General features: G+C 61.1%; 44 protein-coding genes (1 of these 44 only partly in view). 34 read left to right on the forward strand and 10 right to left on the reverse strand.

What is annotated here, in order from left to right:
• Positions 1–302 precede the first annotated feature (302 nt).
• A complete protein-coding gene (locus AC1RAC_RS08430) occupies positions 303–899 on the forward strand; it encodes a MarC family protein (protein WP_003171467.1) in 597 nt (198 codons plus the stop codon).
• On the opposite strand, the gene AC1RAC_RS08435 is transcribed toward AC1RAC_RS08430, so the two are convergent.
• The 5 genes from AC1RAC_RS08435 to cobG form a co-directional block, all read right to left on the reverse strand.
• Positions 896–1,675 (reverse strand): hypothetical protein, encoded by a 780-nt coding sequence (locus AC1RAC_RS08435; protein ID WP_054918794.1) that lies wholly within the window; start codon positions 1,673–1,675, stop codon positions 896–898. The genes AC1RAC_RS08430 and AC1RAC_RS08435 overlap by 4 nt on opposite strands.
• A 237-nt stretch (positions 1,676–1,912) precedes the next feature.
• Positions 1,913–3,550 carry a precorrin-3B C(17)-methyltransferase gene (cobJ, locus tag AC1RAC_RS08440; protein WP_198862449.1) on the reverse strand — a complete coding sequence of 546 codons (1,638 nt, stop codon included), beginning with the start codon at positions 3,548–3,550 and terminating at the stop codon, positions 1,913–1,915.
• On the reverse strand, positions 3,550–4,281 hold the full coding sequence (locus AC1RAC_RS08445) for a precorrin-2 C(20)-methyltransferase (protein WP_003188163.1): 732 nt from the start codon (positions 4,279–4,281) through the stop codon (positions 3,550–3,552). Before AC1RAC_RS08445 ends, cobJ begins: the two co-directional genes overlap by 1 nt.
• On the reverse strand, positions 4,281–4,907 hold the full coding sequence (locus AC1RAC_RS08450; RefSeq protein ID WP_034126410.1) for a precorrin-8X methylmutase: 627 nt from the start codon (positions 4,905–4,907) through the stop codon (positions 4,281–4,283). The genes AC1RAC_RS08445 and AC1RAC_RS08450 overlap by 1 nt, the downstream gene beginning before the upstream one ends.
• Positions 4,900–6,246, reverse strand: a complete 1,347-nt coding sequence (cobG, locus tag AC1RAC_RS08455; RefSeq protein ID WP_054918801.1) for a precorrin-3B synthase — start codon at positions 6,244–6,246, stop codon at positions 4,900–4,902. Before cobG ends, AC1RAC_RS08450 begins: the two co-directional genes overlap by 8 nt.
• A 38-nt stretch (positions 6,247–6,284) precedes the next feature.
• On the opposite strand from cobG, the gene cbiE reads away from it, so the two are divergent.
• The 18 genes from cbiE (at position 6,285) to ureC (ending at position 24,032) form a co-directional block, all read left to right on the forward strand.
• Positions 6,285–7,490 carry a precorrin-6y C5,15-methyltransferase (decarboxylating) subunit CbiE gene (gene cbiE / locus AC1RAC_RS08460; protein ID WP_492616496.1) on the forward strand — a complete coding sequence of 402 codons (1,206 nt, stop codon included), beginning with the start codon at positions 6,285–6,287 and terminating at the stop codon, positions 7,488–7,490.
• Positions 7,487–8,206 carry a cobalt-precorrin-6A reductase gene (locus AC1RAC_RS08465; protein ID WP_205548044.1) on the forward strand — a complete coding sequence of 240 codons (720 nt, stop codon included), beginning with the start codon at positions 7,487–7,489 and terminating at the stop codon, positions 8,204–8,206. The genes cbiE and AC1RAC_RS08465 overlap by 4 nt, the downstream gene beginning before the upstream one ends.
• Positions 8,207–8,630: 424 nt before the next feature.
• Positions 8,631–9,023, forward strand: coding sequence for a DUF2946 domain-containing protein (locus AC1RAC_RS08470; protein ID WP_034126406.1), 393 nt, complete (start codon positions 8,631–8,633; stop codon positions 9,021–9,023).
• Positions 9,024–9,070: 47 nt separating this feature from the next.
• Positions 9,071–9,553 carry a copper chaperone PCu(A)C gene (locus tag AC1RAC_RS08475; protein WP_127880436.1) on the forward strand — a complete coding sequence of 161 codons (483 nt, stop codon included), beginning with the start codon at positions 9,071–9,073 and terminating at the stop codon, positions 9,551–9,553.
• A 10-nt stretch (positions 9,554–9,563) separates the two neighbouring features.
• Positions 9,564–9,962, forward strand: a complete 399-nt coding sequence (locus AC1RAC_RS08480) for a DUF2946 domain-containing protein (protein WP_127880437.1) — start codon at positions 9,564–9,566, stop codon at positions 9,960–9,962.
• A 93-nt stretch (positions 9,963–10,055) separates the two neighbouring features.
• Positions 10,056–12,116: a TonB-dependent copper receptor gene (locus AC1RAC_RS08485; RefSeq protein WP_492616497.1), complete on the forward strand. Its 2,061-nt coding sequence runs from the start codon at positions 10,056–10,058 to the stop codon at positions 12,114–12,116.
• Between the two features lie 118 nt (positions 12,117–12,234).
• A complete protein-coding gene (locus AC1RAC_RS08490; RefSeq protein ID WP_089042137.1) occupies positions 12,235–13,596 on the forward strand; it encodes a PepSY-associated TM helix domain-containing protein in 1,362 nt (453 codons plus the stop codon).
• Between the two features lie 193 nt (positions 13,597–13,789).
• Positions 13,790–15,055: an urea ABC transporter substrate-binding protein gene (gene urtA / locus AC1RAC_RS08495; protein WP_003188149.1), complete on the forward strand. Its 1,266-nt coding sequence runs from the start codon at positions 13,790–13,792 to the stop codon at positions 15,053–15,055.
• 166 nt (positions 15,056–15,221) lie between these two features.
• On the forward strand, positions 15,222–16,724 hold the full coding sequence (gene urtB, locus AC1RAC_RS08500; RefSeq protein ID WP_089042136.1) for an urea ABC transporter permease subunit UrtB: 1,503 nt from the start codon (positions 15,222–15,224) through the stop codon (positions 16,722–16,724).
• Positions 16,724–17,791: an urea ABC transporter permease subunit UrtC gene (urtC, locus tag AC1RAC_RS08505; protein ID WP_034126400.1), complete on the forward strand. Its 1,068-nt coding sequence runs from the start codon at positions 16,724–16,726 to the stop codon at positions 17,789–17,791. The genes urtB and urtC overlap by 1 nt, the downstream gene beginning before the upstream one ends.
• Complete coding sequence (gene urtD, locus AC1RAC_RS08510; protein ID WP_014716710.1) at positions 17,788–18,621, forward strand: urea ABC transporter ATP-binding protein UrtD; 834 nt, start codon at positions 17,788–17,790, stop codon at positions 18,619–18,621. Before urtC ends, urtD begins: the two co-directional genes overlap by 4 nt.
• A gap of 147 nt (positions 18,622–18,768) precedes the next feature.
• The gene (gene urtE, locus AC1RAC_RS08515; RefSeq protein WP_492616498.1) at positions 18,769–19,467 is read left to right on the forward strand and encodes an urea ABC transporter ATP-binding subunit UrtE; all 699 of its coding nucleotides are present in this window, start codon (positions 18,769–18,771) and stop codon (positions 19,465–19,467) included.
• Between the two features lie 30 nt (positions 19,468–19,497).
• Positions 19,498–20,337 carry an urease accessory protein UreD gene (locus AC1RAC_RS08520; protein ID WP_259038875.1) on the forward strand — a complete coding sequence of 280 codons (840 nt, stop codon included), beginning with the start codon at positions 19,498–19,500 and terminating at the stop codon, positions 20,335–20,337.
• 158 nt (positions 20,338–20,495) lie between these two features.
• Entirely contained in the window at positions 20,496–20,798 is a 303-nt protein-coding gene (ureA, locus tag AC1RAC_RS08525) for an urease subunit gamma (RefSeq protein ID WP_003171437.1), read from the forward strand.
• Between the two features lie 9 nt (positions 20,799–20,807).
• Entirely contained in the window at positions 20,808–21,320 is a 513-nt protein-coding gene (locus AC1RAC_RS08530; RefSeq protein ID WP_492616499.1) for a GNAT family N-acetyltransferase, read from the forward strand.
• A gap of 5 nt (positions 21,321–21,325) precedes the next feature.
• Positions 21,326–21,859, forward strand: coding sequence for a GNAT family N-acetyltransferase (locus AC1RAC_RS08535; RefSeq protein WP_054896380.1), 534 nt, complete (start codon positions 21,326–21,328; stop codon positions 21,857–21,859).
• The gene (locus AC1RAC_RS08540) at positions 21,856–22,161 is read left to right on the forward strand and encodes an urease subunit beta (protein WP_054896379.1); all 306 of its coding nucleotides are present in this window, start codon (positions 21,856–21,858) and stop codon (positions 22,159–22,161) included. The genes AC1RAC_RS08535 and AC1RAC_RS08540 overlap by 4 nt, the downstream gene beginning before the upstream one ends.
• Positions 22,162–22,331: 170 nt before the next feature.
• Positions 22,332–24,032 (forward strand): urease subunit alpha, encoded by a 1,701-nt coding sequence (ureC, locus tag AC1RAC_RS08545; RefSeq protein WP_054896378.1) that lies wholly within the window; start codon positions 22,332–22,334, stop codon positions 24,030–24,032.
• On the opposite strand, the gene AC1RAC_RS08550 is transcribed toward ureC, so the two are convergent.
• The 3 genes from AC1RAC_RS08550 to AC1RAC_RS08560 all read right to left on the reverse strand — a co-directional run bounded on the left by AC1RAC_RS08550 (position 24,029) and on the right by AC1RAC_RS08560 (position 37,394).
• Positions 24,029–29,200 carry a dermonecrotic toxin domain-containing protein gene (locus tag AC1RAC_RS08550; protein ID WP_492616500.1) on the reverse strand — a complete coding sequence of 1,724 codons (5,172 nt, stop codon included), beginning with the start codon at positions 29,198–29,200 and terminating at the stop codon, positions 24,029–24,031. The genes ureC and AC1RAC_RS08550 overlap by 4 nt on opposite strands.
• Before the next feature lie 83 nt (positions 29,201–29,283).
• Positions 29,284–30,222 (reverse strand): DnaJ C-terminal domain-containing protein, encoded by a 939-nt coding sequence (locus tag AC1RAC_RS08555; RefSeq protein WP_034126393.1) that lies wholly within the window; start codon positions 30,220–30,222, stop codon positions 29,284–29,286.
• Between the two features lie 230 nt (positions 30,223–30,452).
• Positions 30,453–37,394 carry a dermonecrotic toxin domain-containing protein gene (locus AC1RAC_RS08560; RefSeq protein WP_492616501.1) on the reverse strand — a complete coding sequence of 2,314 codons (6,942 nt, stop codon included), beginning with the start codon at positions 37,392–37,394 and terminating at the stop codon, positions 30,453–30,455.
• A 158-nt stretch (positions 37,395–37,552) separates the two neighbouring features.
• On the opposite strand from AC1RAC_RS08560, the gene AC1RAC_RS08565 reads away from it, so the two are divergent.
• The 8 genes from AC1RAC_RS08565 (at position 37,553) to AC1RAC_RS08600 (ending at position 47,876) form a co-directional block, all read left to right on the forward strand.
• On the forward strand, positions 37,553–38,821 hold the full coding sequence (locus AC1RAC_RS08565) for an Hsp70 family protein (RefSeq protein ID WP_054896375.1): 1,269 nt from the start codon (positions 37,553–37,555) through the stop codon (positions 38,819–38,821).
• A gap of 626 nt (positions 38,822–39,447) precedes the next feature.
• Complete coding sequence (locus AC1RAC_RS08570; RefSeq protein ID WP_014717193.1) at positions 39,448–41,070, forward strand: methyl-accepting chemotaxis protein; 1,623 nt, start codon at positions 39,448–39,450, stop codon at positions 41,068–41,070.
• The gene (locus AC1RAC_RS08575) at positions 41,070–41,582 is read left to right on the forward strand and encodes a chemotaxis protein CheW (protein WP_034126504.1); all 513 of its coding nucleotides are present in this window, start codon (positions 41,070–41,072) and stop codon (positions 41,580–41,582) included. The genes AC1RAC_RS08570 and AC1RAC_RS08575 overlap by 1 nt, the downstream gene beginning before the upstream one ends.
• Positions 41,579–42,841 carry a CheR family methyltransferase gene (locus tag AC1RAC_RS08580; protein WP_127882179.1) on the forward strand — a complete coding sequence of 421 codons (1,263 nt, stop codon included), beginning with the start codon at positions 41,579–41,581 and terminating at the stop codon, positions 42,839–42,841. Before AC1RAC_RS08575 ends, AC1RAC_RS08580 begins: the two co-directional genes overlap by 4 nt.
• Positions 42,838–43,539 carry a chemotaxis protein CheW gene (locus AC1RAC_RS08585; protein ID WP_034126506.1) on the forward strand — a complete coding sequence of 234 codons (702 nt, stop codon included), beginning with the start codon at positions 42,838–42,840 and terminating at the stop codon, positions 43,537–43,539. The genes AC1RAC_RS08580 and AC1RAC_RS08585 overlap by 4 nt, the downstream gene beginning before the upstream one ends.
• Positions 43,536–45,815 carry a hybrid sensor histidine kinase/response regulator gene (locus tag AC1RAC_RS08590; protein ID WP_492616502.1) on the forward strand — a complete coding sequence of 760 codons (2,280 nt, stop codon included), beginning with the start codon at positions 43,536–43,538 and terminating at the stop codon, positions 45,813–45,815. Before AC1RAC_RS08585 ends, AC1RAC_RS08590 begins: the two co-directional genes overlap by 4 nt.
• Positions 45,812–46,822 carry a chemotaxis response regulator protein-glutamate methylesterase gene (locus AC1RAC_RS08595; protein ID WP_034126508.1) on the forward strand — a complete coding sequence of 337 codons (1,011 nt, stop codon included), beginning with the start codon at positions 45,812–45,814 and terminating at the stop codon, positions 46,820–46,822. Before AC1RAC_RS08590 ends, AC1RAC_RS08595 begins: the two co-directional genes overlap by 4 nt.
• A 52-nt stretch (positions 46,823–46,874) precedes the next feature.
• Positions 46,875–47,876: a response regulator gene (locus AC1RAC_RS08600; protein ID WP_054897111.1), complete on the forward strand. Its 1,002-nt coding sequence runs from the start codon at positions 46,875–46,877 to the stop codon at positions 47,874–47,876.
• Positions 47,877–48,019: 143 nt separating this feature from the next.
• Here the strand turns inward: AC1RAC_RS08600 and AC1RAC_RS08605 are convergent, their stop codons facing one another.
• Positions 48,020–48,274: a bacteriocin immunity protein gene (locus AC1RAC_RS08605; RefSeq protein ID WP_054897112.1), complete on the reverse strand. Its 255-nt coding sequence runs from the start codon at positions 48,272–48,274 to the stop codon at positions 48,020–48,022.
• A 1-nt stretch (position 48,275) separates the two neighbouring features.
• Positions 48,276–50,543: a pyocin-S2/colicin E7-DNase domain-containing protein gene (locus AC1RAC_RS08610; protein ID WP_072447661.1), complete on the reverse strand. Its 2,268-nt coding sequence runs from the start codon at positions 50,541–50,543 to the stop codon at positions 48,276–48,278.
• Positions 50,544–51,074: 531 nt separating this feature from the next.
• On the opposite strand from AC1RAC_RS08610, the gene prfB reads away from it, so the two are divergent.
• The 7 genes from prfB to AC1RAC_RS08645 all read left to right on the forward strand — a co-directional run.
• A protein-coding gene (gene prfB, locus AC1RAC_RS08615) for a peptide chain release factor 2 (RefSeq protein ID WP_096001736.1) occupies positions 51,075–52,170 on the forward strand; the annotation gives its coding sequence in 2 pieces (ribosomal slippage) (positions 51,075–51,146 and positions 51,148–52,170; 1,095 coding nt in all).
• A 79-nt stretch (positions 52,171–52,249) separates the two neighbouring features.
• Positions 52,250–53,752, forward strand: a complete 1,503-nt coding sequence (gene lysS / locus AC1RAC_RS08620) for a lysine--tRNA ligase (protein WP_054917821.1) — start codon at positions 52,250–52,252, stop codon at positions 53,750–53,752.
• A gap of 143 nt (positions 53,753–53,895) precedes the next feature.
• Positions 53,896–54,612, forward strand: a complete 717-nt coding sequence (locus AC1RAC_RS08625; RefSeq protein WP_106117928.1) for a TetR/AcrR family transcriptional regulator — start codon at positions 53,896–53,898, stop codon at positions 54,610–54,612.
• 128 nt (positions 54,613–54,740) lie between these two features.
• Positions 54,741–56,018 carry a flavohemoglobin expression-modulating QEGLA motif protein gene (locus tag AC1RAC_RS08630; RefSeq protein WP_014717201.1) on the forward strand — a complete coding sequence of 426 codons (1,278 nt, stop codon included), beginning with the start codon at positions 54,741–54,743 and terminating at the stop codon, positions 56,016–56,018.
• A gap of 154 nt (positions 56,019–56,172) precedes the next feature.
• The gene (locus tag AC1RAC_RS08635) at positions 56,173–57,078 is read left to right on the forward strand and encodes an alpha/beta hydrolase (RefSeq protein WP_200582768.1); all 906 of its coding nucleotides are present in this window, start codon (positions 56,173–56,175) and stop codon (positions 57,076–57,078) included.
• Positions 57,075–57,401, forward strand: a complete 327-nt coding sequence (locus AC1RAC_RS08640; protein WP_054917825.1) for a PA3694 family proteiin — start codon at positions 57,075–57,077, stop codon at positions 57,399–57,401. The genes AC1RAC_RS08635 and AC1RAC_RS08640 overlap by 4 nt, the downstream gene beginning before the upstream one ends.
• Positions 57,402–57,510: 109 nt before the next feature.
• On the forward strand, positions 57,511–57,671 hold the 5' portion of the coding sequence (locus AC1RAC_RS08645) for a hypothetical protein (RefSeq protein ID WP_072447665.1). 160 nt of this gene lie beyond the right edge of the window; 161 of the gene's 321 nt are visible here — the first part of the coding sequence; it begins with the start codon at positions 57,511–57,513; its stop codon lies off the right edge, out of view.

Genomic DNA, 57,671 nt, shown 5'->3' on the forward strand with positions numbered 1-57,671 from the left:
CGGATAGACTCCTCCACACTTTCCCCGCCCGCGAGCCGCCCCCATGCTCCATGTGTTATTCAGCGTTTACCTGAAGATACTGGTGCTCTACAGCCCGTGATGATCGTTCCCACGCTCCGCGTGGGAATGCCGCCCGGGACGCTCCGCGTCCTGCTTGAACGCGACGCAGGGCGTCACTGGATGTATTCCCACGCAGAGCGTGGGAACGATCACACCCACCGCTATCGCAGGCAAGCCAGCTCCCACATTTGATCTGTGTCGGATAGACTCCTCCACACTTTCCCCGCCCGCGAGCCGCCCCCATGCTCCATGTGTTATTCAGCGTTTACCTGAAGATGCTGGTGCTCTACAGCCCGTTCTTTGTGCTGTCCTGCTTTATCAGCCTGACCCGTGGCTACTCCAGCAAGGAGCGTCGGCGCCTGGCGTGGAAAGTTGCACTGGCCACCCTGGTATCGAGCGTGCTGCTCTACCTGTTTGGCCGGGTGATTTTCAGTGTGTTCGGCATTACCGTCGACGCGTTCCGTATCGGCGCCGGCAGCGTGTTGTTTATCTCCGCCCTGGGCATGGCCCAGGGCAAGTCGGCGGTGCAGACCGACAACGTGCAGCAGGACGTGACCATCGTGCCGCTGACCATCCCCCTCACCGTCGGCCCCGGCACCATCGGCGCCTTGCTGGTGATGGGCGTCAGCCAACCACACTGGGACGACAAGCTTACCGCCATCCTGAGTATTGCCCTGGCCAGCCTGACGGTGGGCGTGGTGCTGTACCTGTCCAACCGTATCGAACGCATTCTCGGCGACCAGGGCTTGCAGATTGTCAGCCGGTTGATGGGCCTGTTCGTCTGCGCCCTGGCCGCGCAAATCATTTTTACCGGGGTACGTGGCTACCTGGTGCCCTAGATCCGGTATTTGGCGATAGCCATTTCCACTTTGTCACCGGCGCTTTCGCGCATCAGTTGGATGGTTTTCTCGTTGACCATAGAGGTATTGAGCACCAGGCAAGTCTGCCCGCTGAAGGCCTCGAACGAGGAGCTATCCCACTCCAGGAAGGGCAGGCCCACCTGTTTATCCACACCATGGGTGCTGTAGGTCACCAGCACCATGATCAACTCGCCGTCTGTTTCAGCGCAGGAGGCCAGGCCGAAATCGCCGCCCTCATGCACCGCGCAATTGCGCTTGAACAGCTCGAAAGACGCTGGCTGACGCTTCAATGCATCCAGCGCATCGGCGGCCAGCTTTGGCAAGGCGCTAAGCAGTGGCCCGAACAGCGCCGTCGACGTCAGCATCGAGGCGATGATATTCAGCGCCGCCAGTTGCACCGTCAGGCCTTTGCCCGCACGCGAGACCCGTTCAAAGCGACTGCGCAGCGGCAGCCACCCCAGGCTGACCATTACCTTGATAAATTCCTCGTACCACGCCTCGCTGCCCCGCTGGACGTTCAGCACATCGCTCACATAACTGCTGGCCAGCAGATAGCTTTTGCGTACGTATTCGCGGTTCAACGCCGACAAGCCTTCGGCAAATGAAATCACCCCGTTGTTGACCACGGCCGCATTGCAATCATCGTCGCTATCCAGCGCGCAAGCGGCCTGCCTGGCAGGTGCGCCCGGCAATTTGTAGGCGGCAATCAACTTGCGCCTTTTTTTACTGTTGATCCTTCTGTGACGTCGCTCCATTTTCTGTTCTCCACAAGCACCCCACATGGGGCTTGCTTCCACCCTAGTCCAGGGAGCAGCGGGGTTTCCATGCGATAAACATCCCTTGGACTGCCCCGCCCAAAACCAGCGTCCAGCAATGACAAGGCGCGGCGGGCAGGCGTGCGGTTTTCATCGCATAAAAAAGAAAAAGCCCCGAACAACGCCAGGGGAATCCCTGGGTTATTCGGAGCTTTCCGGCAGCCAACCGGGCTGTTTTCAGGAGTTGGGTTTGTCGCCATACCAACGTGGTGTGTACACCCACTCGCCGCCACCCGCGCGCGGGAACACACAGGTGGTGGATGAACCGATCAGCACCATGGTGCGCATGTCCACCTGCTCGGGCGTCAGTTGCCCCAAGGTAGTGACGCGCAGCGTCTGGCCTGGACGACCGATGTCACGGCCCAGCACCACCGGCGTCTGCGGCGTGCGATGCAGCGCGACGATCTCCAGGGCGCGCCCCAGTTGCCAAGGCCGCGACCTGGAGATCGGGTTGTAGAACGCCAAGGCCAGGTCGGCCTGGGAAGCCAGGTCCAGGCGTTTTTCGATGATCGCCCAGGGCTTGAGATTATCCGACAGCGACATCACACAGAAGTCATGCCCCAGCGGCGCGCCCGCCTGGGCAGCGGTGGCCAGCGAAGCGGAAACCCCCGGCAGGATTTCCAGGTCGACCTGATGCCAGGCCGGCTCGCTGGACTCGTGCAGCGCCTCGATCACCGCTGCGGCCATGGCGAATACACCCGGGTCACCAGAGGACACCACCACCACCGAGCGGCCTTGCGCGGCTAGCTCGAAGGCGTGGCGGGCGCGCTGCATTTCTTCGCGGTTGTCAGTGCAGTGTTGCACTTGGTCGTCCCGGAACGGCCCGGCCATGCGCACGTAGGTTTCATACCCCAGCACATCGGTGCAACGCGCCAGTTCCGCCTTCACCGCCGGCACCATCAATTCAGCAGCGCCGGGGCCCAGGCCAATCACCGCCAGACGCCCGCGGGGGCGCCCAACCTGTGACAGATCCAAGGGCTGCTCGGCGACGGTGATACTGATGTCCGCAACGGGTTCCAGTACGGCAAAACGCAGCGGTACACCCAAGGCCGACGCGGCTTCATGCAAGGACGCGTCAGCCATCTGCAGGTCGCTGGCCAGCAGGCAGGCCAGGGATTGCACCGCGACCCCCGCCTCATGCAGCGCTTGGCGCACACGCTCGGCCAACTGCGCACCCGGCCGGCAGGTGGCGTAGACATTCTGCGGGTAAATCAGCAACTCGTTGGCTGCCGGTGTGCGCTCGGCACTGCCCACATGAATCGCCAGGCGCGCCTGTTGATCCTGAGGCAGGTTAGCGTCCTCCAGCCATGGCGCCGCGCCTTCAATGCGCACGCTTTCGCCGGCCAGAAGGTCGCAGACAAAGCGTTTGCCCAGCTCGATGTCGGCCAGTTGATAGCCCGCCGGCGGGTTGAGCAGGCAGGTGCCAAAACGCAACTCGCCGCTGGTGGTGATGGCGGCGGACACGCCGAGCGCTGCCGCAATATCGCGCGCCATGAGGTTTACGCCCCCCAGGCCACCGAGCAACGGCACCACAGCGCTGCCGTCTTCAGCCACGGCCAGCACGGCGGGTTCTTCGCCCTTTTCCAGCAGCAACGGTGCCAGGGTGCGAATCACAATGCCCGCGGCGCACAGGGCAATCAGTGGCGTGCCCTGCTGATAGAGCTGACGCAAGGTCGCGCCGAATTCGCTGTAGGTACGGTCTGCCCCCTCAACCCGTGTGGCCAAACCGTGGATCAACGCGCCGGGGTAAACCTGCTGGAGCCTGCGCGCAGTCGCCAGGCTGCCTTGGCCCAGAATCACAATCGCCGGGGTCATCAACCTTGCCACCTTTCACCGGGCACGATGATCAGCGAGAAATACGGCGACGACATCGGCTCCACCTGATCCAGCGGCACGATCTTCTGGTTGGCCATGGTCGCGCGTTCCACGTACAACGCCCGCTCGGCCAGACCCAACTCTTCCAACACCTGGCGCACTTTCGGGAAGTTGCGCCCCAGCTTCATGATCACTGCGGCATCGGCATCCGCCAGGCGGCGCTTGAGGTCCTCATGGGGCAATACGCCCGAGAGCACCGACAAGCTCTGGTTGCGATACACCAACGGCGCGCCGAGTACCGAGGCACCACCGAGCATCGAGCACACACCTGGAATCACCTGGGCCTCGTAGCGCTCGGCCAGGCGGTCATGCAGGTACATGTAGGAGCCGTAGAAAAACGGGTCACCTTCGCAGATCACCGCCACGTCGCGGCCCGCGTCCAGGTGAGCGGCCACGTCGAGGCTGGCATTGTCGTAGAAGTCGCTGATCACCTGCTCGTAGGACAGCGGCGCCGGCAGCACTTCGGTGGTCACCGGGTACACCAGCGGCATCAGGGTCTGTTGCGGCACTAGGTGGTCCTCGATAATGCCGAAGGCGTTGCCCTTCTTGCCTTTGGCCACGAAGTACGCCACCACCGGCGATTCACGCAGCAGGCGCAGGGCTTTGAGGGTAATCAGTTCCGGATCACCGGGGCCGACGCCCAGGCCGATCAAACGTCCGCGCACCTGCATTATTCGACCTCCGTGGCCAGGGCATTGACGGCGGCGGCAGCCATGGCGCTGCCGCCCAGGCGACCTTGCATGATCACGAACGGCACCCCACGACTATCAGCAGCGAGCATGGCCTTGGATTCGGCGGCGCCGACAAAGCCCACCGGAAAACCCAGGATCAACGCCGGCTTCGGCGCACCGGCATCGAGCATTTCCAACAGATAGAACAACGCGGTCGGCGCGTTGCCGATCACCACCACACTGCCTTCCAGATGCGGGCGCCACAGTTCAAGGGCGGCGGCGGAACGGGTATTGCCCAGTTCCCGCGCCAGCTCCGGCACGCTGTCGTCGCGCAGGGTGCAGATCACTGGGTTATTGGCTGGCAGGCGCGCGCGGGTCACGCCTTCGGAGACCATCCGCGCATCGCACAGAATCGGCGCGCCAGCGGCCAGCGCATCGCGCCCGGCCTTGCCCGCACCTTCGGAGAATTGCAGACCGTCGATGGCCTCGACCATGCCGCACGCATGGATCACCCGCACCGCGAGTTTTTCCAAATCGGCCGGGATGCGGTCCAACTTGGCTTCCGCGCGAATAATGGCGAAGGAGTTGCGATAGATCTCCTGACCGTCGCGGATGTAATCAATCATCGGTGTTGCTCCGTGGACGAGCGCGCAACAGGGCGCCCGCCGCTTCAATGGAAAGAGTGCGCGCGTGAAGCCGGCCAAAACCAGGCTGGGTTGCATCGCAAAAATAGAGGTCGTAGTGGCCGGGGCTCACCGCCAGCAAGGTGACTGGCGCGGTGTGCGCGGCAGCGCAGGAGCGCAGGCAGCCGGACAGATGCACCTCAACGCCCGGTTGCAGAGCGGCCAGTTGCACGGCGTCGGCCTTGGTGTCGGCCAAGCCTTTTGCGCAGCCGCTGGAACCGGTGCAGGCAATCATGCGCGCCAGCGGGTGGCCGAGCGAGCAGATAAAGCCCAGTTGCGCCAGGCGCTCGGTCACGGCGTGAGGCTTTTCGACGTTGGGCACCAGCACGCCTTGCCAAGGGGTGAAGCGCAAGGTGCCGTCCCCATAGTCACTGGCCAGTTGTGCGGCGCCCTTGAGCATCGCCGGGTTCAGGCGGCCCAATGGCGCGAGGGCGGCGACGTAGAACTGATTCTTTTGCACTTGTGGATAAGTGCCCACCTGGAGCGACGCGTCGCTGGGCGGGCGTATGAAGCCGTCGGCTGGCAGCAACGGCAAGCGCAAATGGTTCAGCACGTTATCCACAGACAAATGGCGCATGCGCGTTTGTTCTGGGGTGGCGAGGTCCAGAAACGCTTCCAGCACGGCCACGACCAACCCATGCCCCTGGTTCAAAGGCACGGCGGCCAGGGGCGCATCCAGGCCCGGACAGCCGGCCAGGCCGAACGCGAGCAGGGTTTCGCCATGGCGTACGAAGGCCGACAACCACAGGTCGTGGTGATGCTCGAGCATCGCCAGGTCTTCGCCGCCATCGAGTTGCACCGCGAACTTGGCCGACAGTTCATGGAAACGCGGATGGTTCTCCAGGGTGGCGAGGATCTGCGCGGCCAGCGGGCGGGTGTCGAACAGCATCTGCGGGTCAATGCCAGCGCTGGGGCTGAGCATCAGGTTGCGCACGTCGTCACCGCCCGCGTTGCTGGGGCCCAGGCCCGCCGCCAGTAGTCGGGCGATCAACGCCTCCTGCTCGGCGCCGATGCCGCGGATCTGCAGGTTGGCGCGGTTGGTCGCCTCAATCACCCCGCCCGCATACGCCTGGGCCGCGTCCGCCAAGGCGTGGGCCTGGGCGGCAGTGATCGCGCCGCCCGCCAATTTGACTCGGCAAATGCCACCGTCCAACGCCTGGACAATACGCAGCAACCCCGGACAAGCCGAGGGGCGCAAGGTATTCACAGCGGGCGTTGGGTTCACGGGGCTACCGGTTGACGGGTAAAGGCGCGGTATTATGCCTGCTTTGTCCGGCGGCATGAAAAGCCTGCCCGTCGGATGTCGTTCAAGGAATTGATATGTCGCCCTGGCTGACGGTTGTAGGCATCGGTGAAGACGGCTTCAAAGGCCTGGGCAGAAATGCCCGGCATGCCCTGTTGCGCGCCACGCGGATTATAGGCGGCCAACGCCAGTTGGACCTGTTGCCGGTGTGTATTCGTGGCGAACGCCAAGTGTGGCCGAGCCCGTTTTCCCTGGAGCCAGTGTTGTCGCGGCGCGGGGAGCCCGTGTGCGTTCTGGCCAGTGGCGATCCGATGTTCTATGGCGTCGGCGCCAGCCTGGCGCGGCAAGTGCCAACTGAAGAGTTGTTGATTTTGCCCGCGCCATCGTCGGTATCCCTGGCGGCGGCGCGCCTGGGCTGGCCGTTGCAGGAGGTGGTGACGTTATCCGTGGTGGCCCGTCCGGTGGCGGCACTTAATGCGCATCTGGCCAGTGGCGTGCGCTTGTTGGTGTTGAGCAATGACGGCAACAGCCCCGCGTTGATTGCGGCGTTGTTGGCCGAGCGCGGCTTTGGCCCCAGTCGGATAACTGTGTTTGAACACTTGGGCGGCCCGGCTGAGCGGCGTATCGACGGGCATGCGCAAGCGTGGGAGCCCACGGCGGTTGCCGATTTGAACCTGGTCGCCATCGACTGCCTGGCCGATGCCAACGCACCGCGTCTGTCGCGTCTTGCAGGCTTGCCCGACGCGGCTTTCAAGCACGACGGCCAACTGACCAAACGCGATGTGCGCGCCATGACCCTCGCCCGCCTCGCGCCCATGCCGGGCGAACTGTTATGGGACGTAGGCGCGGGCAGTGGCTCCATCGGTATTGAATGGATGCGCACCCATCCCAGCTGTCGCGCCTTCGCGATCGAAGCCGACGCAGGCCGACAAAGCCTGATCGAACACAACCGCGACGCCCTCGGCGTGCCCGGCCTGCAACTGATTCGCGGCAAGGCGCCGGAGGCGTTAAGCGGCCTGGAAACGCCGGACGCCATCTTTATCGGCGGCGGCGTCACCCGCGACGGCGTGCTCGACACCTGCTGGCAACACCTGCGCCCCGGTGGCCGCCTGGTTGCCAATGCCGTGACCCTGCAAAGCGAAATGACCTTGATGAACTGGCGCGCCGAGCATGGCGGTGAACTGACCCGCATCCACGTGGCCCAGGCGCAGCCCCTGGGCGAGTTCGATACCTGGCGCCAGGCGCTGCCGATCACGTTGCTGGAAGTGATCAAGCTGCTATGAAAAGGATTCTATTACTGGGCGGGGTCACGGAAGCGCTGGCCATCGCCCGTACCCTGGGGCCGCAGCATATCTACAGCCTGGCCGGCGTGGGCCGCGTACCAACCGACCTGAACTGCAAGGTTCGTGTCGGGGGTTACGGAGGCGCTGAAGGGTTAGCGCAGTTTATTCGTGACGAACGTATCAGCCTGATCATTGACGCCACCCATCCGTATGCAGCGCAGATCAGCCAAAACGCGGCCCAAGCGGCGCAATTGAGCGATGTGCCTTGCTGGGCATTGCGACGCCCAGCCTGGCAGCCGCAGCCGGGGGATGATTGGCGAGAGGTCGCCGACTGGGCCGAACTGGTCGAAGCGCTCAAACCCTTCAAACGCCCGCTGTTCACCTTGGGTCGCGAACCCTTGCAGCACCTCGACGAAATCCCCGCCGATCAGTTCTGGACCTTGCGCGCGCTGGATGTGTATCCCGGCAACGAGCGCTGTGAGGTGATCGGCGCACGCGGGCCGTTTTTGATCGAGGATGAACGGACGTTATTCGAAGAACGGCGGATTGATGTGCTGATCAGCAAGAACAGCGGCAGCACCGCCACCGAGCCGAAGCTGGAAGTGGCGCGTGAGCGTGGGGTGCCGGTGTTGGTGTTGAAGCGGCCGGTGTTGGCTGCCGTAGATCGAGAGTTCACAGCAGTGCCGGCGTTGCTACAAGCAATCACTCTTTTCTAAACACCACCTATCCAATGTGGGAGCGTGCTTGCTCGCTCCCACACTTTGGAATTGCGTTATCAAATGACGGTAGTAGATCAGCCAGCCAAGGCGCTAGCTCAATCAACTGCGCAACCATTGGCTGGAAAAAGCCCTATACCTGACTTGATCGTTCCCACGCTCCGCGTGGGAATGCATCCTGTGACGCTCCGCGTCACGGCTTTAAAAGCGGACGCAGAGCGTCCAACGCGGCATTCCCACGCAGAGCGTGGGAACGATCAGCCCGCCTGGTGCGCCGCGTCCTTTCTGCAAAATTGGCAAGCGGCCGTTCTCGTCTATCCTCAAACCCAACACTGCGACACCAAACCACACCCGCCCTTTTTACTTATCCCCCCCGATCAGGCTAAATACCCGCCTGATCGTTTAACCCTACGGATTATCCGCCATGGCCCGTCAACGCTTTGCAATTGCCTGGATCGCCTGCCTTGCAGTGCTGTTCAATGCGTTTGCCATGCCGTTGGCCAGTGCAATGCAGCAGACCGATGACCCGGTCAAGCGTCTGATGTGGGGCGGGTTCTGTTCGTCCAATGGCGCGAGCCTCAAGGCGATTGCCCTGGGCAAGCTGGAAATTCCCGCACCGCCGGACGATCACTCTGCCATGCAGCATTGCTGGTGTTGCTCGGGCTCTGCGCCGTTGGTGGCGTTGCCGGGGCATGTGCCGCAGTTGTATGTGACGCGCTTCGAGGCGGTGCAGAACTTGCCGCCGCGCTTATTGCGCAATCCAACCCCGCGCCAGCAATGGCCGAGCCTCAACCCCCGCGCTTCTCCAACGGTCTGATCTTCTTCGCAAGTGAACTGCGTTTAGAACCGTTCTGGAGAACTGCCATGCTTAAATCTTCCCTGCTTCTGGCTGCGTTGCTGCTGCCGGTGTTCAGTGCTGCCAATGCCGAAGACTACAAGGCCGGCGATTTGCTGGTGAGCGACCCCTGGTCTCAGGAGTTGCCACCGAATGCGCCTACCGTCGCCGCCTACTTTGTAATTCATAACACCGGGGCGGCCCCGGATCGCCTGCTCAGCGTTGAAACCAGCGTTGCCGAAAAAGCCGAGCTGCATGAGCACGTGATGCAAGGCGATTTGATGAAGATGCAACAAGTACCCAGCGTTGCCGTACCGGCCAAGGGTGAACTGACCTTCGCGCCGATGGCCTATCACGTCATGCTGCTTGGCCTCAAAGACCGCAGCCTGCTGGCCGACGGCAAGCAATTCCCTCTGACCCTGACCTTCGAAAAAGCCGGCAAGGTCCAGGTGCAAGTGTCGGTGCACAAAGCGCCGCCAATGGCCGGCCACGAGCATATGCACGCCCAGTAAGCCAAACCCGATGGGCGCCCCTCGCGCCAGGTTGTCTCCCCACCGCCGCCTGATGCGCGGCAGTTGGATCAGCCTGTTCGCCATGCTGATGATCTTTATCGGTCCGCTGATTTCCCAAGCGATGCCGATGGATCATCACGCCAGCATGTCCATGACCATGGACATGCCCAACTGCCATGGTGAACCTGCGCAGCACAGCAAAGCCCCCGACGAGCATCATGTTCTCTGGGAAAAATGCGGCTATTGCAGCCTGCTGTTCAGTTGCCCGGCCCTGCCCGGCAGCGTCTCCTACGCAACCCTCGGCACCCCGCCGCCCGCCAACGCCCTCACCCCCGCCACGCGCCTGGGCCATGCCCGGCAGAGCATCTTCCCCGGAGCCCGCAGCCGCGCGCCGCCCATCGTTTCGTAAGCCCTTCACCGCGTTACTTCACCCCGGCCGACTTTAGACAGACAGCCGCAGGCTGCTGGCCGTGTTGTTTACGATTGATTGATGGAATTTGTCATGTCCAGGTTTTCTGCTGACACCCGCTTGGGAAGTACTGCCCTGCTCACCGCCTTATGCGGCGCACTATTGGCTGCCCACGCTCACGCCGACGAGCATGAGCTGAGCCCCACCGTCATCACCGCGATCGCCCCCAGCTCACCGCTGACCGTGGTCACCAACCCCAAAGACCCTCGCCAACCGGTGCCCGCCAGCGATGGCGGCGACTACCTCAAGACCATCCCCGGCTTCGCCCTGGTGCGCAACGGCGGCACCAACGGCGACCCGGTGCTGCGCGGCATGTTCGGCTCGCGTCTGAATATCCTCACCAACGGCGGCATGATGCTCGGCGCCTGCCCGGGCCGCATGGATGCGCCAACTTCGTATATTTCGCCGGAAACCTACGACAAGCTCACCGTGATCAAAGGCCCGCAAACCGTGCTCTGGGGCCCGGGCGCATCAGCGGGCACCATCCTGTTCGACCGTGAACCCGAGCAGTTCGGCGAGCTGGGCACGCGGGTCAACGCCAGCGTATTGGCCGGTTCCAACGGGCGTTTCGACAAGGTCATCGATGCCGCTGCAGGCGGCCCATTGGGCTATGTGCGCGTGATCGGCAACCAGGCCCACGCCGACGATTACAAGGACGGCAACAACGACACCGTCGCCTCGCGTTATGACAAGTGGAACGGTGACGTGGCTGTGGGCTTCACGCCCGACGCCGACACCCTGCTGGAACTCACCGCCGGGCGTGGCGATGGTGAAGCGCGCTACGCCGGCCGCGGCATGGACGGCTCGCAGTTCCTGCGCGAAAGCCTGGGGCTGCGTTTCGAGAAATCCAATATCGGCGAGGTGCTGGATAAGGTCGAGGCCCAGGTCTACTACAACTACGCCGACCATGTGATGGACAACTACAGCCTGCGTGTCCCTTCGGGCACCGGCATGATGGCGGGCCCCATGGCGTCCAACGTCGACCGCCGCACCCTTGGCGCACGCATCAAGGCGACCTGGCGCTGGGCGGATGTGCAATTGATCAGCGGCCTGGATGCGCAGACCAATGAACACCGTGCGCGCAGCAGCATGGGCATCGACACGTATAAGGATTTGCCGCGCAACAAGGACGCCAACTTCCACAACTATGGTGTGTTCGGTGAATTGACCTGGTACGCCGCCGACAACGATCGTCTGATCACCGGCGCACGCCTGGACCGCGCCTCGGCCAAGGACGTCCGTCAACGCACCGGCTCGGGAATGATGTCGCGCCCGAACCCGACCGCCGGCGACACCCGCGCCGATACATTGCCCTCGGGCTTTGTGCGTTATGAGCACGACCTGGCGGACAGCCCCACCACGCTGTATGCCGGCCTGGGCCACGCGGAACGTTTCCCGGATTACTGGGAGCTGTTTTCCCCCAACACCGGCGCGGCCGGTTCGGTGAATGCCTTCGACGGCGTGAAGCCCGAGAAAACCACCCAGCTCGACTTCGGTGCCCAGTACAAGAGCGCCGACCTGGAAGCCTGGGTGTCGGGCTATGTCGGCCAGGTGCGCGACTTCATCCTGTTCGACTACAGGCCCGGCATGATGGGCACCACCTCCCAGGCGCGCAATGTGGACGCACGTATCATGGGCGGCGAAGTGGGCGCAGCGTACAAGCTGAGCCAACACTGGAAAGCCGACGCCAGCCTCGCCTATGCCTGGGGCAAGAACAGCAGCGACGGCAAGGCCCTGCCACAAATGCCACCGCTGGACACGCGCCTGGGCCTGACCTACAGCGAAGACGATTGGAGCGCTGGTGCGTTGTGGAGGGTGGTCGCGGCGCAACACCGTATCGATCCAAACAAAGGCAACGTGGTCGGCAAGGACTACGACAAGAGTGGCGGCTTCGGCGTGTTCTCGCTGAACGCGGCATACCGCGTCAACAAGCACTTCAAGGTCAGCACCGGGGTCGACAACCTGTTCGGCAAGGCTTATGCCGAGCATCTGAATCTGGCCGGTAACGCAGGCTTCGGTTACCCAGCCAACGACCCGCAGGCCATCAAGGAGCCGGGGCGTACGCTCTGGACCAAGGTGGACATGAGCTTCTAAAAGCGTCGCAGGCAAGCCTGCGCCCACAGGTGGATTACAGTCCCCTGTGGGAGCTGGCTTGCCTGCGATGGCGGTGTAACAGACCAAGAAAAATCAAAAGCCTTATGCGGAGCACCCGATGACCACACAAAAAATTTCCTTCTATAACCTGGCCTGGCGCTGGCACTTTTACGCCGGCCTCTTCGTCGCCCCCTTCATGGTGCTGCTGGCCCTCACCGGCATCATCTACCTGTTCAAACCCCAGCTCGACCCGCTGATGTACGGCCACCTGCTCACCGTGCCCGCCGCCGAACACGCGCTGAGCGCCGACGAGCAACTGCAGCGCGCCCAAGCCGCCTACCCCCACGCCGCGATCAGCAAATACCTGCCCCCTGCCGATGCCACTCGCAGCGCGCAGTTCGTGATGCGCAACGACGCCCACGAAGTGACGGTGTTCATCGACCCCTATCGCGGCACCGTCCTCGGTGAGCAGGACGCAAACAACAACCTGCAAGCCATCGTCCGCGCCCTGCACGGCGAACTGATGATCGGCACCGTCGGCGATCGCCTGATCGAACTCGCCGCCGGCTGGGGCGTGATGCTGGTGGTGTCCGGCCTGTACCTGTGGTGGCCGCGGGGCAAGTCATCTGCAGGCATTCTGTGGCCTCGCTTCAATACCCGTGGTCGGGTGTTCTGGCGTGACCTGCACGCAGTCGCCGGGTTCTGGGGCGCAGCGTTCCTGCTGGTGATGCTGCTCAGCGGCATGACCTGGACCGGCTTCTGGGGCAAGCAATACGCCGACTTGTGGAACACCTTCCCAGCCGCGATGTGGAACAGCGTGCCGCAGTCCGACCAGCAGGCCCGTGTGCTCAACACCGCCACCCAGCAGACCGTGCCCTGGGCCCTGGAAAACACGCCGATGCCAATGTCCGGCGACCACGCCGAGCATATGAATCACGGCGCAATGCACGCAGGCCCGGCCGCACCCACGGTGCGTCTTCAACAGGTGGTCGACCTGGCCAACGCACGCAAGGTCGAGCCCGGCTACAGCATTACCTTCCCCACCACCGCCACTGGTGTATTCACCGTCGCGGTGTTCGCCGACGACCCGCGCAACGACGCCACCCTGCACGTGGACCAGTACACCGGCAAGGTCCTGGCCGATGTACGTTGGGATCATTACAACCTGGTCGCACGCGCCACCGAAACCGGCGTGATGCTGCACGAGGGCAAGATGTTCGGCTGGGTCAACCAACTGATCGTGCTGTTGATCTGCCTGATGATTCTGCTCAGCGCGGTCAGCGGCGTGGTGATCTGGTGGAAGCGCCGGCCACAAGGCGGGCTGGGTGTGCCGCCGCTGCGCCATGACCTGCCCAAGTGGAAAACCGCGATGGCGATCATGCTCGGGCTGGCGATCATTTTCCCGTTGGTAGGGGCTTCGTTGGTCCTGGTGTGGGCGCTGGATCGCTTGTTGCTGTCACGCATCAGCGCAACCGCCTGAAGCATTGTCGCGCAACGCCCTCTTTTGAAGCCTGCCGTGCACTCAACGGCCTCCGTGGCGCCAACCTGGTGCGCCACGGAGCGGCTTTACCTCCCGAACCCGCCGGTAAACCGTGTCTGGCGTAGCAGGCACAGCCTTTGCAAAGCCCTGTGTATCTGCCCCACAACAATTATCGGTACACGGAGATCGCACCATGAAGCGTCGCAGCTTGATCAAGGCTTTCACTTTGTCGGCATCTATTGCCGCCATGGGTTTGACCTGGACCGTCCAGGCCGCCGAGACCATCAAGGTCGGCATCCTGCACTCGCTGTCCGGGACCATGGCGATCTCCGAAACCTCGCTCAAAGACATGGCGCTGATGACCATCGACGAGATCAACGCCAAGGGCGGGGTGAACGGCAAGATGCTCGAACCGGTGGTGGTGGACCCGGCGTCCAACTGGCCGCTGTTCGCCGAGAAAGGTCGGCAACTGTTGACCCAGGACAAGGTGGCCGTGGTGTTCGGCTGCTGGACCTCGGTGTCGCGTAAATCCGTACTGCCGGTGTTCGAAGAACTCAACGGCTTGCTGTTCTATCCGGTGCAGTACGAAGGCGAAGAGATGTCGCCCAACGTGTTCTATACCGGTGCGGCCCCGAACCAGCAGGCGATCCCGGCGGTGGAATACCTGATGAGCGAAGAAGGCGGCAGCGCCAAGCGTTTCTTCCTGCTCGGCACCGACTACGTGTACCCGCGCACCACCAACAAGATCCTGCGCTCGTTCCTGCATTCCAAAGGCGTGGCGGATAAAGACATCGAGGAGGTCTACACCCCGTTCGGCCACGCCGATTACCAGACCATCGTCGCCAACATCAAGAAGTTCTCCGCCGGTGGCAAGACCGCGGTGGTCTCCACCGTGAACGGCGACTCCAACGTGCCCTTCTACAAAGAACTGGCCAACCAGGGCTTGAAAGCCACCGAGGTACCGGTGGTGGCGTTCTCGGTGGGTGAAGAAGAACTGCGCGGCATCGACACCAAGCCGCTGGTGGGCAACCTCGCGGCCTGGAACTACTTCCAGTCGGTGGAAAACCCGGTGAACCAGAAGTTCGTGGCCGACTGGAAAGCCTACGCCAAGAAACACAACCTGCCGGGCGCCGACAAAGCCGTGACCAACGACCCGATGGAAGCCACCTATGTGGGCATCCATATGTGGGCGCAGGCGGCGGAAAAAGCCAAGTCCACTGACGTCGACAAAGTGCGTGAAGCCCTGGGCGGCCAGACCTTCGCCGCGCCGTCGGGCTTCACCCTGACCATGGACAAGACCAACCACCACCTGCACAAGCCGGTGATGATCGGTGAGATCCAGGCCGACGGGCAGTTCTCGGTGGTGTGGCAGACCGAAGCGCCGATTCGTGCACAGCCGTGGAGCCCTTACATTCCGGGCAATGACAAAAAACCGGACTATGCCGTGAAGAGCAACTAACGCCCCCACGGCTCGAATGTGGGACATGGTCACTGTGGGAGCTGGCTTGCCTGCGATGCAAACAACTCGGTGTGCCTGACACACCGCAGCGATGCCATCGCAGGCAAGCCAGCTCTTACACACAGCCTGCTCCCACACTGTCCCCGCATGACCAGGACATTTTTATATGCCCACTGCCCTCCACCGCCTCATCCTCGCCCTGCTGTTGTTGCTGCCCTTTGGCGCACACGCCAGCGACGCCGAAGACTTCCTTGCCGCCAACCCGGTGCAGCAAGCCAAACTCCTGCAGGACTGGGCCGCCCACCCCGACCCAACGCGTATCGAGTTGGTGGATGCCCTTGAGCAAGGCCAACTCACGCTCAACGGTGAAACCAAGACCGTGCGCCTGAACAACCGCCTGCGCGGTTTGATCAATAACGTGCAAGCCAGCCAGCAACTGCTCGCCGCCGACCCCAAGGTGCGCCTGGACGCAGCGCGCACCCTGCAAAAAAGCGCGGTGCCTGCACAACTTAAATTCCTCGACCAGCAGGTCGCCGCCGAGACGGATGAGCAGGTGCACAGCGCCCTCAGCCTGGCCCTGGCCAACCTGCAACTGGTCGACCCCGACCCGGTGGTGCGCCTGGCGGCCGTGCGCTTGCTCGGCAGCACCGGCGACCCGCTGGCCCGCACGCGCCTAGAGGCGCTGCTGGCGCCAGGCGTGGAAGCCGACGCCGCCGTACACACCGCCGCTGAGACCAGCCTGGCCCAGGTCAAACGCAAACTGATGATGGGTGAGATCCTCGGCCAGGCGTTCAGCGGCATGTCCCTGGGCTCGATCCTGCTGCTGGCGGCCCTGGGCCTGGCGATCACCTTCGGCCTGCTCGGCGTGATCAACATGGCCCACGGCGAGATGCTGATGCTCGGCGCCTACTCCACCTATGTGGTGCAATTGATGATGCAGCGCTATGTGCCCCAGGCCATCGAGTTCTACCCGTTGATCGCGTTGCCGGTGGCGTTTTTTGTCACTGCGGCCATCGGCATGGCGCTGGAACGTACGGTGATTCGCCACCTGTATGGCCGCCCCCTGGAAACTCTGCTCGCCACCTGGGGCATCAGCCTGATGCTGATCCAGCTGGTGCGTCTGGTATTCGGCGCGCAGAACGTCGAAGTGTCGAACCCGGCCTGGCTGTCTGGCGGCATCCAGGTACTGCCCAACCTGGTGCTGCCGTACAACCGCATCGTGATCATTGCCTTCGCGCTGTTCGTGGTGGTGCTCACCTGGCTGCTGCTGAACAAGACGCGCCTGGGTCTGAACGTGCGCGCCGTCACCCAGAACCGCAACATGGCCGCCTGCTGCGGCGTGCCCACCGGGCGCGTGGACATGCTCGCCTTTGGCCTCGGCTCCGGTATCGCAGGTTTGGGCGGCGTGGCGCTGAGCCAGATCGGCAACGTCGGCCCGGACCTGGGCCAGAGCTACATCATCGACTCGTTCCTGGTGGTGGTGCTCGGCGGCGTCGGCCAGTTGGCCGGCAGTGTCATGGCCGCCTTTGGTTTAGGGATCGCCAACAAAATCCTCGAACCCCAGATCGGCGCCGTGCTCGGCAAGATCCTGATCCTCGCGCTGATCATTCTGTTTATCCAGAAACGCCCGCAAGGACTCTTCGCACTGAAAGGACGGGTGATCGACTGATGAACCAGCCATTAATGCTTACGGCCACGCAAAAAGCCGGCCCCAAAGTCACGATTGCAGTCGGTGCAGTCATCCTGCTCCTGCTGCTGGCGTTGCCCCTGTGTTCGTTATTGTCTGCGGACAACCCGCTGCATGTGTCGGCCTACACCTTGACCCTGGTGGGCAAGATTCTCTGTTACGCCATCGTCGCCCTGGCGCTGGACCTGGTGTGGGGTTACGCGGGGATGTTGTCCCTGGGCCACGGTTTGTTCTTCGCCCTGGGCGGCTACGCCATGGGCATGTACTTGATGCGCCAGGCGGCAGGCAGCGAGTTGCCGGCGTTCATGACCTTTTTGTCCTGGACCGAATTGCCCTGGTACTGGGCCGGCACCGACCACTTCCTGTGGGCGTTGTGCCTGGTGGTACTGGCCCCCGGTGTGCTGGCCTTGGTGTTCGGTTTCTTCGCCTTCCGCTCGCGGATCAAGGGCGTGTATTTCTCGATCATGACCCAGGCCCTGACGTTCGCGGGGATGCTGTTGTTCTTTCGCAACGAGACCGGGTTCGGCGGCAACAACGGCTTTACCAACTTCCGCAGCATCTTAGGTTTTGGCATCACTGAACCTGGCACCCGGGCGGTGTTGTTTTTCGCCACGGTGCTGTTGCTGGTGGCCAGCCTCTACATCGGCTGGCGCCTGGCGAAAAGCAAGTTCGGCCGAGTGCTCACCGCCCTGCGCGATGCCGAGAACCGCCTGATGTTCTGCGGCTACGACCCACGCGGTTTCAAGCTGTTCGTGTGGGTGTTGAGCGCAGTGTTGTGCGGCCTTGCCGGTGCGCTGTATGTGCCGCAGGTGGGCATCATCAACCCCAGCGAAATGTCACCGACCAACTCCATCGAAGCCGCCGTGTGGGTAGCGCTGGGCGGGCGTGGCACGTTGATCGGGCCGTTGCTCGGCGCTGGTGTGGTCAATGGCATGAAGAGCTGGTTTACCGTGGCCTTCCCCGAGTACTGGCTGTTCTTCCTGGGCGCGCTGTTCATCATCGTCACCCTGTACCTGCCCAAGGGCGTTATCGGCCTGCTGAAGAAATGAGGAACGTCATGCTTGAACCTATTTTCGACGCAGGCAGCGGCCGCGATGCGATTGGCATCGGCCAGGTCGCGGGCAAAGGGCTCAACACCCGGCACGGCACCATTCTGACCCTGGAAGATATCAGCGTCAGCTTCGATGGGTTCAAGGCCCTCAACGACCTGAACCTGTACATCGGCGTGGGCGAATTGCGCTGCATCATCGGCCCCAACGGCGCGGGCAAGACCACGCTGATGGACGTGATCACCGGCAAGACCCGGCCCAGCCACGGCAAGGCCTGGTTTGGCGAAACCCTGGACCTGACCCGCATGAGCGAAGTGCAGATCGCCCAGGCCGGCATCGGGCGCAAGTTCCAGAAGCCCACGGTGTTCGAAGCCTTGAGCGTGTTCGAAAACCTCGAGCTGGCGCAGAAGACCGACAAGTCGGTGTGGGCCAGCCTGCGTGCGCGCCTGAACGGGGAACAGAAGGACCGCATCGAGGAAGTGCTCGACACCATCCGTCTAACCGCCTCGGTGCATCGCCCCGCCGGTTTGCTGTCCCACGGCCAGAAGCAGTTTCTGGAAATCGGCATGTTGCTGATGCAAGACCCGCAACTGTTGCTGCTGGATGAACCGGTAGCAGGCATGACCGATGCCGAAACCGAATTCACCGCCGAGCTGTTCAAGCGCCTGGCCGGCAAGCACTCGTTGATGGTGGTGGAACATGACATGGGGTTTGTCGGCTCGATTGCAGACCACGTGACGGTGTTGCACCAGGGCAGCGTGCTGGCCGAAGGGTCGCTGGAACAGGTGCAGGAAAACGAGCGGGTGATCGAGGTTTACCTCGGCCGCTAACGCTGACACGAACGGCTGATCGTTCCCACGCTCCGCGTGGGAATGCCAGGTTGGACGCTCCGCGTCCCGCTGAGCAACGGTGACGCAGAGCGTCACGGGATGCATTCCCACGCAGAGCGTGGGAACGATCATTGAGGAGAATCGAACATGCTGCAAGTCAACAAGCTGCACCAGTACTACGGCGGTAGCCACATCCTGCGTGGGCTGTCTTTTGACGTGAAGATCGGCGAAGTCACCTGCCTGCTCGGGCGTAACGGCGTGGGCAAGACCACCCTGCTCAAGTGCCTGATGGGCCTGCTGCCGGCCAAGGAGGGCGCAGTGAACTGGGAAGGCAAGGCCATCACCGGCTTCAAGCCGCACCAGCGCGTACATGCCGGCATCGCCTACGTGCCCCAGGGCCGGGAGATATTCGGGCGGCTGACCGTAGAAGAAAACCTGCTGATGGGACTGTCGCGTTTCCCCGGTTCCGAAGCCAAAGAGGTGCCGGCCTTCATCTACGAACTGTTCCCGGTGTTGCTGCAAATGAAGCATCGACGCGGCGGCGACTTGTCCGGCGGGCAGCAGCAACAGTTGGCGATTGGCCGTGCCCTGGCGAGCCGCCCGCGCCTGTTGATTCTCGATGAGCCCACCGAAGGCATCCAGCCGTCGGTGATCAAGGAAATCGGCGCGGTGATCAAGAAGCTCGCGGCGCGCGGCGATATGGCGATCCTGTTGGTGGAGCAGTTCTATGACTTTGCCGCTGAACTGGCTGACCAGTACCTGGTGATGTCCCGTGGGGAAATCGTGCAGCAGGGCCGTGGTGAAAATATGGAACGCGAAGGTGTGCGTGGGCTGGTAACCATCTAATCTGTAGCCTCCTAACGATAAGCACACGCCATGAACCTGCCCGTTACCCCTGCCCTGTTCACGCCCAGCTGGCACGCCGAGCTGGAACTCGGCTACGCGCGTGTCAATGACACCACGCGCCCGGTGCTGCGCCGCCACCTTGGCCCGCTGCGGGTGCAAAAACACCTGTACGCCGAAGGCCCCGAGGTATGCCAGCACATCATCGTGCATCCGCCCGGCGGGATTGCCGGTGGCGATCGCCTGGACATCAGCGCCCATGTGGGCACGGGTGCCTGGGCACAACTGACCAGCCCCGGCGCCGCCAAGTGGTACCGCGCCAGCGGCCCGGCGTTTCAACACGTCAAGTTGACCGTCGAGGCCGGCGCGACGCTGGAATGGCTGCCCCAGGAAACCATCGTATTCAGCGCCGCCCAGGCCGAACTGACCACGCGAGTGGAGCTGTCGGGCGATGCGCGGTTGTTCTACTGGGATGTGGTCGCTCTGGGCCGCCCGGCCAGTGGCGAACGGTTCGACCTTGGCCACTTTCAATCGCACCTGGACATTCGCCGCGACGGCCAGTTGCTCTGGCATGAGCGCCAGCGCATTGTGGGCGCCGATGGATTGCTGGATTCGCCAATCGGGCTGGATGGGCAACCGGTGTTTGCCACGTTGCTGGTGACCGGTGAGCTCGACCCTGAACTGCTTGAACAATGCCGCTCACTGCCCCACGCGGTGCGCGGGGATTTGACCCAATTGCCTGGCTTACTGGTGGCGCGTTGTTTGGCCAGTGAAGCGCTGCGGGCGCGGGGGTGGTTGATTGATTTATGGCGGCTTTTACGCCCGGCGCTGTTTGGGCGTGAAGCAGTCGCACCAAGAATCTGGAGCACATGAAGATGCGCCCTTTTGTAGGAGCGAGCTTGCTCGCGAAAATCGTTAACGATAACGCGGGCCTCCTGAATGCACGCGGCGCCCTCGGGTTTTTCGCGAGCAAGCTCGCTTCTACAGGGGTAAGCGCTCGTCTTTTTAACTGCCTTACTACGGACTGAACCATGGACCTGACCCCACGGGAAAAAGACAAACTGCTGATCTTCACCGCAGGCCTGGTCGCCGAACGGCGCCTGGCACGCGGAGTGAAGCTCAACTACCCGGAGACCATCGCCTATATCTCCGCCGCCCTGATGGAGGGCGCCCGCGATGGCCGCACCGTGGCCGACCTGATGCACTACGGCACCACCCTGCTCAGCCGCGAACAGGTTATGGAAGGTATCCCGGAAATGATCCCGGATATCCAGGTGGAAGCCACGTTCCCCGACGGCACCAAGCTGGTCACCGTCCACCAGCCCATTGCCTGAGGCGCAGCCATGATTCGTGATGCAACCGAACACGACCTGCCGGCGATCCGCGCCATCTACAACGACGCGGTGTTGAACACCACGGCGATCTGGAACGAGCAACCGGTGGACCTGGCCAACCGCCAGGCCTGGTTCAGTGCGCGCCAGGCCCAGCAGTACCCGATCCTGGTCACGGTGGACAACGACGAAGTCACCGGCTACGCCTCATTCGGCGACTGGCGCCCCTTCGAAGGCTTCCGCTACAGCGTCGAACACTCGGTATACGTGCGCAATGACCAGCGCGGCAAAGGCCTCGGCCCGCGCCTGATGCAGGCCCTGATCGAGCGCGCCCGCAGCCGCGGCAAGCACGTCATGGTCGCCGCCATCGAAAGCGGCAACCTGGCCTCGATCCGCCTGCATGAGCGCCTGGGTTTCGTGACTACCGGGCAAATGCCGCAAGTGGGCATCAAGTTCGGCCGCTGGCTGGACCTGACCTTTATGCAACTGACGTTGAATCCGGGCGCCGAACCGCCCCAGGAGTGAGATCGATGAGCGCTGCACAACTGCGTCGAGTCAATGCTGAAAGCTTTGCCCATTACCGCCGGGGCTTGATCGAGCTGTTGCTGGACGCGGTGCAGCACGGCGCTTCGGTGGGCTTCATGGCCGACTTCGATGAGGCCCAGGCCCGGGACTACCTGACCGGCGTGCAAGCCGGCGTCGAGGACACCAGCCTGCTGCTGTGGGTAGTGGTGCGCGACGAGCAGGTGATCGCCAGCGTGCAATTGGCGTTGTGCCAGAAAGCCAACGGCCTGAACCGCGCCGAGGTGCAAAAGTTGCTGGTGCACAGCAGCGCCCGTCGCCATGGCCTGGGCCAGCAATTGATGAATACCCTGGAACTCGCCGCGCGCCAGCACAAGCGTGGCCTGCTGTACCTGGACACCGAGGCCGGCTCCGGCGCCGAAGCCTTTTATCAGTCGCTGCGCTACACCAAGCTCGGTGAGCTGCCCGACTACTGCCAAAGCCCGGACGGGCGCTACAGCCCGACCGCCATCTACTACAAGACCCTGGGGCAACCTGCATGATTCCTGGTGAATATCAGATCCAGCCTGGCGAGATCGAACTGAATGTCGGCCGCCGCACCCTCATCCTCGGCGTAGCCAACAGCGGCGACCGGCCGATCCAGGTGGGCTCGCATTACCACTTTTTCGAGACCAATGACGCGCTGGAATTCGACCGCGCGGCCAGCCGTGGCATGCGCCTTAATATTCCGGCGGGCACGGCGGTGCGGTTTGAGCCGGGGCAACGTCGGGAGGTGGAGTTGGTGGAGTTGAGTGGTGCAAGGCGGGTATTTGGGTTTGCAGGGCGAGTCATGGGCGACCTTTAGGGCCTCATCGCAGGCGAGCCAGCTCCCACCGTTGGAATGCAATTAGATCGTTCCCACGCTCCGCGTGGGAACGCCGCCAGGGACGCTCTGCGTCCGCTCTTTACGTCGTGACGCAAAGCGTCACAGGATGCATTCCCACGCAGAACGTGGGAACGATCGAGGACACACCCATGAAGATATCCAGACAAGCCTACGCCGACATGTACGGCCCCACCGTCGGTGACAAGGTGCGCCTGGCCGACACCGAACTGTTCGTCGAAGTCGAGCAGGACTTCACCGTCTACGGCGAAGAGGTCAAATTCGGCGGCGGCAAGGTGATCCGTGACGGCCAGGGCCAGAGCCAATTGCTCGCCCATGAAGTGGTCGACACGCTGATCACCAACGCATTGATCATCGACCACTGGGGCATCGTCAAGGCCGACGTCGGCTTGAAGAATGGCCGCATCCACGCGATTGGCAAGGCCGGCAACCCGGACATCCAGCCCGGCGTGACCATGGCCATCGGCGCGAGCACCGAAGTGATTGCCGGTGAAGGCATGATCCTCACCGCCGGCGGCATCGACTCCCACGTGCATTTCATTTGCCCACAGCAGATCGAAGAGGCCCTGACCAGCGGCGTCACCACCATGATCGGCGGCGGCACGGGGCCGGCTACCGGCACCAACGCCACCACCTGCACCTCCGGCCCGTGGCACCTTGCGCGGATGCTGCAGGCCAGCGATTCGTTCCCGATGAACATTGGCTTTACCGGCAAGGGCAACGCCAGTTTGCCCGAGCCGCTGATCGAGCAGGTCAAGGCCGGTGCTATCGGTTTGAAGCTACATGAAGACTGGGGCACCACGCCCGCCAGCATCGACAACTGCCTGAGCGTCGCCGATGCCTACGACGTGCAGGTGGCGATCCACAGTGACACCCTCAATGAGTCGGGCTTTGTCGAAACCACCCTCGCCGCGCTCAAGGGCCGCACCATCCACACGTACCACACCGAAGGTGCCGGTGGCGGCCATGCACCGGACATCATCAAGGCCTGCGGCTTCCCCAATGTGCTGCCCAGCTCCACCAACCCGACGCGGCCGTTCACGCGTAATACCATCGACGAACACCTGGACATGTTGATGGTGTGTCACCACCTGGACCCAAGCATTGCCGAAGACGTGGCCTTCGCCGAAAGCCGCATCCGCCGCGAAACCATCGCCGCCGAAGACATCCTGCACGACCTCGGCGCGTTCTCGATGATCAGCTCCGACAGCCAGGCCATGGGCCGTGTCGGCGAAGTGATCACGCGCACCTGGCAGACCGCCGACAAGATGAAAAAACAGCGTGGCCCCCTGCCGGGCGACGGCGTGGGCAACGATAACTTCCGCGCCAAACGCTACATCGCCAAGTACACCATCAACCCGGCGATCACCCACGGTATCAGCCATATCGTCGGTTCCATCGAAGTCGGCAAATGGGCCGACCTGGTGCTGTGGCGCCCGGCGTTTTTCGGCATCAAGCCCACGCTGATCCTCAAGGGCGGCGCCATTGCTTCGAGCCTGATGGGCGACGCCAACGCCTCGATCCCGACGCCGCAGCCGGTGCATTACCGCCCCATGTTCGCCAGCTTCGGCAGCTCCCTGCACGCCACCAGCCTGACGTTTATCAGCCAGGCCGCGCAGGCGGCCGGACTGCCCGAGGCCCTGGGCCTGAAGAAGCAGATCGCGGTGGTCAAAGGTTGCCGCGACGTGCAGAAAACCGACCTGATCCACAACGATTACCTGCCGGATATCGAGGTGGACCCACAGACCTATCAGGTCAAGGCTGACGGTCAGTTGCTGTGGTGCGAACCGGCCGAGGTGTTGCCGATGGCCCAGCGGTACTTCCTGTTCTAGAGGATGGCGCGGATCGCTTGATCGGTCAGTGTCTGGTTCAAGGTGATCAGTTCGCCATTGATCCGACCAAAGGTGTCGTCGTAGTCTTGCTGGGACATCAGTTGCCCCGGCTCACTTTCCGAAGCCGGTCGGCCCAGGCGCTGAGCCGACCGGCTGATGGTTTGGCGCAGGGCCTGCCTCGCGCTCTCAGGGAGGTTGGCTGCGGCGGCCCATTGTTCCTGCGCGGCCTGATAGTCAATCAGTGCATCGAATTTTGCGGCAATCGACGCGTAGTCAGCTGGATGAGCCCGCTGCAGAAAGTCGGTCCACATCGGTTGCTCCAGCAGGTTGCCACGCAGCAGCTCGCCTTGGTCCAGTAGCTGTACGCGGTTGAATGCCTCCTCGACCATGGGCGCCGTCACATAATCCTCGCGGAACATCATGCTCCGCGATTGCCAGGGCAGGTCCAGACGGGTTGCCAATGGCGTTGTGTACGCCAGGTAGATCTCGACTTCGTCGATATCAGCGATCAAATTGCCGCGGGCATCGTAATGATCGATGCGTGCGCCTTTGGCGTCGTACTCCGGAAACTTGACGCCGTCATCCTGCAGTTGGGACACGCGCTCATGGGCGATACGGCCCAACTCATCGAGCCGCCACTTGCCCCTGGCCAGGTTGAAGACAGTTTTGCGCACGGAGGCCACGTCCTCGCTGAAGTACGCCGACCAATGCAGCACGGCAACGCCCATCGCATTGAACATCTGGGCTCCGGCGTCCACGCAGGCTGCAGGGTCCCGGGCCATCAGGAACAACTGCTCGCGCAATTCGGCGTCTTCGCCCATCGCCTCGAGTATGCGCCAGACCTTGGCGGTCAGTTCCGACAACCATACGCCGCCCCCGACTGTCGAGTCCCCGGAGTTTCTGACGGCACGAAGAACATTGAAAAAGCCCTCAGAGCCAAACGAACCTTCAAGCATGTCCCATAACACCTGCCTGGAGGGCCATTCCTGCGCCGAATAACCGGTTTTCCACTGCTCGCTGTCGCGCGCGCCCCTTTTCGGCAATTGGCGATCCGGATCCCGGCCGGCAGCCTCGATGTACCGCTTGAATTGAGCAAGCAGTTCAGGCGTCAGCGTTTCACGGGTGAGGAAGGTTTTCGCCACAATCAATGCCTTATCCGAGCCCGGCGCGAACTCGGGAATCCGCGCTATCGGGTTCTGCCGCATATCCAGAATGAAGTCTTCCGGCCTGGGCACACGGAACACACTGCTAGGCCACTCCACCAGGCTTGTTTCATTGAGCAGCAAGGTATGTAAGCGCGGCATGCGCCCGACATCGGGTGGCAAGCCGAGTGGGTTCATTTCCAAAAATAACTCTTTGAGATGCACCCGATCTTTCAAACGCAAGACGTCTTCAGGCGTAAGGACAATACTGTTACCGCCCAAATGCAACCGCTGCAAATGCGGCATCTGTTCGATGGCTGACGGCAGGCGTGTCAGTTGAGCGGCCTCGATCCCTAATCGACGCAGACCGCGAAAGTTGGCGAGCAGTGGCTGCACATCCGCATCCGTCAGCTGCGAGCCTTCGGTTCCCACAATGCCCAAGTAGCTGACATGGTCGAAGTTTGCAGTCAGTGCGGGCAAGGTTCGGAGCTGCTGCGCCAGGTCCTCTTCCAACCATTCGATTTTCTGCCCCAAGAGGCGCCCATTTCGATCGTAGTGCCGTGGGCCAACCTTTCTCCAGGCGTCATCCAGCGCCGTATAAATCTTGCGCCTGGCCCTCAGCACCTGGCGTTGCTGGTCACCGAACGCCTCCATGCCTTGGGGCGGTGTGCTCAACCAGTTGTGCAAGGTGGCCTGCAGGGTCTTGTACTCTTGCTCCAACGCACGCAGCCAGCTCAGATCCAGCGCGCCGCGCTCGTTGATCAGGGCGAGCATTTCGTCCCGGGTGATTTCCGGGTACAGGCTGCGGACCCGCTCGCGTGTGATTTTTTCCCACTCAGTGCCACCGCGCCCGCTCAATGGATAGCCGCGACGCTCGCCCGGCAACACGCTCGGCGGTCGAAAAAACGGCAGCTTTTCCGGCGACATGCCCAAGGCTTTGCGCAACGGTGCTCGGCCTAATGCATGTTGCTGGATCAACCCCTTCAATTGCTCACCCTGGCCGACATGGGGCAGGCCAATCGCGTTGCGATGGGCGTCGGTCAACGCGTGCTGCAAGGCGCCATAGAAACCATTGAGGCCATGCAGATCCTGACCGCGCTCATCAAAGGCTTGATAACGTCCATCCTCCGTACGTGCCAGGACCTTGCGATTGCTCGCCTCCTGAGGGCCAAAACTGGCACGCAATGGGCCTTCAAACCGACCCTCGCGCACTTCCAGGCGCAGATTGTCCGACCAGCCGGGCAGCGCCGGCAGTGTGTGGAGGGCCAGGGTTTCGGTGTCTGGGCCGGCCAACGCATCGAGGTACAAGCCTTCATACGCGAGGGTCAGGCGCATTTGCTGCTGCGCCCGGCGCGCCTTTTCAGCGAGGCGCAGGGGAATGCGCTTGGCGCGGCTCATCGTGTCGCGCTCGGTCGGCGTCGCGTCCGCCAGCACTTCGCGCGCCAAAATCGTCGGCACACCGCTGAAGTCACGCTGGATCAGCATAATCGCGGTGTCGGAGAGTGGCTGCTGCTCGACGTAAATACTCTTCATCAACCGCTCGCGCACCTCGATGGCCCTTTGTTCGAGTTTCAATTGCAGGGCCTCGGTTCTCGCCTCGGGTGTGCGGGCGGTGTAACTGCCCACCAGAGCATCGCGCTGAGGTTCGCTGAACGCTTCGATAATGCGTATGGGCAACTGGCCGCTCATCAATTCGGCGCGGTGGACCTGCACGGTGTCCGCCGCCGCAGCCTGCTGATTACCGTATTTGATCGACGGCCCGCTCAACTCGGTGCCGGAAAATGCCTCGATCGCCTTGCTCGCTGGCCATCCAGGCAACTCCACCGCCAGGGATGCGGCATAGCTGCACAGTGCGCTGCTGAGCGAGCCCTGGCGAATACCCTCGGCGACGCTCACCGCATCGCGATACGCCCTGAACTGGCGCAGGGTGTCGAGCAGGATCGCCGGTACCGGCTCGCCTTCCACATGCACGCGGCGCAGCACGTCCTCACTCACCGCCGCAACGCTGCGCACCTGCTCCAACTCGGCATCACTGAAGCCCTCCGTCACCGGGCCCAATCGCCGCATCAACGTGGCGCCTTCCCAGGTGTGCGGGCGTTCCACTTCATGGTTCCAGAGGCCAGCGCCGTTGCTCTTCAATATCGGTTGATAGGCCTCGGCGCGCGTGGGATGGAGGATGCGGTATTGCTCGGTCAGCGGGTCTTGTTGCACGGCATAGCGTTTACCCTCCAATGGCAGCACGGTCTGGCCGTTGTGCCGGTGCAGGCCTTGCTCATCCGCCGCCACTGAAGGTAGGGACGCGGTGTGCTCATAGGTCGACAAGTCGGGTTTCCACAGCCGAGTCTTGCCACTGGGGAGAGTGACGGCCTTGAGCTGCTCGATAAACGGCGACACGGTGAAGTGCACCACGGCTGCCTGCACCGCCAGCGTCGCCAGGTTTTCCACCACGTCGGTGATGTGCGCCCAGCCCTCTTCGCGATCGCCTTCGCTCAGCTCGATGACACCTTCGATGACTTCGTAGAGCATTTGCCCGGCCATCGCCACGGCCATCAGCACGCCAAGCGGTGGCACCGCCATGGCCACCAGGTTGAGACCGAACAGGCCAATGCTCATGTAATGCGCGGCGCGCAGTGAGCGCGAGGCCTCATCGACATCGGCGGTGCTCACCGCACGATGCCGCGCATTCTCGAACAGGCGGGCACGCAGGCTGCCCAGGCGATAGGTCCACAGGTCCGGAACTTGCCAAAGGTCAACGAGGGTATGAGCGCGAATGTTGAATTCAGGGGCAGTGGCATGCACGCGCACGTAGGGATGTGGTTCGCCCAGTGTCGAAGGCGTGGCAAAGGACGGAGAAGTGAGCAGGCGCCCCCATTCGGATCGCAAGGCCTGTGCGCCAAATGGCTGGGGAGGTGCGTCCAGCACCAGTTCGGTCAGCCGTTTGTAGTAGTAGGCGCGGTCTTTGTCGGCAACGAACCGGGCAAAAAAATGCTGGTTCGGCGTAGCCCTCCAGCCTTGAGAGCGGTCAGCTTCCTGGGTGGTTTTCGCGCTCAGGCGCTCGGTCAATGCAGTGCTGAAGTCATTGAAGGTGTCATAGCGCTTGATGGGATGGTCGGGGTCATCGGGAATATAAACGATGACCCAGCAGGTGTAGCCAGGCTTGGCGCAAGCGTCGATGACCAGGCAATCATGCAGGTGCAGGTTCATCAGGCTCAGGCTGCGATACACGATGGGCTTGCCGTCGCTGAGAATGTGTTTTTCCCCGGCCGCCACACGCATCAGCAAGGCGTGGTCGCTGTCACCAATGTCGCCCTTGAGCAACGCCAGGTACGCTGCCGCCTTGAAGGCGGCTTTCTGGTGCCGGACATAACGCTCGCGCAGTTCGGCCTGGGACTCGGCGTCGTCAGGTTTCAACTGCGCCTTGAGGTGAGCCTGGTACTGCTTGCCCAGGTCCAGTTCTCGGCAAAGCTGGGTGAACGCATGAATCTTCAGGGTCGTGGTGTGGCGCTCGAAATGATCGCGCACGTCCGGTTGGGTGATGAAACCTGAGGCACTGTCGAAATAGCCCTCTCGAGTCTCGCGTTGCTCAAAGTTGCCAAGGGCAGCGTGCAGCAGGGAGAACGTTTTGACCCTGAAGCCACTGGTCTTTACGCCAAAGGCATCTTCGACCGGTACATACAGGCGCAACCAGGTTTGATTGACGTCCAGCTCGTGGCCGATAGCCTTTAGCTTGGCTTCCAACAAGGGTTGGGCAAACGCTTGCTCCGAGCGTATGTGACTGAAGGTTTTCTCCAGTTCGTTGAGCGACTCGCAACGGGCGTCCAGCAACACTTTGAGCTGATCTTTGTGCGCCTGGGAAGCAGCGTCATACCAGCGGGGAATGGCTGGCGGCGTGTCTTTGAGGGCCTTGCGACGGGAGGGCGAACTGTTGACCAGGCAAGTAGGGATCGCCTGTTTGATCAGTTCGTAATGTTGGCCCTGCTCACCAGGAAGCGGGGTGACGGGGTCGGTGACCTGAAAGTCCGGCATGGGATGACAACCTTTTCTTGGAAGAGGTTGTCATCCTAGGCACGCCGTTTTTGCGGCTGGCGCTAACTAAATCAATGACCCGTTCAGAACTGCTCGCGCGGGTTGAACGCAGCCTTTTGCGCCAGGGCCTCCCACAATGCCTTGACCTCATCATCCGCCGCCTTGGGCATGACGGCCTTGAGCTGGATGAACAGGTAGCCACGTTGCCCGGCCTTGTTCAGCAAACCATGGCCCTTGGCACGCATGCGCTGGCCGTTCTGGCTACCGGCAGGCACCTTGAGGTTGATCTTGCCGGTGAGGGTCGGCACGGCCACTTCCGTGCCCAGCGCCAACTCCCAGGGTGCCAGCGGCAGGTTGATGATCAGGTTTTCGCCGTCCACCTCGAACCTGGGGTGGGGCGCAAACTTGATGATCAGGTACAAATCACCATTGGCCCCGCCGCCAATGCCAGGCGCGCCCTGGGCCTTGAGGCGAATGCGCTCGCCATCGGCCACACCGGCCGGGATCTTCACGTTCAGGCTTTTGGTGGTGTTGCTCACATGCCGACCGGAGGCATCGTATTGCGGCACCTGGAAGCTGATCTGCTTGGACTCAGTGGACAGGGTTTCCTCCAGGGAGACCGTGAGCTGCATCTCCACATCCTGGCCCTTGCGCCCGGTAGGACGGCGCTGGCCGCCACCGAAAGCATCACCACGCGAGCCGAAGATCGAACTGAAAAAGTCCGAAAAGTCGCCCGCGTCCTGGCCACCACCAAAGCCGCCACGGCTCTGCCAGCCCGGTGGACCCTGGAACGGCTGGCCATGCTGGCCGTACTTGCGCAGTTCGTCGTATTCGGCGCGCTTGTCGGCGCTTTTAAGCGCTTCATAGGCCTCGGACGCATCCTTGAACTTGGCTTCGGCGTCCTTTTCCTTGCTGACGTCCGGGTGATATTTGCGCGCCAGCTTGCGATAAGCCGACTTGATCTCTTTGTCATCAGCCGTGGGCTCGACACCGAGAATCTTGTAGTAGTCTTTGAAATCCATGGGGGCATCACCATCCGTTATCGATATCGCGCAGCCCGCCACACGGCACGCCATGGCTGGCAGCCTGGGAATTGATGTCAGGGCGCGTCATAAGTTAATCGGCGGCACACAGGGTCAGTGCAATCACTGTGTACCGCCTGGATATGCCCACAAGATTGGGGCAAAACCCGCCCTTTCAAGATGGGATATGGCTATTTACGACGACAGACCCTTTACTTACTCGGGTAGGATCAAGCAAACAGGTTTTTTATTGCCCCCTCAGTGTACTGATAATCCATGCGCAGCTCGGCGCCCGCTGAAATGTCTTCAGTGGCAAATACCGCCGTCAGTATCAAATTCTCGCGTTTGGTTCGCGCACCCTCCCCTACCCCCATCCACCTGTCTGCCTCGACATTGAAGCCCACCGCTTCAACGTTGTAGCCACTGGGGGCCTGGCGCAACGGTTTGCCCTGGGCGTCATACTCGAAGAGGGTATTGATTCTGGAAATAATATTATCCCCCGACAGGTGGATCGGCTCTTCCACCAGGGTATTGCCCCGCGCGACCTCCTTGCTTCCTACCCTCATGGTGTACGTCTGCCCGCTGGGTCCGAAGATCCCCATGGGCAATACCGTTCCGCCGTACACGCCGACGATCTCGCCCTTGGCGATACGCCGGTTGGCAACCACCGTGGCCTGGCCTATCAACGCGCTTTCACCGGGCGCTTTCATGTCCTGGGCCGTAAACGAACGTAGCTGGAGTTTCTCTTCATAGCGTGCGCCCACCTGCTCATAGCCCTGAAATTGAATGTAGGGCTTGATCTGCTCCGAGGTGTAGCGCACACCGGGAGCTATCGTGACCGCTTGCTCCAATTCGCGAATGCGGATCGCCCGGCCTTGATAGTCCCTGAGCGGGTATTTGCCGTTATTGGCACGGTTATAACTGCCGATGCGATTGGGGCTGGCCGTAAAGTGGATATCGCGACGCATATGGCGCAGTTCCTCCGCCGTGTAGGGCGTTACCGGCATGGACTCCGACGCGTCGAAAAACTCATCGTCGGAGCCCTGCGGCTTCATCCCACCCGCCAACCCCCTGCGCTTCCAGACCCCATGGATATCGGGCTTGGCTACCACCCCACTGCTGACCAGCGCCAACGGGTTCTGGGGTGCCTGCACCCGCAAGATGTAATGCTCGCCATCGCCCGCATCCGGCATGCTCGCGACAAAATACTGTTTGCCGTTGAAATCGATGGCTTTAGCCTCAGACAGTTGCAGCTCCTGACCCACAGGCTCCACCAACACTTCAAGGCTCGCAGTGGGCATCAACGCCTGCGCCACTTCATCGCGGGACAGGGTTTGAATCAGCTGTGCTTCTTCGATTGCAAACTGCCCCTGCAGTGCTTCGGCCTCACCGTCGAACACCGCCTTGGAGATTGCACCGGACTCGAAATCGCGCAACAACGCATTCATTTGTTCGTGATGGGGTTGGTTCTGCGCCTCGAACCGCGAGCGGTATTTGTTCGCGATGTAGTCTTGCCAGAATTCCCTGGCGAGCATGGCTTGAAACTCATGCACCGAATTATCCAGGCCGATCACCTTATCGTACGCAGCATCCAGCATCGCCTGGCTGACGTTGCCGAAACGAATGAACCTGGTCTGCTGCGCCTGGCCAGGCAAGTCAAGCCGCTCTTTAAGGCCGTAACGATAGGCCAGCCTGATTTCCACTTCTTCCAGAGCCCTTAGAGCGTCAGCCTTCTGCGTCGCCGTCAGGTCTTCGCGGCTATTGATCGCAGTCCGGCGCTGGTCGATATCCGTAAGGGCGATCTTTTCCACTTCCTCCAGACGGAACAAGCCCCTGGACAGCTTCACCAGCGCGGCGCCCTGAGTCGAATCCAACGCCTGGGCCTTGGCATTGCTGGTCATCAGCAGGATTTCCAGATTACCGAAGGTCAACGCGGCACGGTCGCAACACGTCGCCTGGCCCGCCCATTCGAACATCTCCTTGCGCAGCTGCTCCGACTCGGCGCTGTGGCTGGCAATCGCGTCGATCACCTCCCACACCCGCTGCTGCACATCCTCATATTCAGCGGGCGCCACGTTCAGGTCTCTGAGCATGTCGAAAAAACCGTCCGAGCCTGGCAGTGCACGCAGGGTGGACCATTGGCTTTGGCGCTGGGCAAGCTGCTGCGTTGACAACCCTCTGGCCCAGCGCTGAAACGGCGCTGAGTCGCCAGTAACGGCCTGCGGCACAGTCACCTCCAGAGTGCTGCGCACCAACCTGTTGGCCGCTCGCTCCGGGTCGGTAAGCCGACGGTTGTAATCGGCGATTCGCGCCTGAGTTTCGGCGGACAAGGGGTTCAGGCCCAGGTCAGTGACGCTGGTTACCCGCAGGGATTGCGCCAACGCCTCGTCCGAGGGGGCAATCAGCGCATCGGGCAGCGTTGAAATCCGACTGCCCCTCAGGTACACCGCATCCAGGCTGGGCTGCGCCCCCAGCCCGGTGGGAAAGGTTTCAATATGGGTATTGCCCATCCCCAGCGAACGCAAATCCGTCATCTGGCTGAAATCCGGCGCGATATCAAGGGGGTTTGAATTGAGGATCAAGGCTCTGAGGGTGCTGCGCGACGCCAGCATCGCAGCCGACTCCGGGTTCAGGCGTATCTGGTTATTTTGCAACGACAGCCGGGTCAGGCCATGCATCTGCCCCAGCGCCGGCGGCAACTCGCGCAACTGGTTGCGCGACATGTCCAGCCAGCGTACGCCCTGATGGCGAGCGAGGAACCCCTCAGGCGAAGTACTGAGGTTCATGTTGCTCAGCTTGAGTGAGCCTACGTGGCTGAAGTCCGCATCCAGGTCGGGCAGGCTTGGCAGCGTCAGGCCGCTGAGGTCCAGCTCCAGGCCGAAGGGCTCGCCGTCGTTGGTGAGCTGTTGCGGGGTTTCACGGCGCCAGCAGCGCATGATGCGGTTGTGCGCCAGGTTGCGATCACGCAGTGACGCAGCATCGGTGGCGCGCTCCCCCACGCGCACATAGCGCTGGCGCTCGCCGCCGCCTGAAAATGCCCACGCGTTCAACTGCCTGAGCAGCACAGAAAACTCCTGCCAGCGCCGGTCCAGCTCGGTATCGGCGCCTTCGCCCCAGCTCCAGACAAGCTCCCGGGCCTTTTGCAGGGAATACTCGGGGTACATGTGCTGCACCATTTCCAGGCGTGGATTTCTGCTGTCAAAGGCGCCATCGAGAGCGCCTGACACAAGGTCGGGGCGTGACTGGTTCACGTCCTGCCAATACTTATCGAATGTTTCCCAGTAATCGTGTGGGAAGCGATTGCCATCAAGCAAGGTGACGTTATTGATCCGCACGATCGTTTCCAGTTGATCTGCCGGCGGAACAAGATTGTCCTGCGGTACCTGCAGCAGTCGATTGTGACGTAAGTCGACGCGCTCCAGCCCAGTCTGCGTCCTCAACCCCGAAGGCCAACGCTCGATTCGGGTGAAAGATAGATTCAGCGCTCTTAAATGCGGCATACCGCCGAAATCAGGCAATGTACCCAGCGGATTTTCCGAAAGATCCAGCACTTGCAAGGCATCCAGAGCGCTCAAGCTTGCCGCGCTACGCTCGCTCAGTTTCAGTTCATTGGAGGGCAGTTTCAACGACGTGAGCTGCTTCATATCGCCGATCACCGCCGGCAACTCGACCAACTCGGCGCCAGTCATGCTCAGGCTCTTGATATGCGTGAAATTTTCGAGGAACAACGAGCTGGAGTGCCCCTTCCATGTGAGCCCCGATAACGCCACTTCCTGGACATGACTGAAGTCGGCCTTCAGCGGCGGCAAATCCACCCAACGAATCTCGTCTTTTGAACGACGGATATTCAACTGGCTTCCGGTCTCGCGACGCCAGCAGCGTTTGATTGCATCACTCACACGCCATTCGGCGCTGTAGTACGCCAGGGCATGTGGCCCTCTGGAGCGAGCCCACGCTTTCAAGGATTTTTTCAGGTGGTGGTATTCCAGCTCACGACTGGCCAACCCGCCTGGGACATCTTCGCCCAGCGACTGAATAAACGCTGTGACTTGCTCCTCAGTGAATGATGGATACAACCGGCGTACCCGCTCTGCTGGAGAGCGCAGCACATTAGCCGCCACCCTTGCCATATGCCGAAAGCCCGGAGCGCCGCCCATCAAGCGGACCATCGGATCGTACTCGGGCTTGCGCAGCGGTTGGTCCTCCAGCACCGTGCGCAACGCCTGGCGCGAAAGAGGGCTGCGTTGAATCGCCTGCTTCAATTCGACCGCGCTGCCCAACCCGAGACGCTGACGCTCATCGGGCGCGAGTTGCTCCCAGATGGCGCTGTAGAAATCGCCGGGCATGGTTGCCTGGAACTCACCGCTGTCCAGCAGTATCAGGCTGCGCTTGTGCGGGAAGTCGGGGGAGCCGATGGCATCCATCAGCGTGCCCTCCGCCGAATACTGACGCAACTCCACCCGCGAGCCACGGTGCCAGCCCGGCAGGGTTTCCAGGGTGCGCAAGGCCAGGCGCTGACTGTCGAGGTGGGTCTGAGTGTCCAGGTGCAGCCCTTCGTAGGCGCGCGCCACGCGGGTTTCCTGCGCGCACCATTGAGCCTGCGTGGCCAACCGGTCAGGCAGGCGCCCGCTGCTGCGAAAAGCGGTCAGCTCATCCACAGCAGCGCCTTGCAGCAAGCGTTCGGCGGCCAGCGTCGGCAAGGCCGGGTAGGCATCCAGCACGCGCTGCACATCGGCGTCAGGCGTTGGGTTCAACGCACGGTAACGCTCCTCCAGCAGCGGTCCCTTGAGGCTATCAACGGCATCGCCAAGGTACTGGCGCAGCTTGGCGGCGCGAACGTCCAGCGACTCTTCGGGGCTGCCGGGGAATTCCTTGAGCCGCGGGTCGACGCCTTGCAAGGTGTACAGCAACTCCCTGAGTAAACGGCCCTGGGCCATGGCGGTCTCGGTCAACACCATCACGCGCTTGGGCAACAAGGGCGACGCATCGGCGCTTTCCCACACGACCTCGCCCGTTGGGCCGATGACTTTCAGCGCTACGCCATCAGGCAGCAGGCCGCGGCGTTGAAGCAGGTCAAACTGCAGTGCCGGTTCGGCCTTCTGGTAGACCAGCGGGTCACTGCTTTTGATTTGCTCGACAAAGGTAGTCAGTTGCTGATGCAGCTCGAAGCGCTTGATGGTGTCGTCAAGCAACAGCGGCAAGGGTTCATGATCGACCGCAACCTGGCGCAGAGCGTCAGTTTCGACGCCGCTGATACGCAACGGATCCGCCTGCTCGACCAGCCCGAGGCGCTTGATCAAGGTGGGCTCGTCCCAGGTCAGCGGTTCTTCCAGCTCATGGGTCCACACCCCGTTATGGTTGTGTTCCAATTCCGGCGCGTAGGCGTCGGGGCGAGTCGGGTGCTGAATACGGTACTGGCCGCTCGGGTCTTGCTTGACCTGGTAATGCGTATTCTCGAACGACACCCATTGCTGACCGGCATGATCGTACAGGCCCAACGTATTGGGCTTGACCTCTGGCGCCGGTTTGGTGGTAGAGGCATAGGGCCTGAGGTCGGGGTTCCACAGCACCTGCTTGCCCGTGGGCAGCGTCACCGGTTTGAGGTGATCCACTGCGCTTTGCCATTTGACGGCGGGCAGCACCTTGGACCCGGTGGCAATGAACGCTACGTTCAGGGCTACCGATGCAAAATGCGCCCACATCTGCCGGGGCTCGCCTTGATCGTAGGCCTCGATGCCTTCAAACACTTCGTAGCACATCTGCGATGCGCCCACGGCCAACATGATCGGGCCGAGCCCCGGCACCACGAACGCGGCCAGGTTGAATACGCTGACGGCCGCCTCGAAAAAGCCTTCCAGGCGTTCGAGCCGGGCCTTGCGGTCCTCGTCTTCGGTGGGCACGGCCACTGCGCGTGCATCGCTCAGGATCTTGCTGATATGCGCCTGGCGACTGCGCTGCCAAAGGTCACCGGCAAGGGCGAACTCTTGCATAGGCAAGCGCGCCAACGGCGTGCGCAACGGGTAGTCCGCGCCGCCATTGCCGTTACTGGCAGGCTGGTACAGACGGTTGAACCGGGTGAAGAACCCGCCTTGTTCGCGCACCGGCACAAAGCGGCTGAAGAAGCGCCGGTACGATGCGCTGTGCAGACGGGTACGCAAGTCGGCCATGAATTCGCCACTGGACGCATACTCCTTGAGGGGCTGTTGCGGGTCGCCGGGGATGTACACCACTAGAGGCTCGGGGCGGTTGGTGTTTTGCCGATCAGGGCCGATCAGCAGCGGCCCCACCAATACGCTGTCGAACACGTTGAGCGCGGTGTATGTCACAGGCTTCCCGGCCAGTTTCGGCGTGGCGGAGCCCGTGACCACATTCTGGAGCATCTGGCAGGCGTCGGCACTGAGCGGTCCGGTGCTTTGCAACCGGGCAATATCGATGCACAGTGCCAACTGCTCGCGTTGATGCTCTTCCAACAGCTGTTCAAGCGCCTGGCGTTCATCCGCGTCCTGGGGCTCTACAATGGCCTTGATATGCGCCTGATAAAGCGCGCCAAGGTCCAATGTGCGGCAAAGCCTGGCGAAAGCATGGGGCGTGATCGCCACCGCCTGTGCCTGGACGGCCGCGAAGGTCGCAATGATGTGGGGGTTTTCTAGGTTGAAGGTGGTGATCAGTTGGCAATCGGTGCACGACGACGGCTGCTCTTCATCGGCCTCGAAATTGGCCAGGGCCGCTTCCAACAGGGAAATGCCGCGATACCTGTAGCTCAGTGACGGGTCGTTTTGCTGCTCGAAAACAAAGGCACCGTAAAAGTCATCGCGAGCACCTTTTGAGCCGTATTTGCGCACGAAAAATACATTGCGCACATCCAGTTCCAGGTTGAACTCTTTCTTGATCGCCTCTTTGAGCGGCTGTTCGGCGAAGGCCAGGACGTCTTCAATCTGGCCCAGGTGCTCTTCAATCGCATTGAGCGTTTCGCGAAAGCGCGTGTGCCGGGCAGCCAGAGTGGCTTTGTCTTGGTGAGTGGCGGCCAGGTACCAGGCAGGAATATCCATCTCGTGCGTGCCTAGCTCTTGCTGGCGTTGCGGCGAGCCTTCCATGAACCAGTTCGGCACGCGTTGTTTGAGAAAGTCGTAATGCACGCCGCGCAGGTCGGCGTTGAAGGTTGCATCAGGCATAGCGATTCGTCCGTGAGGGCAGTAAAACCCGAGCCTAACCAAGCCCCTGCCGGTTCAAGACGTAGCTATATAGCGCGAATTTACGGATCGCCGGTCTACGCATCCGCTCGCGAGTGACATACACTGCGCGGCCGTTTTTTGCCCGGAACCTGTAAGACATGAAAAACGAATCTCCAGCCCGTGCCTGCGGCATCGATTTCGGCACGTCCAACTCCACCGTCGGCTGGATCCGCCCCGGCGAGGAGACGCTGATCGCGCTGGAGGACGACAAGATCACCCTGCCGTCAGTGGTGTTCTTCAACTTCGAGGAGCGCCGGCCGGTATATGGTCGCCTGGCGCTGCACGAATACCTGGAGAACTACGAAGGCCGCCTGATGCGCTCGCTCAAGAGCCTGCTGGGTTCCAAGCTGATCAAGCACGACACCAGCGTGCTCGGCACTGCCATGCCCTTCACCGACCTGCTGGCACTGTTTATCGGCCAACTCAAGAGCCGCGCCGAAGCCAACGCCGGTCGTGAATTCGAAGAAGTGGTACTGGGCCGCCCGGTATTCTTCGTCGATGACGACCCGATGGCCGACCAGGAAGCGGAAAACACCCTGGTGGATGTGGCGCGCAAAATCGGCTTCAAGGACATCTCGTTCCAGTACGAACCGATTGCAGCGGCGTTCGACTATGAGTCGACCATCGAGAAAGAAGAGCTGGTGTTGATCGTCGATATCGGCGGTGGTACCTCCGACTTCTCCCTGGTGCGCCTGTCGCCGGATCGTCGTCACAACGACAATCGCCAGAGCGACATCCTCGCCACCGGCGGCGTGCACATCGGCGGTACCGACTTCGACAAACAGCTCAGCCTGCAAGGCATGATGCCGCTGTTCGGCTACGGCAGCCGCATGAAGAGCGGCGCCTACATGCCCACCAGCCACCACATGAACCTGGCCACCTGGCACACCATCAACTCGGTGTACTCGCAAAAATCCCAGCTGGCCCTGGGCAGCATGCGCTACGACATCGAAGACACCGGCGGCATCGACCGCCTGTTCAAACTGATCGAACAGCGCGCCGGGCACTGGCTTGCCATGGAAGTGGAAGAAACCAAGATCCAGCTCACCCATCAAGACAGCCGCCACGTGCCGCTGGACCGCATCGAAGCGGGCCTGAGCGTAGACCTGAGCCGCGCACTGTTCGAGTCGTCCATCGACAGCTTGCTGGAACGTGTACGCGGCAGCGTCACGCAGTTGCTCAACGACGCCTCGGTGAGCGTGGCGCAGGTGGACACGGTGTTCTTTACCGGCGGTTCCAGCGGCATCCCGGCGCTGCGCCACAGCATCTCTGCAATGCTGCCGAATGCGCGGCATGTGGAAGGCAATATCTTCGGCAGTATTGGCAGTGGTTTGGCGATTGAGGCGAGCAAGCGTTACGGTTGCTGAGTTGTAGCTGACACCGTGGCGCGCCCACTTGACGGTAACCACGATGCGAAGCGAGCCGCTTTTGATCTTGATCTGCTTTTGATCTTAGGCGCCCCGTTAAACCACGCTGGCCGGAATTCGACAGGGATTTGGGGGGTAAACCGGCAGGGATGCCGGTTTAGCCGCCCCGCGCCATGGATGGCGCGTGGCGGCGGCCCCCCAAATCACTGGCGGATTACGGGCACACCGAGCCTAGGCGAGGTGCCGAGTGGTGGGGCAAGAGCGTTTTGCTTACTTTTGCGCTTTTCAAAAGTGAGCCGCCGTCAGGGCGGAACCCTAAGCGGCCATTGCCGCAGGAATGGATATGTACACAATCCAGCTGTGTTGACTGTCAGGCCGCCATCGCAGGCAAGCCAGCTCCCACATTCAGATCGTGGGGGGGGCAGGTGGGTAGGCGTCGGCTGTCAGGCCGTCACGGGAGCAAGCTCCCTCGCCACAGGTCCAGCGCCGTACCAAAATTGTGTAGATAACTGTGGCCAACGCGAGCACATCTGCATTCTGTGCACTGCACATCAAAAGCCTTGATAAAAGCGCGCAGCCGCTCAGCTATACTCCCCTCCATTTGAATGGCCCTGCGAGGAATTACTGTGAAGAACTGGACCCTGCGCCAAAGGATTTTGGCGAGCTTTGCGGTAATTATCGCGATCATGCTGCTGATGGTCGTGGTCTCGTATTCGCGCCTGCTGAAAATCGAAATCAGCGAAAACTCAGTGCGGGACGATGCGGTGCCCGGGGTGTTTTTCAGCTCCATGATTCGTAGCGCCTGGGTCGACAGCTACCTGCAGACCCAGGAGTTGGTCGGGATCCACGAGAACCAGGGCATTTCCGAAACCGACAAACAGGACTACAAGTCTTTCGAGGCTCGGCTTGAGCAACATATGGCCAGCTACGCAGGGACGATCAATATCACCCAGGATCGCACCGAATTCGATGCCTTCGAAAAACTGCACCAGAGCTACAACCAGATTCTCGCCCAGGTCTTGGCAGCCCATCAGAGCAATAACGCGGCCGAAGCACTGAGGTTGTTCAACGAGCAACTGACCCCCGCCTGGACCGCAGGCCGCATGAAGCTCAATGACATTATCAACGAAAACAAACAGGTCGCCGACAACGCCACCGCCGCCATCGATGATGCGGTAGCGGCCGCGAAGATCAGCATGGGCGTCTCGCTGTTGCTGGCGATTCTCGCCGCCGCGCTGTGTGGCCTGTTGCTGATGCGCGCGATCATGGCGCCGATGCAGCGCATCGTTCAAATCCTCGAAGTCATGCGCACCGGTGACCTGAGCAAGCGCCTGAATCTGGAGCGCAAGGACGAATTCAACGCGGTTGAAACCGGCTTCAACGACATGATGACCGAGCTGACCGCCCTGGTGTCCCAGGCGCAGCGTTCATCGGTACAGGTCACTACCTCGGTCACCGAAATTGCCGCGACCTCCAAGCAGCAACAGGCGACCGCTACCGAAACAGCGGCCACGACCACAGAAATCGGCGCCACTTCCCGCGAAATTGCCGCCACGTCCAAGGACTTGGTCCGCACCATGACCGAAGTGTCTACCGCCGCCGACCAGGCCTCGGTGGCTGCCGGTTCCGGCCAGCAGGGCCTGGCCCGCATGGAAGAAACCATGCACTCGGTGATGGGCGCTGCCGACCTGGTCAACGCCAAGCTGGCGATCCTCAATGAGAAGGCTGGCAACATCAACCAGGTGGTAGTCACCATCGTCAAGGTGGCTGACCAGACCAACCTGTTGTCCCTCAATGCTGCGATCGAGGCTGAGAAAGCCGGCGAGTACGGCCGCGGCTTTGCCGTGGTTGCCACCGAAGTGCGCCGCCTGGCCGACCAGACCGCTGTGGCGACCTACGACATTGAGCAGATGGTGCGTGAGATCCAGTCGGCGGTGTCGGCAGGGGTGATGGGCATGGACAAATTCTCCGAGGAGGTGCGCCGCGGCATGTCTGAGGTGCAGCAAGTGGGCGAGCAACTGTCGCAGATCATCCATCAGGTACAGGCCCTGGCGCCGCGGGTGTTGATGGTCAACGAAGGCATGCAGGCCCAGGCCACCGGTGCCGAGCAGATCAACCACGCGCTGGTGCAATTGGGCGATGCCAGCAGCCAGACCGTCGAATCCCTGCGCCAGGCCAGCTTTGCCATTGATGAACTGAGCCAGGTTGCGGTCGGTCTGCGCAGCGGCGTCTCGCGTTTCAAAGTCTGATGAGCGAGCTCGCGGCTAAACGCGGTGCCGTCCCGGCAGCGAAAAAGGCGTTGTTTCTGGTGTTTCGCATCGGCAACGAACGCTTTGCCCTCAAGGCTACGGAAGTGGCCGAGGTGCTGCCGCGCCTGGCGCTCAAACCTATCGCCCAAGCGCCCTTGTGGGTGGCGGGTATCTTCGCCCATCGTGGGGTGCTGGTGCCGGTCATCGACTTGAGCGCCCTGACGTTCGGCACTTCGGCCCAGGCGCGTACCAGCACGCGCCTGGTGCTGGTCAATTACCAGCCGCAGCCCTGGAGTGAGGCGCGTTGGCTGGGGCTGATTCTGGAACAGGCCACCGACACCCTGCGTTGCGACCCCGCCGAATTCCAGCCCTATGGCCTGGACAACCGGCAGGCGCCGTACCTGGGGCCGGTGCGTGAAGATGCCCAGGGCTTGATGCAGTGGATTGGCGTTGCGGATCTGTTGACCGCGCCAGTGCGCGCCTTGCTGTTTTCCGCCGAGTTGAGCCTATGAGCAATGACCCGCGGTTTTTCGCGTTTTTGAAAGAACGCATCGGCCTGGACGTCGCTTCGGTGGGCGAGGCGATTATCGAACGCGCGGTGCGCCAGCGCTGCCAGTCGTCCCAGTCGCAGTCGGCGGAGGCTTACTGGCAACACCTGCAAACCTCCCATGACGAGCAGCAGGCGCTGATCGAAGCGGTGATCGTCCCCGAGACCTGGTTTTTCCGCTATCCCGAATCCTTTGCAACCCTGGCCCGCCTGGCCCAGGTGCGTCTGGCCGAGATCAATCAGCTGCGCGCCCTGCGTATTCTCAGCCTGCCGTGTTCGACGGGCGAAGAACCCTATTCGATTGCCATGGCCTTGCTCGATGCGGGCCTGGCGCCCCACCAGTTCAAAGTGCAGGGCATGGATGTCAGCCCGCTGTCGGTGGAGCGCGCGCGGCGGGGCGTGTACGGCAAGAACTCGTTTCGCGGCGCCGACCTTGAGTTTCGTGACCGTCACTTCACTGAAGACGCAGGTAATTACCGCATCGCCGACCGGGTGCGCGAACAAGTGCGCCTGCAAGTCGGCAACTTGCTGGACCCGGCACTGCTGGCGAATGAGCCAACCTACGATTTTGTGTTCTGCCGCAACTTGCTGATCTACTTCGACCAGCCGACCCAGAAACAGGTCTTTGATGTGCTCAAGGCATTGACTCACGTAGACGGTGTGCTGTTTATCGGCCCGGCCGAGGGCAGCCTGCTGGGGCGTCACGGCATGCGCTCCATCGGTGTGCCGCAGTCCTTTGCCTTCAGTCGGCATGTAGAACCGGCCCCGCCGGTTGCACCTGTGGTCAAACCGACGCCCGCGCCGCTACCGCAGCGCAGGGCGGCGCCGATACCGCTCAAGCCGCGGCCGTTCAGCACCGTCAGCCCCAACGTGCCACCGGTCAAAGTGGTGACTACCGATGCCGGGGATTTGCTCAGCCAGATCGCAACCCTGGCCAACGAGGGCAAAAGTGCCGAGGCCCGAGCGGCCTGCGAACGGTATTTGAGCAGTCACCCGCCGGCCGCCCAGGTGTTTTACTGGTTGGGGCTGCTCAGCGATGTGGCTGGCAGTGCCCTGGAGGCCCAAGGGTATTACCGAAAAGCCCTGTATCTGGAACCGCAGCATCCCCAGGCCCTGATGCACCTGGCCGCGTTGCTCGAGTCCCAGGGTGACAGTGCCGGCGCGCGCCGTCTTCAGGCACGCGCCGCCCGTAGCGAGCGAGCTGACAGTGAGTCCAAACGATGAGTAGCCCTGACGCGCTCGACACCGCAGGCCTGGACCTGACGCTGACCGATACCCAAGCCATTGACGACTGTTGGAACCGCATCGGTATTCATGGCGACAAGTCCTGCCCGTTGTTGGCCGAGCATATCCACTGCCGCAATTGCTCGGTGTATTCCGCCGCCGCCACACGCCTGCTCGACCGCTACGCACTGCAACAGGACGACCATCACGCGCAGGCAACTGCCGAAGCGGATAACGAGGTGGTCACCCGTTCGCTGTTGATGTTCCGCCTCGGCGAAGAATGGCTCGGTATCGCCACCCGTTGCCTGGTGGAAGTGGCGCCGTTGCAGCCGATCCACTCGCTGCCGCACCAGCGTTCCCGAGCGCTGCTGGGCGTGGCCAACGTACGCGGGGCGCTGGTGGCGTGCCTGTCACTGGTGGAACTGTTGGGCCTGGACAGCACCAGTGCCGGCGCCAGCGGCGGGCGGATCATGCCGCGCATGCTGATCATCGCTGCCCAGGACGGCCCGGTCGTGGTGCCGGTGGATGAAGTAGACGGCATCCATGCCATCGATGAGCGCACCTTGAAGGCCGCATCGGTGTCCGGCACCCAGGCCAGCGCACGCTACACCCAAGGCGTGTTGCAGTGGAAAGGCCGCAGCCTGCGTTGGCTGGACGAAGCGCAATTGTTGTCCGCCGTGACCCGGAGCCTCGCATGACCCCCGACCAGATGCGCGATGCCTCGCTGTTGGAACTGTTCAGCCTGGAGGCTGATGCGCAGACCCAAGTGTTGAGCGCGGGCCTGCTGGCGCTGGAACGCAACCCGACCCAGGCCGACCAGCTCGAAGCCTGCATGCGCGCCGCGCATTCACTTAAAGGGGCGGCGCGGATTGTCGGTGTGGATGCCGGCGTCAGCGTGGCCCACGTCATGGAAGATTGCCTGGTCAGCGCCCAGGAAGGCCGTCTGTATCTGCAACCTGAACATATCGACGCATTACTGCAAGGTACTGATCTGCTGATGCGTATCGCCACCCCGGGCAACGATGTGGGGCCGACGGATATCGAGGCGTACGTAGCGCTGATGGAGCGCTTGCTCGATCCCTCGCAGCCGATTGCGACGCCCGCGCCAAAACCCGAGCCCATCCCCGCGCCGCGGGTTGACGCGCTGCTGCTGGAGCCCGAGCTGGAGCCTGCGCCACCGCTCGGCAGTGACGCGCCGCGCCAGAACAAGCGCATGACCGAAGGCGGCGAGCGTGTGCTGCGGGTGACGGCTGAGCGCTTGAACAGTCTGTTGGACTTGTCCAGCAAATCCCTGGTGGAAACCCAGCGGCTCAAGCCGTACCTGGCCAGCCTGCAACGCCTCAAGCGCATTCAAAGTAACAGCTTGCGTGCGCTGGATGCCCTGGACGGCCAGCTCAAGTCGCTGGATCTGAACCTGGAAGCCCAGGAGGCCCTGGCCGATACCCGTCGCCTGCTGAGTGAAGCCCAGGCCCTGCTGGCGGAAAAAAACGCCGAGCTGGATGAGTTCGGCTGGCAGGCCGGCCAGCGCGCCCAGGTGCTCTACGACACCGCATTGGCCTGCCGCATGCGGCCGTTTGCCGATGTGCTGGCCGGGCAGGTGCGCATGGTGCGTGACTTAGGTCGCAGCCTGGGCAAGCAAGTGCGCCTGGAGATTGAGGGCGAAAAGACCCAGGTCGACCGGGACGTGCTGGAAAAACTCGAAGCGCCGCTCACCCATCTATTACGCAATGCGGTCGATCACGGCATCGAAACCCCTGAGCAACGCGTGCTGGCGGGCAAGCCGGCGGAAGGCTTGATTCGCCTGCGTGCGTCCCATCAGGCCGGGTTGTTGGTGCTGGAATTGAGCGATGACGGCAACGGTGTCGACCTCGAGCGCCTGCGCGGCACCATCGTCGACCGCCATCTGTCGCCGGTTGAAACGGCCCTGCGTCTGAGTGAAGAGGAACTGCTCACGTTCCTCTTCTTGCCAGGGTTCAGCCTGCGCGACAAAGTCACCGAAGTGTCCGGGCGCGGGGTCGGCCTGGACGCGGTGCAACATATGGTTCGTCAACTGCGCGGCGCGGTGGTGCTGGAGCAGACGGCGGGGCAGGGCAGCCGCTTCCATCTTGAGGTGCCGTTGACCCTGTCGGTGGTGCGCAGCCTGGTGGTGGAAGTCGGCGAAGAAGCCTATGCCTTTCCCCTGGCGCATATCGAACGCATGTGCGACCTGGCGCCCGACGACATCGTGCAGTTGGAAGGCCGCCAGCACTTCTGGCATGAGGGCCGGCACGTCGGCCTGGTTGCCGCCAGCCAGTTGCTGCAGCGCCCGCCGGGGCAGAGCCCGACAGATACCTTGAAGGTGGTGGTGATCCGCGAGCGCGATGCCGTGTACGGGATTGCCGTGGAGCGTTTTATCGGCGAGCGCACCCTGGTGGTGTTGCCGCTGGATGATCGTCTGGGGAAAGTCCAGGACATTTCCGCCGGGGCCTTGCTCGATGACGGCTCGGTGGTGTTGATCGTCGATGTCGAAGACATGCTGCGTTCGGTGGATAAATTGCTCAACACCGGTCGCCTGGAGCGCATTGCCCGGCGCAGCCAGCAGGCCACCGAAGCGCCGCGCAAGCGTGTGCTGGTGGTGGACGACTCACTGACGGTGCGCGAGCTGCAACGCAAATTATTACTCAATCGTGGTTATGAAGTCGCTGTTGCGGTCGATGGCATGGATGGCTGGAACGCATTGCGCTCCGAGGACTTCGACCTGCTTATCACTGATATTGATATGCCTCGCATGGACGGTATTGAATTGGTCACACTTTTGCGCCGTGACAGTCGCCTGCAATCGTTGCCGGTGATGGTGGTTTCCTACAAGGATCGTGAAGAAGACCGCCGCCGTGGCCTCGACGCCGGGGCCGACTATTATCTAGCCAAAGCCAGTTTCCATGACGACGCCTTGCTCGACGCCGTGGTTGAACTGATTGGAGGCGCCCGGGCATGAGGATTGCGATCGTCAATGACATGCCCCTGGCGGTGGAGGCCTTGCGCCGCGCCCTGAGTTACGAGCCCGCCCACGAGGTGGTATGGGTGGCCAGCAATGGCCTGGAAGCGGTACAGCGTTGCGCCGAGCTGACCCCGGACCTGATCCTGATGGACCTGATCATGCCGGTGATGGATGGGGTGGAGGCCACCCGGCAGATCATGGCCGACACGCCTTGCCCGATTGTGATCGTCACTGTCGACCGCCAGGCCAACGTCAGCCGCGTATTCGAAGCCATGGGCCACGGCGCCCTGGATGTGGTGGACACCCCGGCACTGGGCGTTGGCAACCCTAAGGATGCGGCCGCGCCCCTGCTGCGCAAGATCCTCAATATTGGTTGGCTGATCGGCCAGCGCGGCACGCGGGTGCGTGCCGAAACCCCGCCGCAGCGGGTCACCGGCAAGCGTCAACGGCTGGTGGCCATTGGTTCTTCGGCTGGTGGGCCGGCGGCACTGGAAGTTCTGCTCAAGGGTTTGCCCCGGGATTTTCCCGCCGCCATCGTGCTGGTACAGCATGTGGACCAGGTCTTCGCCGCCGGCATGGCCGAGTGGCTGAGCAGCGCTTCCGGCCTGCCGGTGCGCCTGGCCTGTGAGGGCGAGCCGCCTCAACCCGGCGTGGTATTGCTGGCCGGAACCAACCACCATATTCGCTTGTTGAAAAATGGCACGCTAGCCTATACCGCAGAGCCGGTGAACGAGATTTACCGGCCCTCCATCGACGTGTTTTTCGAAAGCGTCGCCAGCTACTGGAACGGTGACGCCGTTGGCGTCTTGCTCACCGGCATGGGGCGCGACGGCGCCCAGGGCCTCAAGCTGATGCGTGAGCAAGGATATTTGACCATCGCCCAGGACCAACAGAGCTCGGCGGTGTATGGCATGCCCAAAGCGGCGGCGGCGATTGATGCTGCTGTTGAAATTCGCCCACTGGATAGAATTGCGCCCCGATTGCTGGAGGTCTTTGCAAAATGAACAAAAATCTCCCGCCGTGCTGGCTTGCAGGTAGTAATTCAGGTGATTGCACATGAATGATTTACAGCTCGACGACTTCAAGACCGACGAAAACGCCGCCATGGTGCTGCTGGTCGACGACCAGGCCATGATCGGTGAAGCCGTGCGGCGTGGCCTGGCCCATGAAGAGAACATCGACTTCCACTTTTGCGCCGACCCGCACCAGGCGATTGCCCAGGCGATCCGCATCAAGCCCACGGTGATCCTGCAAGACCTGGTGATGCCGGGCCTGGACGGCCTGACCCTGGTGCGTGAGTACCGCAATCACCCGGCCACCGCGAATATCCCGATTATCGTGCTGTCCACCAAAGAGGACCCGCTGATCAAAAGCGCGGCCTTTGCGGCCGGGGCCAACGATTATCTGGTCAAGCTGCCGGACAACATCGAACTGGTAGCGCGCATCCGCTATCACTCGCGCTCCTACATGACCCTGTTGCAGCGCGACGCGGCCTACCGTGCGTTGCGGGTCAGCCAGCAACAGTTGCTGGACACCAACCTGGTGCTGCAGCGCCTGATGAACTCCGATGGCCTGACCGGGCTGTCCAACCGCCGTCACTTCGACGAATACCTGGAGCTGGAATGGCGTCGCGCCATGCGCGACCAGACCCAACTCTCGTTGCTGATGATCGATGTGGATTTCTTCAAGACCTACAACGACAGCTTCGGCCATGTCGAGGGCGACGAAGCCTTGCGCAAAGTCGCCGCCACCATTCGCGATGCCAGCAGCCGCCCTTCGGACTTGCCGGCGCGCTACGGTGGCGAAGAGTTCGCACTGGTCCTGCCCAACACCTCGCCGGGCGGCGCACGCCTGGTCGCGGAAAAACTGCGCATGGCGGTGGCGGCGTTGAAAATCCCGCACATCGCCCCGGCTGAAGGTGCCAGCCTGACCATCAGTATCGGGCTGTCGACGTTGACGCCGGCTCAGGGTACGGACTGTCGGCAGTTGATCATGGCGGCGGACAAGGGGTTGTACACGGCCAAGAACAATGGGCGTAATCAGGTTGGTATCGAGTAATTAGAGGCCAACTTCAATGTGCGAGGGGGACTTCCCCCTTGCACTCCTGAGTTTCGTACTCATCCGAATTGATTACATATGAAAGTTTTTGAGCTAAGAAATCTGCCATCGTTGTAGAGCCGATGGCAGGGGGCAGGACGGCGTTATTCTATTCTGAATCCAGGCTTGCCATTATTCGCGCGCCACTCTTTGACCTCTTTTACAATGCCTTCTGGACTGTCTTCTCTACCCTTTCTTGGATAATAGACGAGATCTGACCCATCAGGATGCTCCGTAAGTCGCTTGAATTCTAATAGCATTTCGTCATCTTCTTCCTCAGAGCGAGCACTCGCATCACAAAGAGAAATTACAAATTTTAAAAATTCGCTTTCTGTGTACTCGGAAATTGAGGTTTTCATCTTAATTACCTTTGCCGTGAATACGCTTATGAAGTTTTGGAGTGACTATGTGGATATTGTCGATGTCGAAAATTTCTCCGCCTTGGGAAATGAATATTTTATGGTGAAGTTCGAATTTACTAGATTTTCCAGCATGTTCTAGTTCGCTAGTATAGGGCGCCTTGCCGTTTAGTATTCTTCTTAGGTTTTGACGGTTTAACTGACTAGCCAGTTCCGAGTCGCTAGCAACCGTTTTCCAGAAGGCTTCACGAAATGCCTTGAAGTTTTTAAATTCTTGACCTCTCAGTTTTGCGGCAATTTGCGATGGTATAGGGACTCCTTCACCCTGGGAGGCCGCTCCCAGCCAAGAGCCGGTTATAGATTGCCCATTGCCTGTCACGATTCCGGGATCTTCACGCCGATCCCTGAACATGACATAGATTGGAGGCAGGCCAGAATCGACCGGGAAAACGATGATGAAGTCGTCAAATCCAGCTTCAACAACGGCTGGAAAACTGTCAACCCTACCCTCGACTGGAATTGTGTCGGCGCCTGCATAGACGGGCGTTTCAGGCGGGGCCGGTGGCAGCGTTGTTGAGCTATCTCCAGGAGCGGAAATAGGTGTCCAAATCAACGTTCTTGGTGGAATGTCACTTGTCGTGACGGTGTATACCTTCTGCCCAGGATCATAGGTCGCAGTAACCACTTTGACCCTGGAAGGCACGCTTGCACCATCGGTGTTGACCACAAAAACTTCTGACCGCCCATCTGCGGCCGTCCTCGAACTCATTCGAACCGGCAGGTCGATTGTGCCGTTGACTGCCGAACTTATCGTCGACTCGTCGAGGCCTGGTACCAAGGTTGAGATCGGTGTGCCAAGCGCATAACGCTCTGGAAGTTCTCCGTTCGCGAGTTTGGGAGAATAGATCAGCGCTGAAACACCGACCATCAAGCCACTCGCGGTACTGGCGGCCAATTCCGTCAATGCGGCCACTGCTGCCCCAATAGCGGCTCGCAGCGTGACGGTAACCCCCTCTGCTGTAGCGATAGTTCCGACTGAGGTCATGACTATCGCTTGAGTCGCAGCAGCAGTGCCCGACAGTCGATAGGTATTGGCTACTCTTACCGCTTCAATACGCGCTTGGGCCGTTGCGACCTGCTGCGCACGTTCTGCGAGGTCGCTGATTGCATTGGAGGCGTTGGCAAGAAACCGCGCGGACTCTGACTTCAGCACAAAATCATGGTGGCTGAGCCATCTCACCCCAAGCGCGGTGTTCTGCTGCAGATAAATAAGCTGTTTGAGTCCCTCAAGCTCGGGTTTGCTGAGTGGCGGTGTAACCTGTGGGTTGGCTGCGGGATAGTAAATCATCAACCCGTTCCGGTTTATGGCTAACGGTGGGTCAATAGGTTTGATCGCAGCCATCGTTTTTTCGATCATTTTGTCCAGCGTGTTTTTGTAACGCATGAGGGTCTGGTCGGGTGTCAATCCAACGACCGAACCGGCAAGAGAGGCGAGTTCCACCTGCAGGTATTCCGGCAGCAACTGCACTTGAATTTCCAACTCATCTGCAATGACCTTCAGATACTCATTGTGTAAATTTGCCCAGCCAGGATCCTGTTCGGCTAAATTGGCCTCCAGCGTTTGCCGGGCCTTTGCCAACCCTGAAAGTTTTTTAGTCAGAATGTCTATGGAGAGCGAGAGAGCCTTGAGTTCTTGTGCGGCCCTCCAGACGTTGTCGTAAAGTGTGTAGGCATCGCCCAGATTTTTTATCGGGTCAGAAGAGGCAAGCGTTTCACGTAGCTTTGTATAAGTTAAGTTTTCCATCAGGTAAAAAGGGCTTTGATCATAGAGCCCATAGATGAGTGGCGCAGTACTGGCGTATTTGGATTTTTTCGCGTCGATGATTTCAAATGCGATTTTTTGATCGAGAATGGCTGAGGCTGTCTCTGTGAGTGCCTGTGAAGCTTTCGCGGCTTGCTGTTTCTCTGCGAGTTCGCGTTCAGTGTCAGTAGTGAGGGTTGCGAACCGTGCGCTGTACTCCGCGTCAATCAAGGATTGATTGTACTTTTGCTCTCCAATGAAATCGGCGGTGGTGCTAGGGAAGTCAAACTGCTTGAAGCGGCTACGGTCTCCTTCACCCCGACGTGGCCCTTCTTGAAGGCCCCAGCCATCTCCACTTCCTACGTAGCCTCCGCCTTCACCACCCCAATAAGTGTTTCGTCTCCCTGCGGTAATTATCGTCGGCTTGAGTTCTAAAGGTTGTCCTGGCTGCCACCCTTGTTGTGCCATAGGGCCTCTCCATTTTTATGAGAGTGATCGTTAGAGTTTGTGCGTCCTGAAGAAAAAAACTCAGGCGCTTTGATCAAACTTATTTGAGAGGGAAGAAAGAAAAAACTGATGGCGTTTTGATTTGATTTTATGCGTGTAGGAGACTCTGTAAGACGGTTCTGAAACTGATGTATTTATATTCTTGTATGTTTATCACTTGAGTCTTGGGATGATTTGGCTAGAAACCTAATTGTTTGTTTTTATTGGAGTGGGTTGGTTTGTGGTCTTTTAGGCAGGCTCTGATTTGGATTTTCAAATTATTTGTATAAACAGATGAACGGTCTGGTTTTAGCGAGTAGTAGGTCGGGTTTTCTAACGCGCGGCATCGTCAATCTATAGGAAATGCTCTGATGGTCGCGTATCCGTCACCGAAGCAAGCGTGACGAGAGGGAAGCGCTGTCTTGGCAGAATCGACCAAGCGGGCTGCCGTTTCCAGCCGTTTGCCGTTATACTCGCCGGCTTTCAAAAGTTCGCCAACGAGTGCTGCCCGCCATGGAAATCAACCCGATCCTTAACACCATCAAGGACCTGTCCGAGCGCTCCGAAACTATTCGGGGGTATCTTTGACTACGATCAAAAGCATGAGCGTCTGACCGAGGTCAATCGCGAGCTTGAAGATCCGAGTGTCTGGAACAAACCTGAATACGCCCAGGAGCTGGGGCGCGAGCGCGCTGCGCTGGCACAGATTGTCGATACCCTCGACGAACTGAACACCGGCCTGGGTGATTGCCGCGACCTGCTGGACATGGCCGTCGAAGAAAACGACGAAGGCGCAGTGGGCGATGTTGTCGCCGAGCTGGCCCGTCTCGAGGAAAACCTCGCCAAGCTTGAATTCCGCCGCATGTTCAGCCACGAAATGGACCCGAACAACGCCTACCTGGATATCCAGGCCGGTTCCGGTGGCACCGAAGCCCAGGACTGGGCCAACATCCTGCTGCGCATGTACCTGCGCTGGGCCGACAAGCGCGGTTTCGACGCGACCATCATGGAACTGTCCGCCGGTGAAGTGGCCGGTATCAAGGGTGCGACCGTACACATCAAGGGCGAATACGCCTTTGGCTGGCTGCGCACCGAGATCGGCGTGCACCGCCTGGTGCGCAAGAGCCCGTTCGACTCCGGCAACCGTCGCCACACCTCATTCTCTGCGGTGTTCGTCTCGCCAGAGATCGACGACAAAGTGGAAATCGAGATCAACCCGGCCGACCTGCGGATCGACACCTACCGTTCCTCCGGCGCCGGTGGTCAGCACGTAAACACCACTGACTCGGCCGTACGTATCACCCACGTACCGACCAACACCGTGGTCAGTTGCCAGAACGAACGTTCCCAGCACGCCAACAAGGACACCGCCATGAAAATGCTGCGGGCCAAGTTGTACGAGCAGGAAATGCAGAAGCGCAACGCCGCTTCCCAGGCGCTGGAAGACACCAAGTCGGATATCGGCTGGGGTCACCAGATCCGTTCGTACGTGCTCGATGCCTCGCGGATCAAGGATCTGCGCACTAACATCGAACGCAGCGACTGCGACAAGGTACTCGACGGCGATATCGACGAATACCTGGAAGCCAGCCTGAAATCCGGCCTCTAATACCCTCTGTGGGAGCGGGCTTGCCCGCGATCCCCCGCCGAAGGCTGGGGGCAACGAACCTGATGGAATATTTAAAGACATGAGCGACCAACAACTCGACCCGCAAGCCCTGCAACAGGAAGAAAACTCCCTGATCGCCCTGCGCAAGGAAAAGCTTGCTGCCGAGCGCGCCAAGGGTAACGCCTTCCCCAATGACTTCCGTCGCGACAACTACTGCGATGCCTTGCAGAAGCAATATGCGGACAAGACCAAGGAAGAACTGGCAGAGGCTGCGATCCCGGTCAAGGTGGCAGGTCGCATCATGCTCAACCGTGGCTCGTTCATGGTGATCCAGGACATGACCGGTCGCATCCAGGTCTACGTCAACCGCAAGACCCTGTCCGAAGAAACCCTGGCCTCGGTGAAAACCTGGGACATGGGCGACATCATCGCCGCCGAAGGCACCCTGGCCCGTTCCGGCAAGGGCGACCTGTACGTCGAGATGACCAATGTACGCCTGCTGACCAAGTCCCTGCGCCCGCTGCCAGACAAGCACCACGGCCTGACCGACACCGAACAGCGCTATCGCCAGCGCTACGTTGACCTGATCGTCAACGAAGACGTGCGCCAGACCTTCCGCGTACGCTCGCAAGTCATTGCTCACATCCGCAGCTTCCTGATGCAGCGTGACTTCCTGGAAGTGGAAACCCCGATGCTGCAGACCATCCCGGGTGGTGCCGCAGCCAAGCCGTTCGAGACCCACCACAACGCGCTGGACATGGAAATGTTCCTGCGTATTGCGCCTGAGCTGTACCTCAAGCGGCTTGTTGTTGGCGGCTTTGAAAAGGTGTTCGAGATCAACCGCAACTTCCGTAACGAAGGCGTCTCGACCCGTCACAACCCTGAATTCACCATGTTGGAGTTCTACCAGGCCTACGCCGACTACGAAGACAACATGGACCTGACCGAAGAGCTGTTCCGCGAGCTGGCACAGCTGGTGCTGGGCAGCACAGACGTGCCGTACGGCGACAAGGTGTTCCACTTCGGCGAGCCATTCGTGCGCTTGTCGGTGTTCGACTCGATCCTCAAGTACAACCCCGAGCTGACCGCTGACGACCTCAACGACATCGACAAGGCCCGTGCCATTGCCAAGAAAGCCGGCGCCAAGGTGCTGGGCTTCGAAGGCCTGGGCAAGCTGCAGGTGATGATTTTCGAAGAACTGGTGGAGCACAAGCTGGAACAGCCGCACTTCATTACCCAATACCCGTTCGAAGTGTCGCCGCTGGCCCGTCGCAACGACGACGACCCGAACGTCACCGACCGTTTCGAGCTGTTCATCGGTGGCCGCGAAATCGCCAACGCCTATTCCGAGCTTAACGATGCGGAAGACCAGGCCGAGCGCTTCATGGCCCAGGTGGCCGACAAGGACGCCGGTGACGACGAAGCCATGCACTACGATGCCGACTTCGTTCGGGCCCTGGAGTACGGCATGCCGCCGACTGCCGGTGAAGGTATCGGCATTGACCGTCTGGTGATGTTGTTGACCAACTCGCCGTCGATCCGCGACGTGATCCTGTTCCCGCACATGCGGCCACAAGCGTAACCGTAGCGAAATCCGAAGCCGCCTTTTATAAGGCGGCTTTTTTATGTGGCCTGTTCAAGTGGTGCTCGTCATTGATCGTTCCCACGCTCCGCGTGGGAGTGCACTCTGTGACGCTCCGCGTCACCTCTAAAGGAAGAAGTGTGGTGAACCGCATAATGGCTCAAGAAGGTGCCGCCGGCATTGCTGCTGCCGTGGCTGAAAGTGTTCAGTACCAGGGCCGCAAGGCCAGTCGGCGGGGCAGCGAGCAGCGCCGGCAAGACATTCTCGATGCGGCCATGCGTATCGTCGTGCGCGATGGCGTGCGGGCCGTACGTCATCGGGCAGTGGCGGCAGAGGCGGGGGTGCCGCTGTCGGCCACCACCTATTACTTCAAAGACATCGACGACCTGCTCACCGACACCTTCGCCCAATACGTGGAGCGCAGCGCCGCTTTCATGGGCAAGCTGTGGGTGCGCAACGAAGGCCTGTTGCGCGAGATGGTCGCCTATGGTGACGGCAGCCCGCAGTCGCGCTCGCAACTGGCCGATGATATCGCCCGCCTGACCGCCGACTATGTGCTGCGCCAGTTGACCAACCGCCGCGAATACCTGATGGCCGAGCAGGCTTTTCGCCAGGAAGCCCTGCTCAACCCGCGCCTGGCCGAACTGGTACGCTCCCACCAACAGATCCTGTTGCAGGGCACCGGGCAGTTTTTCCAGGTATTGGGTTCCCGTGAGCCACAGCAGGATGCCAAGGTGTTGACGGCTATCATCAGTCGGATGGAATATCAGGGCCTGTTGGGCGGCGCAGAGCCTTTGACGGGTGACGAGATGCTTGAAATCCTCAAGCGTCACATGCACCTGGTATTGGCCTCGGCCTAGCCCTGTGCGCAATCTGCTTTGGGTGGGGGCAGGCAAGCCAGCTCCTACCTCTGATGGGCCTGCTGCTCAGATGTGAAGCCGTGCGCTAACTGCGCGTGGGCCAATAACGTTTAAAGAGGAAGCACCGGGTGGACGATTACCAGCAGACGATACGCACCTTGTCCGATCGCATTGTGCTGGCGCAAACACCGATCCGCGTCCTTGATGCGGTGAAATGGGACGAGAACATTCGTCAGGGATTTCTCAAGGCCAAGGGCAAGGCGATGCCTGCCGTAGACCGTGATTACTACCTGAACCGGCCGCTGTCGTTCGATTCCAGTGCGGTGAAGCTGGAGTTTCAGAACATCGAGCGCGACATCACCCGTCGCCTTGGGCAATTCAGTCCGGTGGGGCAGATCATGCGGCGCATGTGCCGTGAATACCGCATGGTGGTGCGCATGCTTGAAGCGCGCGGCACCGAGGACTTCGGTCTGATTTCCCAAGAGCTTTACGGCGCCGCCTCCGATGCGTTCCACGCCGGCGACCCGACCCTGGCCGACCTTGGCCTGATGCTCTCCGACTACCTGAACAACATCGATGGCCGGGGTGACCTCAAGGACGAAGCCAAGACCCTCACCGCCAAGGACGCGGTCAGCCTGCTGCAAACGCGCCTGAACAAGGTGTTTGGCGAAGCCGAAGAGACCATCCGCGTGTTCGAGTCCGACGGCATTGTCGCCGATGCGGCAGCGGGCGCCGACTACATCAAGATCCGCGCCGATGCGATGTTCAATGACCGCGACGTTCGCGCCCTCGAAGTGCATGAAGGGTTGGTGCATGTGGGCACCACCCTCAACGGCCAGAACCAGCCGATCTGCACGTTTCTGTCCAAGGGCCCGCCGTCGTCCACCGTCACCCAGGAAGGCCTGGCGATCCTGATGGAAATCATCACGTTTGCCTCCTACCCCAGCCGCCTGCGCAAACTCACCAACCGGACCCGCGCCATCCATATGGTGGAGGAGGGCGCCGACTTCCTGCAGGTGTTCGAGTTCTTCCGCGAGCAAGGCTTTGAAATGGCCGAAAGCTATGGGAATGCCAGCCGGGTATTTCGTGGTTCGGTGCCCACCGGCCTGCCATTTACCAAGGATTTGTCCTACCTCAAGGGCTTTATCATGGTCTACAACTACATCCAGCTCGCTGTGCGCAAAGGCAAGCTGGAGCAAGTGCCGCTGCTGTTCTGCGGCAAGACCACCCTTGAAGACATGCGTACCCTGCGCCAGTTGGTCGACGAAGGCCTGGTGGTGCCGCCCAAGTACCTGCCGGAGCAGTTTCGCGACATGAACGCGCTGGCGGCCTGGATGTGCTTCTCCAACTTCCTCAACCACTTGAGCCTGGACCGGATCGAGGCGGATTACTCCAATATCCTGTAACTGACGAAACCGAATCAAAAAATGTGGGAGCTGGCTTGCCTGCGATAGCGCTGGGTCAGCCAGCACTCAGTCACTGATAGACCGCTATCGCAGGCAAGCCAGCTCCCACATTTGATCTTTACTGGTCTTCAGAACTTTCGCGAGGTTTCAACGGATGAGAATCCTCGGCATTTTATGCCTGCTACTCACATTGAACGGCTGCAGCTCCTTGCTGTTCTACCCCGAGCCCGGCCTACCCTTCACCCCGGAAAAAGCCCACCTGCAATACCGCGACGTCACGCTCACCACCGCAGATGGCGTGAAACTGCACGCCTGGTGGCTGCCGGCCAAACCCGGTGTCCCGCTCAAGGGCACAGTCCTGCATTTGCACGGCAACGGCGGCAACCTCGCCTGGCACCTGGGGGGCAGTTGGTGGTTGCCGGAGCAGGGTTATCAAGTGCTGTTGCTGGATTATCGCGGCTATGGGCTGTCGGAAGGCAAGCCGTCGTTGCCGGCGATCTACCAGGATATCGACGCCGCATTCGGCTGGATCGACAAGGCGCCTGAAACCCAGGGTCAACCGCTGATTATTCTCGGACAAAGCCTGGGCGGTGCACTGGCGGTGCATTACCTGGCAGCCCACCCGGAGCGTCAAGCCCAACTAAAAGCCTTGGTACTGGACGGCGTGCCAGCCAGTTATCGTGACGTAGGACAATTCGCCCTGAGCACTTCCTGGTTAACCTGGCCGTTGCAGGTGCCGCTGTCGTGGCTGGTGCCCGACGCCGACAGTGCGATCAATGCCATGCCCCGGTTGACCGGTGTGCCCAAGCTGCTGTTCCACAGCCTGGATGACCCGATCGTGCCGGTGGCCAATGGCATCCGCCTGTATCAAGCGGCGCCACCGCCCAGGGTGTTGCAACTGACCCGTGGCGGCCATGTGCAGACCTTTGCCGACAAAACCTGGCAGACCGTCATGCTGCGTTATCTGGACGACCCGCTGCACTTCAACGGCTTGCGCCGCCTGGGGGAAATCCCGAATTACCCTATTCCTAAAGTTGACTCATCAGAGAGCCCGCAATGAGCGAAGAACGCAACATGATCCCGCTGATCCTCACCGGCATCGGTACCATCATCGGCACCGTTGGCTGCCTGTGGTACTACGGCTATCTGCACTTCGCCAAGCCGGAAGATGCGTTGCTGCTCAGCGATTTCACCATGCTCAAGACCATACCGGGCGAAGATTACAAAGTCTCCCTGACCCCGGCCGCGCAAGTGGCGCAGTGTGTTGACGGCGTGTTGGTGATGTTTGATACCGAGCAGAAAGGCTTGAGCGGCGTGCTGGTGAACAACAAGAAGCAGGCCGTGCGTTGTATAGGTCAAGAAACGCCGAAATTGGAGCAGTAGGACAGGCAGTGTGGGGAAAGCTGGAACCATTTTGAGTGAGTTGCCACTGATTTGGGACCGAGCAGCAACGCTGATTCGGTTAACTCTTTAACTTGATTTGGAGTCACATATGTCTATAAGTGGAGTTGGTCCTTCCCAAGGTGGTTTTGGCGCTCAAGATGCAGGTCAACAATCCGGTGACGTGGGCAGCCTCAAGAAAGAGATTGAGGATCTGAAGAAGCAAATAGGTCAGATGCAATCTCAAGGTGCCGGTGGTTCAGAGGGCGGCGG

Source organism: Pseudomonas sp. GW823-FHT02F05 (genome assembly GCF_058797315.1).

What these genes read in the sequence shown, in the direction of transcription:
- AC1RAC_RS08430 (WP_003171467.1), top strand. Translation starts at nt 303, where the DNA reads ATGCTCCATGTGTTATTCAGCGTTTACCTGAAGATGCTGGTGCTCTAC.
- AC1RAC_RS08435 (WP_054918794.1), bottom strand. Translation starts at nt 1,675, where the DNA reads ATGGAGCGACGTCACAGAAGGATCAACAGTAAAAAAAGGCGCAAGTTG.
- cobJ (WP_198862449.1), bottom strand. Translation starts at nt 3,550, where the DNA reads ATGACCCCGGCGATTGTGATTCTGGGCCAAGGCAGCCTGGCGACTGCG.
- AC1RAC_RS08445 (WP_003188163.1), bottom strand. Translation starts at nt 4,281, where the DNA reads ATGCAGGTGCGCGGACGTTTGATCGGCCTGGGCGTCGGCCCCGGTGAT.
- AC1RAC_RS08450 (WP_034126410.1), bottom strand. Translation starts at nt 4,907, where the DNA reads ATGATTGATTACATCCGCGACGGTCAGGAGATCTATCGCAACTCCTTC.
- cobG (WP_054918801.1), bottom strand. Translation starts at nt 6,246, where the DNA reads ATGCCGCCGGACAAAGCAGGCATAATACCGCGCCTTTACCCGTCAACC.
- cbiE (WP_492616496.1), top strand. Translation starts at nt 6,285, where the DNA reads ATGTCGCCCTGGCTGACGGTTGTAGGCATCGGTGAAGACGGCTTCAAA.
- AC1RAC_RS08465 (WP_205548044.1), top strand. Translation starts at nt 7,487, where the DNA reads ATGAAAAGGATTCTATTACTGGGCGGGGTCACGGAAGCGCTGGCCATC.
- AC1RAC_RS08470 (WP_034126406.1), top strand. Translation starts at nt 8,631, where the DNA reads ATGGCCCGTCAACGCTTTGCAATTGCCTGGATCGCCTGCCTTGCAGTG.
- AC1RAC_RS08475 (WP_127880436.1), top strand. Translation starts at nt 9,071, where the DNA reads ATGCTTAAATCTTCCCTGCTTCTGGCTGCGTTGCTGCTGCCGGTGTTC.
- AC1RAC_RS08480 (WP_127880437.1), top strand. Translation starts at nt 9,564, where the DNA reads ATGGGCGCCCCTCGCGCCAGGTTGTCTCCCCACCGCCGCCTGATGCGC.
- AC1RAC_RS08485 (WP_492616497.1), top strand. Translation starts at nt 10,056, where the DNA reads ATGTCCAGGTTTTCTGCTGACACCCGCTTGGGAAGTACTGCCCTGCTC.
- AC1RAC_RS08490 (WP_089042137.1), top strand. Translation starts at nt 12,235, where the DNA reads ATGACCACACAAAAAATTTCCTTCTATAACCTGGCCTGGCGCTGGCAC.
- urtA (WP_003188149.1), top strand. Translation starts at nt 13,790, where the DNA reads ATGAAGCGTCGCAGCTTGATCAAGGCTTTCACTTTGTCGGCATCTATT.
- urtB (WP_089042136.1), top strand. Translation starts at nt 15,222, where the DNA reads ATGCCCACTGCCCTCCACCGCCTCATCCTCGCCCTGCTGTTGTTGCTG.
- urtC (WP_034126400.1), top strand. Translation starts at nt 16,724, where the DNA reads ATGAACCAGCCATTAATGCTTACGGCCACGCAAAAAGCCGGCCCCAAA.
- urtD (WP_014716710.1), top strand. Translation starts at nt 17,788, where the DNA reads ATGAGGAACGTCATGCTTGAACCTATTTTCGACGCAGGCAGCGGCCGC.
- urtE (WP_492616498.1), top strand. Translation starts at nt 18,769, where the DNA reads ATGCTGCAAGTCAACAAGCTGCACCAGTACTACGGCGGTAGCCACATC.
- AC1RAC_RS08520 (WP_259038875.1), top strand. Translation starts at nt 19,498, where the DNA reads ATGAACCTGCCCGTTACCCCTGCCCTGTTCACGCCCAGCTGGCACGCC.
- ureA (WP_003171437.1), top strand. Translation starts at nt 20,496, where the DNA reads ATGGACCTGACCCCACGGGAAAAAGACAAACTGCTGATCTTCACCGCA.
- AC1RAC_RS08530 (WP_492616499.1), top strand. Translation starts at nt 20,808, where the DNA reads ATGATTCGTGATGCAACCGAACACGACCTGCCGGCGATCCGCGCCATC.
- AC1RAC_RS08535 (WP_054896380.1), top strand. Translation starts at nt 21,326, where the DNA reads ATGAGCGCTGCACAACTGCGTCGAGTCAATGCTGAAAGCTTTGCCCAT.
- AC1RAC_RS08540 (WP_054896379.1), top strand. Translation starts at nt 21,856, where the DNA reads ATGATTCCTGGTGAATATCAGATCCAGCCTGGCGAGATCGAACTGAAT.
- ureC (WP_054896378.1), top strand. Translation starts at nt 22,332, where the DNA reads ATGAAGATATCCAGACAAGCCTACGCCGACATGTACGGCCCCACCGTC.
- AC1RAC_RS08550 (WP_492616500.1), bottom strand. Translation starts at nt 29,200, where the DNA reads ATGCCGGACTTTCAGGTCACCGACCCCGTCACCCCGCTTCCTGGTGAG.
- AC1RAC_RS08555 (WP_034126393.1), bottom strand. Translation starts at nt 30,222, where the DNA reads ATGGATTTCAAAGACTACTACAAGATTCTCGGTGTCGAGCCCACGGCT.
- AC1RAC_RS08560 (WP_492616501.1), bottom strand. Translation starts at nt 37,394, where the DNA reads ATGCCTGATGCAACCTTCAACGCCGACCTGCGCGGCGTGCATTACGAC.
- AC1RAC_RS08565 (WP_054896375.1), top strand. Translation starts at nt 37,553, where the DNA reads ATGAAAAACGAATCTCCAGCCCGTGCCTGCGGCATCGATTTCGGCACG.
- AC1RAC_RS08575 (WP_034126504.1), top strand. Translation starts at nt 41,070, where the DNA reads ATGAGCGAGCTCGCGGCTAAACGCGGTGCCGTCCCGGCAGCGAAAAAG.
- AC1RAC_RS08580 (WP_127882179.1), top strand. Translation starts at nt 41,579, where the DNA reads ATGAGCAATGACCCGCGGTTTTTCGCGTTTTTGAAAGAACGCATCGGC.
- AC1RAC_RS08585 (WP_034126506.1), top strand. Translation starts at nt 42,838, where the DNA reads ATGAGTAGCCCTGACGCGCTCGACACCGCAGGCCTGGACCTGACGCTG.
- AC1RAC_RS08590 (WP_492616502.1), top strand. Translation starts at nt 43,536, where the DNA reads ATGACCCCCGACCAGATGCGCGATGCCTCGCTGTTGGAACTGTTCAGC.
- AC1RAC_RS08595 (WP_034126508.1), top strand. Translation starts at nt 45,812, where the DNA reads ATGAGGATTGCGATCGTCAATGACATGCCCCTGGCGGTGGAGGCCTTG.
- AC1RAC_RS08600 (WP_054897111.1), top strand. Translation starts at nt 46,875, where the DNA reads ATGAATGATTTACAGCTCGACGACTTCAAGACCGACGAAAACGCCGCC.
- AC1RAC_RS08605 (WP_054897112.1), bottom strand. Translation starts at nt 48,274, where the DNA reads ATGAAAACCTCAATTTCCGAGTACACAGAAAGCGAATTTTTAAAATTT.
- AC1RAC_RS08610 (WP_072447661.1), bottom strand. Translation starts at nt 50,543, where the DNA reads ATGGCACAACAAGGGTGGCAGCCAGGACAACCTTTAGAACTCAAGCCG.
- lysS (WP_054917821.1), top strand. Translation starts at nt 52,250, where the DNA reads ATGAGCGACCAACAACTCGACCCGCAAGCCCTGCAACAGGAAGAAAAC.
- AC1RAC_RS08635 (WP_200582768.1), top strand. Translation starts at nt 56,173, where the DNA reads ATGAGAATCCTCGGCATTTTATGCCTGCTACTCACATTGAACGGCTGC.
- AC1RAC_RS08640 (WP_054917825.1), top strand. Translation starts at nt 57,075, where the DNA reads ATGAGCGAAGAACGCAACATGATCCCGCTGATCCTCACCGGCATCGGT.